Raw genomic sequence first — 57,671 nt, 5'->3', positions numbered from 1 at the left:
TCACTGTCAGTGGCATTGCCTGATCAACAAAAACATCTTGCCAGTGGCAAAGATAAAGCCCTACTTGCCGAGATCTGCTACGGCGTGATGCGCACTCTGCCGCAAATAGAAAAACGCATCAGTGAATGCCTAGCGAAACCACTCAAAGGTAAGCAAAGGATTATCCACCAGCTACTGATCGTAGGTTGCTATCAACTGTACTTCACTCGTATTCCAAGCCACGCCGCAATTTCAGAAACCGCCGAAGCCTGTCGCCAATTAAAATTTGAAGGCATGGTCAAAGTGGTTAATGGTGTACTGCGCAATATTCAGCGCCAGCTATCGCCACTAAGTACTGGATCAGATACCTTAAGCTATAACACACCCGCTTGGTTAATTAAGCGCTTAAAAGAAGCCTATCCCGAGCAATGGCAAGACATCATTCAACAAAGCCATGAACGCCCGCCCATGTGGCTGCGTAACAATCGCTTATCCCAGAGCCGTGCCGAATACCTCGCAGCCCTAGCCGAAATCGACATTGAAGCGAGCGAAGGCAGCAGTGCCGATGCCATTCTCCTAGCGCATCCAAAGGATGTCGCCACACTGCCACACTTTCATGAAGGTGCAGCATCAGTGCAAGATGGCGCGGCACAATGGGCGGCGACCTTACTAGCCCCGCAAGCGAATGAATTAATACTCGATGCCTGCGCGGCACCCGGTGGCAAAAGTTGTCACTTACTCGAACTTGAGCCGAGTATCAAATTAGTGGCTGTTGATTTTGATGCCAAACGCCTTGAGCGTGTGCAACAGAACCTTGACCGCTTATCATTAAAAGCGGAGCTTATCCATGGTGATGCGGCCAACATAGACTCATGGTGGCAAGGCGGACAATTTGATCGTATCTTACTGGACGCGCCTTGCTCAGCCACGGGAGTTATCCGCCGCCATCCCGATATTAAATGGTTGCGAAAAAACCATGACATCGAAGAGTTGGCTGAACTACAACAGCAAATTCTCGATCATTGCTGGAAGTGGCTAAAACCCGGTGGCACGCTTCTTTATGCCACTTGTTCGATTTTACCGCAGGAAAACCGCGACCAGATCAGTGCGTTTTTAGATAGAACGGTAGATGCTAAGCTAGACACACTTGCCCAGCAAAATTCGCCACAGGATATAGGTTGGCAAATCACGCCAGGACAAGACAATATGGATGGGTTTTATTATGCCCGTTTATTGAAAGCGACTGATTAGGAAGTAAGCAAGGCCATGAAAATTATCATATTAGGTGCGGGTCAAGTTGGGGGAACCTTGGCCGAAAATTTGGTGGGTGAGAACAATGACATCACCATTGTCGATTATGACAAATCCAGATTACGCGCCCTGCAAGATAAATATGACCTTCGCGTCGTAGCGGGCCATGCCGCTCACCCTGATGTGCTCAGAGAAGCTGGCGCAGAAGATGCCGACATGCTTATCGCCGTAACCAATAGTGATGAATGCAATATGGCTGCCTGCCAGATTGCCTATACCCTTTTTGGTACGCCGACTAAAATTGCCCGTATCCGCTCAGAACCGTATTTGGCGATGCGCGATAAACTCTTTATCGACAGTGAAACCAAAAATAGCGACGGTCGCCCCCGCGGCGGCTTCGTAATCGATGAATTAATCGCCCCTGAACAGTTAGTGACCGCTTACATCCAGCGACTCGTAGAATATCCAGGCGCATTACAAGTGCTTGAATTTGCCGAAGGCCGCTTGAGCCTAGTGGCTGTTCGAGCCTATTACGGCGGCCCACTGGTGGGAAATGCATTAGCGGCACTTCGCGAGCATATGCCCAATATTGATACCCGGGTCGCGGCGATCTTCCGCCAAGGCCGCGCTATTATGCCTCGCGGAACGACCATTATCGAAGCCGATGATGAAGTCTTCTTCGTTGCAGACAGTCGCCACATTCGCGCTGTCATGAGCGAAATGCAAAAGCTCGATAACTCCTACCGCAACATTATGATCGCCGGTGGCGGTAACATAGGCCTAGGTTTAGCAAAACGCCTTGAGCGCACCCACTCGGTCAAACTAATTGAGCATAAATTAGAACGTGCAGAAGCATTATCGGAGCAGTTGGAAAATACCACAGTGTTCTGCGGTGATGCCTCAGATCAAGAATTACTGCTCGAAGAACACATAGACCAAACCGACGTATTTATTGCGGTCACCAATGACGACGAAGCCAATATTATGTCCGCCCTGCTAGCAAAACGTATGGGCGCGAAAAAGGTCATGGTGCTTATTCAACGCGAAGCCTATGTGGATATAGTGCAAGAAGCCAACATCGATATTGCAATCTCACCACAACAAGCGACTATTTCGGCACTATTAACTCATATTCGTCAGGGTGATATCTGTAACGTTTACTCTCTACGTCGTGGGGCGGCCGAGGCAATTGAAGCTATCGCCCACGGAGATGCCAGCACTTCTAAAGTCGTTGGCAAAGCCATTGGTGATATTAAGTTGCCACCGGGGACAACGATTGGCGCTATTGTCCGCAATGATGAAGTGCTGATGGCCCACGACAAAACCGTGATAGAGCAAGGAGATCACGTGATCTTGTTCTTAGTGAATAAAAAGTTTGTCGGCGAAGTCGAGAAGCTTTTCCAACCAAGTGCTTTCTTCTTCTAAGAACCTTAGTAAGCCAACTTATGCTGAACTTTAGACCGCTATTGTTTATTTTAGGGCTGTTTTTGTCCATGCTGACAGCTTTCATGCTGATCCCACTGCTCCTCGCCGCATACAAAGGTGAGGAAACTGTGGGCTCTTTTATGGTGTCGGCATTAGTCACAGGCATTAGCTCAAGCCTGTGTTTACACAATGGCCAAAGCAAAAGCATTAACCTCAATATCCGCGATATGTTCCTGCTAACCAGCCTAACGTGGTTGATCGTAAGCCTATTCGCGGCAATGCCATTTACCCTTTATCACGGTATTGGTTATACCGACGCCTTCTTTGAAACCATGTCCGGCATCACGACCACAGGTTCTACTGTACTCTCAGGGTTGGATACTATGGATCACAGTATCTTAATCTGGCGCTCTTTATTGCAATGGCTAGGTGGGATTGGTTTTATCGTAATGGCGGTGGCGATTCTGCCCTTCTTAAACGTTGGCGGGATGCGGCTATTCCGCACTGAATCATCCGATTGGAGCGATAAAGCAGTGCCTCGCACCCAAAGCATGGCTAAGTATTTATTCTTTATATATATTTTACTAACGAGTATCTGCTGTGTTGCCTATCATCTGGCTGGAATGACTTGGTTTCAGGCCATCAATCATGCAATGACCACCCTCTCGACTGGTGGCTACTCGACCTCAGATAGCTCAATGGCGGCGTTCTCCAACTCTGCACACTGGGTTGGGATTTTCTTTATGGCAGCAGGTGGCTTGCCACTGCTCATGTTTGTACAAACCATACAGCAAAGGGATCTACGGATTTGGAACGATGCTCAGGTCAAAGGCTTCTTATTTTTCCTCACATTTGTATCTTGTTCTATTGGCTTCTGGCTGTGGCAAACCCGCGACATTGAGCTTCTAGATGCACTGCGTTTATCCAGCTTTAACGTGGTATCGGTAGTCACCACTACAGGTTATGGCTTAACGGACTACGGTGCTTGGGGCGCCTTTGCCAATATCGCCTTCCTGTTTTTAATGTTTGTCGGTAGTTGCTCTGGTTCCACTTCGGGCGGGATTAAGATCTTCCGTTTTCAAATTGCTGGGGCCATTATGCGCGAGCAATTGAAACAGCAATGTCATCCAAACGGTATCTTTAGGGAACGTTACAACAACCGCATCATCAGTGATGATATCGTGCGCTCTCTGATCACTTTCGTACTGCTGTTTGTGATGGTGATTGTGGGCTTGTCAGTGATTTTAGTGCTCACGGGTCTTGATCCTATGACCAGTTTCACTGGCGCGATTACGGCAGTCACTAACGTTGGCCCTGGTTTAGGCCCGATTATTGGACCTGTAGGTAACTTCTCAACGCTACCCGATGTCGCTAAATGGGCGTTGTCACTCGGCATGCTCCTCGGTCGTTTAGAAATCTTAACCGTGGCGGTGTTGTTCCACCCGAGTTTCTGGAAGTACTAATTCAGTAGAGCTTGAATACTAAAAAGGCGCTTAACTTGTTAAGCGCCTTTTTTATTAAGCTGTTGCAGTAACGTCAGCTAATTCCAATAGATGATCAGCATAAACTTTCACATCTGCCCAGTCGGTATAATCGATAACTGACTTAGGATCAGTTGGACCCTTAGTCATCTTCATAATCAACTGAATCGCCAATCTGTCATACCAAGGCCATGAAGGATAATCCACTTTGCCCGCAATAATTTTAAGATCAGCAGGCGTCCATGGCGATAACGCAATGAACTTTTGCAGATATTTATTATTTGCAGGGATACGTTTTTCAGGATTTCTCGCCACAACATTGACGCAGAAAAAACTGTTTGGCAATGCGCCCAGAGCCTGTGCATGCTGCTCAATAAATTGAAAAACGCTCTTATCATAGGTGCCATAGAGCACGCAGGCACCTAAGGCAACGACATCATAATCAGGCCAATTAATACAAGTTGCGGCAGCACTGTTGATATCGATGAGGTCAACCTTAGCGTCACGAAATCTTAATTGCTCGGCAATTGCACTGGCAATCTTGGCCGTATGGCCACCACGGGTAAAATAAAGTACGAGGACGCGTGTCATAGGCAATTCCCGATCCACTGAGTAATACCACCATTGTGGCAAGGTTACGTTAAATAAACCTCTGATAGGATCACAAATCAGTCGTATCTCATATTCTGAGATGCAAAAATTGAGATCTGCATTGCCGAGCAGTATGATTGCGTAAACACATGTGTTCAATTAGAATTATCTAATCAAAAGCGATAAAGTGAGTGACCTTATGCAAAATGATATAGATGTAGATGCAATGGTAACTAATGCGGAAAGTGCGGCTAAATGGCTCAAGGCCATAGCGAACCCTTATCGCCTAATGATTTTATGTCTATTACTAGACAAAGAGTTGAGCGTAACCGAGCTCAACGCCACAGTGCCATTAAGCCAGTCGGCTCTATCCCAGCATTTAGCCGTATTACGCGCAGAAGATCTCGTGGATACCCGTAAGAGCTCGCAAATTGTTTACTATAAACTCAAGAACGAGCAAGTCACCCAAGTGATTTCGATTCTGCATAGCCGCTACTGCGCAGCCTAACACTGTAAAATTAGCCTAAATTTAAGCCCTAACCTCTTGCAAGTGATTAGGGCTTAATGGTTTTTAATGTCGGCTAAAACGGTTACCGAAGGCATCGACTTTTGCCCAATCGGTAAACTCAAAAGTACCTGTAATATCAGTTGGCCCTTTAGTCAACCACATGATAAAACGTATCATGGTCCGGTCGAAGAAACCGTATTTAGGGTAATCAATCTTGCCCGCAAACACTTCTAACAGCTGGGGTTGCCACAGTGAAAGCTTGAGAAACTTTTGCATATAAGGATTGGTTTCAGGCGTATTTTTTAAGGGTTTGCGCGCCACTACGTTAACGGTAAAAAAACCATTAATCTTAGTATCTAGCACTGCATGGTGGCGATTCACATACTGATAAAGCTCTGGTCTATGTTTACCATAGCGAATACTGGCACCAATCAGCACTTTATCAAAATCCACTAAGCTCAACGCTTCCGCCTGCTCTAATGTGGCGAGCGAAACCTGCTCTCCCGCCTGTTCAGCAATCGTCTTCATTTTTTGGCAAATTGCCAATGTTTGGCCATCTATCGTCGAATAGATTATTAACGTCTGCATGATTAATTCTTCCAAAAAGTTGGCGTAAACAAAATCAGTAAGGTAAATACTTCGAGGCGACCAAACAGCATAGCCACGACCAATACCCACTTGGCTCCATCACCAATACTGGCATAATTGCTCGCTACCTCACCTAAACCTGGGCCTAGGTTGTTTAAGCATGCCGCCGTGGCACTAAAAGCCGTAATATCATCTAATCCCATCGCCATGAGTGCAAGCATACAAATCACAAACACCAGCGCATAGGCAGAAAAGAATCCCCAAACAGCATCAACCACGCGGTCGGGTAAGGCTTTAGAGCCAATCCTAATCGAAAACATTGCCTTAGGGTGAACGAGTCGTTTCAATTCACGGGAACCCTGTAACAGCAGTAAAATTACTCGAATGACCTTAATCCCACCCGCAGTTGAGCCACCACAGCCACCGATAAAACTCGAAAACATTAATAGTATGGGTAAAAATAATGGCCACAGATGGAAGCTATCAGTGCCAAATCCAGCCGTAGTGGCAACTGAAACTGCCTGAAATAAAGCATGATCTAAGGTTTCTTCTGGCGAATCATAAATACCAGAACGATAAAGCGTGAAGAAACAAATCGCGGTGAGAATAAGTTGAATCGCCACCAGCATCTTAAATTCAGCATCTTTAAAATAGACTCTAACGTTAATCCCACGTCGTGAAAATGCCGCAAAATGCACGCTAAAGTTAACCGCAGAAACAATTAAAAAGAACACACAAATAAGATTAATAGTAGGACTATCGAAATAGCCCATACTGGCATCGTGGGTCGAAAAACCTCCGATGGCTATGGTCGAAAATGAATGACAAATGGCGTCAAAAATACTCATGCCCGCCCACCAATAAGCCGTCGCGCAGGAAATCGTTAGCAGTAAATAGATATACCACAGTGCTTTAGCAGTTTCGGCTATCCGCGGGGTCATCTTACTGTCTTTCACTGGCCCCGGAATTTCTGCGCGATAAAGCTGCATTCCTCCCACACCGAGCACAGGTAAAATAGCCACTGCGAGCACAATAATCCCCATGCCGCCAAGCCATTGCAGCATATGGCGGTAAAACAAAATGGCCTTAGGTAGGAAATCGAGCCCGACAATAACAGTGGCTCCGGTGGTGGTTAACGCAGAAAAAGATTCAAAGAAGCTGTCTGTCCAGCTTAAGTCTGGCTGACTCGAAAAGATAAACGGCAAGGCACCAATAGAACCCAGTACAGTCCAGAACAGCACGACAATCAGGAAGCCCTCTCGAGTACGCAATTCTTCTTTGCAGTGGCGGTTCGGATACCAGAGCCAAAAACCAATAAATAGGCTAACAAAAAATGCCTGCATAAACGCCGTGCCGCCGCCATCGTTATACCAAACAGCGATCAGTGCTGGTGGCAGCATAGTGATTGAAAATAAACCAATCAGCAGGCCTATGATTCTAATTATGGTTGTATATTGCATTACGCGAGTTCAATTATTCCATTGGCTGTAAAGGTATTTTCAGCATTTGGGCTATTTTGGCATAATTTACGCAGGCATCACAGCTCAAACTCGGGCCTCAAACTTCCTTGACTCAGTGTCGCCAGCGACTCACAAAGCCATGCCTGTTGCTCTCGCCCTATCTCAAACACAATATCGACCGCTGTGGCAAATTGCTTATCAATGATCACGGCATCCACTTGCTGTAATAGATGCTCGACATCGCGCAGCTGCGCATAATCACAATGCAACTTGGCGGGATACCGTAACTGTTTGAGTTGCGTCGGTAATTGAATCAAGCCTTGCCTTAAGCCCGACGTATAAGCCCGAACGAGTCCACCTACGCCTAGCTTAGTACCGCCATAGTAACGCACGACAACAGCGCCAACTTCGCCAATATGTGCCCCTTGCAACACAGCTAACATAGGGCGGCCTGCACTGCCAGCGGGCTCACCGTCATCACTCGAACCAATCAAGACGCTATCATCCGGTGCGCCAGCAACAAAAGCTGAGCAATAGTGGCTTGCGCCGGGATAGTCACGCTTTATGTCAGTAAGTACTAACTTTAATTTATCGACACTATCGCAATGAAAGAGAAAAGAGATAAAGCGACTATGCTTTATCTCTTCTTCAATGACGATTTCATCACAGGGAACGTTATAACTTTCGAGCACGAATTCGCCCTAATCTATTTTCAAACATCAATCGGCTAAGCCGAGCTCACGGGTCATGTTCTCGTTTCTATCTTGATGCACTATGACGTTATCTTCGATACGAATACCGCCAAAAGGCCTTAACTCATCAACCGTTTGCCAGTTGATCTGCAGGCCACGACTATCTTGTTTAAGCTCATTGAGCAAAGTATCTATAATGTATAACCCAGGTTCCATGGTCAGCACTTGGTTTGGCGCTAAAATGCGGGTGCAGCGCAAGAATGGGTGGGCCTCGGGCGCCGCGATATGGGTACCGCGCTCATCGTGGGAGAAGCCACCCACATCATGTACTTGTAAACCTAACATGTGGCCTAAACCATGGGGGAAGAAAGCACTGGTAATGCCTTGATCAACCAAACCTTGGGCATCACCCGTGGCTAAATCAAAATCCAATAGCATTTGCGCGACTTTAGCATGAGTCGCTAAGTGTAAATCAGGATAACGAACGCCGGGGCGCATCATGTCGATGAGTTCAAGCTGCGCCTTATTCATCGCAGCGATCAACTCATCAAAACGATTCTTCTCGAATGCATAGGTTCTAGTGATATCAGACGCATAACCAAAGTAGCTCGCGCCCGCATCGATAAGAAAAGACAAACGTTTCGCAGGGCTTTGATGCTCGAGCGCGGTGTAATGCAAAATCGCCGCATTTTGATTAAGAGCGATAATATTGCCGTAGGGCACTTCATTTTCGCTCTGACCCACGGCAGATAAATAATGCTGTTGGATCTCAAACTCACTCGCACCGTTATAAAACGCATTTTTAGCCGCCAAATGTCCCTGCACCGCAATTTGGTTGGCGCGGCGCATACATTCCAGCTCATATTCAGTTTTAGTGGTTCTGTGGTAATGCAAATAGCTCATCACAGCATCGGGATTGCGACTAGTAAAACCCAGCACTTCGGCTACATCTAAATGCTCACCCAAATAAGCCCAATTAACTGTGTCTTTAGGTAACAGCTCAGCAACCTTATCGGCCTTAGTTAACAGCTTAATATCAAAATGCTCGGTCCAGAACATATCCGGCACATCGGATACTTTGTGCCAAAAATCCACAGGACGATAAAAAATCAGCTGCGGCTTATCGCGACCATTGACGACTAACCAGCAATTCGGATTATCTAACACTGGCAACCATGCCTTGAAGTGCGGGTTTGCTTTAAAGGGATAATTGATATCATCCAAAAACATCCGATGCGGCTGACCCGAATGGATCACTAAACCAGACAAGGCTTCTCGAGACAAAATCTCTGCGACTCGGCGGTTTAACTCGGCAATATGGGCACGATAGTGATGAGTCAACTGATCCATTTGTCATCTCCTGCAATGAATAAAAGTTAATATTATGAGCCAAATTTGCCCACATAATCTTAATCTGATCATGAACAACAGATTCAATCAAAACGTTAAACTGTCACTCAATCTAAAATACATGGCTGCTGAATAAAGAACATTAAAGCGATAACATCATGATTATTTTTAATAATTCTATTCAACCCTAGCATGGCTGCAGCGTTTAAACGTCTAAGGAAAACAGCCACAAAGACCTATTTATCCGCAAAGTGATTTAACGCATTCTAGGTGTTCTACACTCTGTGCAGTGTATCACAAAGGTGAAAAATCACTCTAGCCGACATGAAATTAAACAGTCGTTTAAATTGGGTGTTGTAATTTATCGAATTTCGAAGCACACTGGCACACAACTGGTCAAATGATGGCCGAAGCTGCTGTGAGATAGAGAGTCGTACTAGCACCAACACATAATGGTGGGTATCACTTTTAAGCCAAAAGGAAGCAAGCAATGATCTACCAAAGTCCTACAATTCAAGTTGAGTTACTCGAGGATAATATTGCCAAGCTGTGCTTTAACGCACCCGGTTCGGTGAACAAATTCGACAGAGAAACCCTCGCTTCGCTCGATGCCGCATTAGACAGCATCAAGCAAAATTCCAATATCAAAGCGTTAGTGCTGACCTCCAGTAAAGATACCTTTATTGTGGGTGCCGACATTACCGAATTTTTAGGCCTATTTGCACAAGATGACGCCGTACTACTCTCTTGGGTTGAACAAGCCAACGCAGTCTTCAATAAACTCGAAGACTTGCCTTTCCCAACTGCATCTGCAATCAAAGGCTTTGCCTTAGGTGGCGGCTGTGAAACCATTCTGGCAACGGATTTTCGTATCGCAGATACCACAGCCAAAATCGGTTTACCTGAAACTAAACTCGGCATCATCCCAGGCTTTGGCGGCACAGTTCGTCTGCCACGTGTAATTGGTGCAGATAACGCACTCGAGTGGATCACCACAGGTAACGACCAACGCGCTGAAGATGCACTGAAAGTCGGTGCTGTAGATGCCGTGGTTGCACCAGAAGCATTAGAAGCGGCTGCGATTCAAATGCTCAAAGATGCTGTTGCTGAAAAGTTAGATTGGCAAGCGCGTCGTAACCGCAAGCTGTCTGCCCTAACGCTGCCAAAACTTGAAGCCATGATGTCATTTACCACAGCTAAAGGCATGGTGTTTGCTGTTGCGGGTAAACACTACCCAGCACCAATGGCCGCAGTAAGCGTAATTGAGCAAGCATCAACTAAAGGCCGCACCGAAGCACTGCAAATCGAACATCAAGCCTTTATCAAGCTCGCTAAAACTGACGTTGCTAAAGCGCTTATCGGTATCTTCCTTAATGATCAATTCGTTAAAGGCAAAGCGAAAAAAGCGGGTAAATTAGCCAAAGAAGTGAAAAACGCTGCCGTATTAGGTGCTGGCATTATGGGCGGCGGTATCGCCTACCAAAGCGCCAGCAAAGGCACACCGATTGTCATGAAAGACATTGCCCAGCCAGCATTAGATTTAGGCCTCAATGAAGCCGCCAAACTGCTGTCTGCCCAAGTTGCTCGTGGTCGTTCAACGCCAGAAAAAATGGCCAAAGTGCTGAACAACATCACGCCTTCATTAGATTATGCTGCGCTCAAACACAGTGATGTCGTCGTTGAAGCCGTTGTTGAACATCCAAAAGTTAAAGCACAGGTTTTAGCCGAAGTTGAAGGTTATGTGAGTGAAGATGCGATTATCGCGTCAAACACCTCAACGATTTCAATCAACTTGCTCGCTAAGAGCATGAAGAAACCTGAGCGTTTCTGCGGTATGCATTTCTTCAACCCAGTGCACAAAATGCCGTTGGTCGAAGTTATCCGTGGCGAGCACAGCTCTGAAGAAACCATCGCCTCTGTTGTGGCTTACGCCAGCAAAATGGGCAAAACGCCAATCGTGGTAAACGATTGCCCAGGCTTCTTCGTTAACCGCGTACTCTTCCCTTACTTTGCAGGCTTTAACGGCTTACTTGCCGAAGGTGGCGACTTTGCTGCAATCGACAAGGTAATGGAAAAACAATTCGGTTGGCCAATGGGCCCTGCTTACCTGCTCGACGTAGTGGGTTTAGACACAGGTCATCACGCCCAAGCCGTTATGGCTGAAGGTTTCCCTGATCGCATGGGTAAATCAGGCACTGATGCGATTGATGTGATGTTTGAGAACAAACGTCTTGGCCAGAAAAATGGCAAAGGTTTCTATGTCTATTCAGTCGATAGCCGTGGTAAACCGAAGAAAGATGTCGATCCAACGAGCTACGGCCTATTGAAAGCGGCCTTTGGCGAATTAAAAGTCTTTGAAGCCGATGACATTATTGCCCGTACTATGATCCCTATGATCATCGAAACCGTGCGCTGTTTAGAAGAAGGTATTGTCGCATCACCAGCCGAAGCGGATATGGGCCTAGTTTATGGCTTAGGTTTCCCGCCATTCAGAGGCGGCGTGTTCCGTTATTTGGATACCATGGGTGTCGCAAACTTTGTGGCCTTAGCAGACAAATATGCTCACTTGGGCGGTCTGTATCAAGTCACAGATGCGATGCGTACATTAGCAGCCAATAACGGTAGCTACTACCAAGCCTAATTAGCGGGAAAGGAATTTAATCATGAAACAAGCTGTTATCGTAGACTGCATCCGTACTCCGATGGGCCGCTCAAAGGCTGGCGTATTTCGTAATGTACGTGCAGAAACTCTGTCTGCCGAATTGATGAAAGGTCTGTTACTGCGTAATCCGCAACTCGACCCAAACCTAATTGAAGACGTGATTTGGGGTTGTGTGCAACAAACCCTAGAGCAAGGCTTCAACATTGCCCGTAATGCTTCACTATTAGCCGGCATTCCAAAGACCGCTGGCGCTGTGACGGTTAACCGCCTATGTGGTTCGTCAATGGATGCTATCCATCAAGCTGCGCGGGCGATTATGACAGGCATGGGCGACACCTTTATTATTGGTGGCGTAGAACACATGGGCCACGTGCCGATGAGCCATGGTGTCGACTTCCACCCAGGTCTTGCTAATAACGTGGCAAAAGCCTCTGGCATGATGGGGTTAACTGCTGAAATGCTGGGTAAACTGCACGGTATTACCCGTGAACAGCAAGATGCTTTTGCAGTACGTTCTCATCAACGTGCTTATGCTGCGACGATTGAAGGCCGTTTTGCCAAGGAAATCTATGGCATTGAAGGTCACGATGCTAACGGTGCCTTAATTAAAGTACTGCAAGACGAAGTGATCCGCCCAGAAACGACTATGGAATCTCTAGCAGCACTGCGTCCGGTATTTGATCCAGTCAACGGTACTGTCACTGCGGGTACTTCTTCTGCACTGTCTGATGGCGCTTCAGCCATGTTAATCATGGAAGAATCTAAAGCGCGCGCACTTGGCTTGCCGATTCGTGCACGTATTCGCTCTATGGCGGTTGCGGGTTGTGATGCGGCTATCATGGGTTACGGCCCAGTGCCAGCCACGCAAAAAGCGCTGGCTCGTGCCGGTATCACAGTTGCCGATTTAGATGTGATTGAACTGAACGAAGCGTTTGCAGCTCAGTCTTTACCTTGTGTAAAAGATTTAGGCTTAGCGGATGTGGTTGACGACAAAATCAACCTCAACGGCGGTGCGATTGCATTAGGTCACCCACTGGGTTGTTCAGGTGCACGTATCTCTACGACGCTGATCAACTTGATGGAAGACAAAGACGCGACCTTAGGTTTAGCGACCATGTGTATTGGTTTAGGCCAAGGTATCGCCACTGTGTTCGAACGCGTTTAATTCGTTAATCGAATAATTATCAAAGCCGGAACTTGTTCCGGTTTTTTTTATGCCAAATCTTCTGCCATCGTAAATATTAATATTTCTCATTTCTTCTGCTGTTCATTTGAAAATCAGTCCGTTATCGACTTAACTACAAGGGCATTACTGGCTATTGTGGACGACAACAGGCAAGCAATCATCAGCCAAATCTAGGCAGTGTAGTGCAAGGATGCAATTCGTTGTTTTACCAGAGGAATGCCTGATGCTACAAACGGAACAGACCCTTTTCGAACAAATGCGGATCACTGAGTTGGAGATCGAGTCTCGTAAGGCGCTCTTCTCTTTTACTGGGGGGGATGTAAAGGCCCTACAATCCTTTAAGCCTATCATCGAAGAAAACATCGATAAAATCGTCGATGACTTTTACGGCTTACAAACCAGTGTGTCAGAAATTGCGCTCTTGATTGGAGACTCAGACACCCTTGCCCGCCTGCGTACCGCACAGAGAAGATATGTGCTTGATTTATTTAATGGTGTTTATGATCTTGAGTACGTAAACAATCGCCTACGGATTGGTTTAGTCCATAAACGCATTGGTGTTGAGCCCAAACTTTACCTGTCTGCGGTACACACACTCAAGGAGTTGATCTATGCAGTGATCAACGGCTCAGTACAAGATGTACGTCAAGCCGAACGTATTCGAGCCGCAATTGATAAACTCGTGCTGTTTGATGTCACACTAGTATTCGATACTTATATTCGCAGTTTAGTCTCCGAGATTGAGAACGCTAAAGATAAGGCCGAGAAATATGCCCAAAGCATGGAAAGCAAAGTCAAAGAGCGGACCCAGCAGTTAGAAGAACTCTCGCAAACCGATCCCTTAACAGGTTTGCTCAACGTAAGGCACTTACAAGAAACCGCAACTCGCATACTCAGAGCAGCCCAAAGACGCGCCGAGCCAGTATGTGTCATCTACTTAGATGTAGATGATTTTAAATTATTTAATGACACTCAAGGCCATAGATCAGGTGATGAAGTACTTTGTGCTGTCGCAAAAGCGATTAAAGAAACCACTCGTGCTGAAGATCATTGTTTTCGATATGGTGGAGATGAGTTCTGTATCATCATGCCTAATTGTCGTGAGGAACAAGCTCGCGAGAATTTCATCACTCGGTTTAATCAAAAAATAAAACTCAGTCTAAACAATATTTCCTTAAGCTTTGGCATTACAGATACTGGCCCCTATGAATATGAAGAAGCCAATAGCTTAATTCATAAAGCCGATCAAAAAATGTATAGCTACAAACGGGCGTCCAAATTGCAGCAACAAACTATGGCAGCTGCAAATGATTTAGCACCAGAGAATAGTACAGCTGTCATCCATCCAATCTCTCAATCTCAAAGCGCTGCTGATAAAGCCGTTGAGTAATGTTAATTACTATCAGCCATAAGTTTGTTCCACGTGGAACATTTTATCTCTAGCTTTGGTAACGACAAAAAGCACACCAATCAAACCACATCACAAATTGAGACCACCAACTTGGTTTATCATGGGGGCTGGAGTAACATTAGCTAATTCTGCTTAACCGTTCAGTAGAGGTAATATGAACGACGCTTTCTCAACCGCACAGCATAGGCTCGATGCACTTGGCTTACGTTGCCCAGAACCTGTAATGATGGTGCGTAAAACGGTAAGACAAATGGCTGCTGGCGAGACACTGCTGATCATTGCCGATGACCCTGCAACGACACGCGATATTCCAAGCTTCTGTGAGTTTATGGATCACACCCTTATCGCCAGCGAAACGGCTCAGACGCCATACCAATATTTGATCAAAAAAGGACTTTAAGTCGTATCGTTTTAGCGACTTAATCATTAAAAAAGGATGTGAGGAACTATGCCAAAACTGCTGGCAATTGCCTATAAAACTGTAAAGCGCGGCCCAATGAATGAGGTTCTCTGTGCCAATGTCACCCAGTTAAATGGTGTAGAGAAAGATGTATTTGGTCGTCCTGGCAAACGCCAAGTCACTGTGCTTTCCAAACTACAATGGCAACAAGCCTGTCGTGCTATCGAGGCAGAATTGCCTTGGACGACTCGCAGAGCAAATCTGCTCGTTGATGGTCTGGTATTTAGCAGCGCAGATGTTGGTAAACATTTACAGATTGGTGAGTTACTACTTGAAATTACAGGTGAGACCGATCCCTGTAAAAAAATGGAAATTGCACATGTCGGTTTAGAAGCCGCACTCACCCCAGATTGGCGAGGAGGTGTTACATGCAGGGTATTAAATGATGCCATGATCCACCTAGGTGATGAGATAGCAATTTTCTTTCCTCGCTAATCCAATCAGCCTATCTCAGCTAGTTATCCCTATTCCTCTATAAATAGAACCAAATAACTTGGTTCTATTTCTGTTGTCCCAATCCTAATATAAATATCAGCTTTCTAGCTCGAACATCAATTGAAACAGTATTTACGTTTTCCTTCCTATCTATTTATGCGATAACCACACCAAGTATTAACAAAACTTTATCTTGTGATTAATACCGCTCATGTAGCCCATAAGAACGATAACAGGAAGTGACATGTTGAACTCTAAACTTACCCCGCTTTATATTGCCCTCACTCTTGGGATGAATACCCTAGCAGTTAACGCCACAGAAACGAAAGAATCGACTTGGAATGTTAACGCTCCAGCGAATGCTCCCTTAGTGCAAGTCAAAGTTGATGTTAATGAAGGCACTTGGATGAACTTAAGTGTCAGTCCAGATGGTAAGCATATCGTCTTCGACTTACTCGGTGACATCTACCAAATTCCAGTAACAGGCGGTGAAGCTAAGCCATTAGCCCAAGGCATAGCTTGGCAGATGCAGCCCGTCTATAGCCCTGATGGCAAGCACATTGCTTTTACGTCCGATGGCGATGGTGGTGATAACATTTGGATTATGGATGCTGATGGTAAAAACCCAGGAACAGTTACCCAAGAAACCTTCAGACTGCTAAACAGTCCAGCTTGGAGCCCAGACTCCCAGTATCTGGTTGCCCGTAAGCACTTTACCGCCAGTCGTAGTTTGGGTGCGGGCGAAATGTGGCTATACCACGTTGCGGGTGGTGAAGGCGTCAAATTGACCGAACGCCCGAATGATGAGAAAGATTTAGGTGAACCCGCGTATTCTCCCGATGGTCGCTATATCTACTTTAGTCAGGATGACACGCCGGGTAAAACATTCCATTACTCAAAGGATTCGGTCAACGGTATCTACAAAATAAAACGCTACGATACTCAGACTGGTGAGATTGAAGTATTAATCGAAGGCACGGGTGGAGCGATTCGGCCAACGCCGAGCCCAGACGGCACTAAGCTCGCCTATATTAAGCGCGATGATTTCCAGTCATCACTCTACCTACTCGACCTTAAGTCAGGCGAGACGACTAAGCTGTTTGGCGAACTTGACCGTGATATGCAAGAGACTTGGGCCATTCATGGCGTCTACCCAACAATGGCATGGACTCAAGATAACAAGGATATTTTCTTCTGGGCCAAAGGAAAGATTAACCGCCTGAATGTTGCCAATAAAATGCTCACCGACATTCCTTTTAGTGTAAAAACCGAGTTAGCCGTACAGCCCTCAGTGCGCTTTAAGCAAGATATCGATAAAGACGTTTTCGATGTAAAAATGCTACGTATGGCGCAAGTCTCACCGGATGGCAACAAAGTCGTATTCGAAGCACTGGGTAAGATTTGGTTAAAATCCTTACCCGACGGCAGAATGTCACGCTTAACTGAGTTCGATAACAATATCGCGGAGCTTTATCCACAGTGGTCCCGCGATGGCAAAAATATTGTTTTCACCACTTGGAATGACCAAGACCAAGGCACAGTACAAGTGATTAGCGCTAAAGGGGGCAAACCTAAGCAGCTAACATCTGAGCCAGGAAAGTACGTAGAACCCACCTTTTCACCCGATGGTGAACTTGTTGTGTATCGTAAAACTCAAGGTGGTAATCTCACTCCGAGAACTTGGTCGCAGGAACCTGGACTTTATAAAGTCGATATCAAAGGTAAACAAAATAACAAGATCAGTGCAGATGGCTATCAAGCTCAATTCGGTGCCAATGCCGATCGCGTCTTTTTTATGAATAGCAGCGAAGATGAAACGCCACAGTTATCATCGATCAATTTAGACGGCTTCGATAAGCGGGTTCATTACAGCAGCAAACATGCGACTGAGTTTAGGGTTTCTCCCGATGGTGAGCAACTCGCCTTTGCTGAACGCTTTAAGGTTTGGGTAACGCCTTTTGCGAAACACGGCGAGACAGTTGAGATTGGTCCCAATGCCAACAATCTACCTGTAAGCCAATTGAGTACCCGTGCGGGCGAAAGTATCAGTTGGAACAGTAAAAGCGACCAACTATATTGGACTCTTGGCCCCGAGTTGTACCAAGCCAAGGTTGACACTCAATATCGCGACAAAGATGAAAAGGCACAACCAAGCATTATCGATTTAGGCTTTACCGAAAAGGCCGATGTTCCACGTGGAACAATCGCGTTTGTCGGTGGTAAAGTGATTACCATGGAAAATGACCAGGTAATTGATAATGGTGTGGTCATAGTTCAAGACAATCATATTGTCGCCGTAGGCGATGCCAATGTTACGATTCCCAAGGATGCGCAGATCATCGACATCAAAGGCAAATCCATTATGCCAGGACTATTCGATGCCCACGCCCATGGACCGCAAGCAGATGATGAAATCGTGCCACAACAGAACTGGGCGCTATATTCTGGCCTTTCCTTGGGTGTGACCACGATTCACGATCCATCGAATGACACCACAGAAATCTTTGCCGCATCTGAGCAACAAAAAGCAGGCAATATTGTTGGCCCACGAATATTCTCCACCGGCACCATACTTTATGGTGCCAATGCGCCTGGCTACACATCGCACATAGACTCACTAGATGATGCCAAGTTTCATCTTGAACGCCTGAAAAAAGTCGGGGCGTTTAGCGTAAAAAGCTATAACCAACCGCGCCGCAATCAGAGGCAGCAAGTTATCGCAGCCGCACGTGAACTCGAAATGATGGTTGTCCCTGAAGGTGGTAGCTTGCTGCAACATAATTTAAGCATGGTCGCCGATGGACATACTACGATTGAGCACTCTCTCCCCGTTGGTTCAATCTATAATGATATCAAACAGTTTTGGAGCCAAACTAAAGTCGGTTACACCCCAACCTTAGTGGTCGCCTATGGCGGTATTTCAGGCGAAAACTACTGGTATGATAAAACCGATGTGTGGGTCCATCCACGCCTATCCATGTATGTGCCAGCCGATATTTTACAAGCAAGATCAATGCGACGCCCCCATGCTCCAGATGGCCACTACAATCATTTCAATGTTGCAAAAGTCGCTAACGAGCTAAATAGGTTAGGGGTTCACCCAAATATTGGCGCCCACGGTCAGCGTGAAGGTTTAGCGGCACATTGGGAAATGTGGATGTTTGCCCAAGGCGGCATGAGCAATATGGAAGTGTTGAAAACGGCCACCATTAATCCAGCGACGACCTTTGGCATGGAACAGCAACTCGGTTCTATCAAAGAAGGTAAGCTCGCAGACTTGATCGTTATTGATGGTGATCCATTAGCCGACATTCGCGTTACCGACAAAGTCACTCATACTATGGTCAATGGTAAGTTATTTGATGCAGAGACTATGAATGAACTTAATGGGGATAAAGAACAGCGTAAGCCGTTTTTCTTTGAGAAACTCTAAGGGCTACTTTCAAGTCTGAGGAGAATAGCTTTCCTGTTGAGACCGTTTAAGTTTTACAAGATAAGTTTCAGCGAAGCTCAAAAAGCATGTTCCACGTGGAACATGCTTTTTTATATTTGGATACTCTACAAGAGTTTTCTTTAATATCAGTCAGCTCAACGATTAATGATTCTAGTGGCTATGCTCAGCACAAGAATCGACACAGGCCTGATAGGAAATACACTCGACAAGGTGATCGTTCACCATACCCACCGCCTGCATAAAGGCATAACAAATGGTTGGGCCGACAAAATTAAATCCAAGCTTCTTTAACGCTTTTGACATGGCTTCAGATTCTGGCGTTTGTGCCGGAACTTGCGACATTGCCCTAATCTGATTAACTATGGGTTTACCGCCCACAAAACTCCATAAAAAAGCAGAGAAATCCTTCCCATCGGCAGTATAGGCTAAATAACCTTTGGCATTCTTGATGATAGAGTTCACCTTCAAGCGATTGCGCACTATACCGGGATTCAACATGAGCTCCTCTACTTTCGCCTCATCGAAAGTCGCAATAATCTCAGGTTCAAAATTAGCAAAGGCCTGTTCATAGTTTTGTTGCTTCTTCAGGATAGTTATCCAAGATAATCCGGCCTGTTGACCATCTAAACACAACTTAGCAAACAGCTCCTTTGGATCATAAACAGGTCGCCCCCACACTTTGTCGTGATACTCACGATACAAGGGATCATCACTTACCCAGCCACAGCGGATCTCTTCCATGGTATATAACCTTATTGTTTTAATTAAGAAGGTAAAAAATAACCTACATAAGCAGATATCTACAAGGTATAATCGAACCCATTTTCTATTCAGGCTGACGGCAGTAGACAAGTAGACATGACGACAAAACACGACGTAAAAACATTTCAGGGTTTCATTCTCACCCTGCAGGAATATTGGGCACAGCAAGGCTGTGCAATTGTTCAACCTTTAGATATGGAAGTCGGCGCTGGTACATTCCACCCACAAACTTTCCTACGTTCTTTAGGGCCTGAACCTATGAGCAGTGCCTATGTGCAGCCATCGCGCCGCCCTACAGATGGTCGTTACGGTGAAAACCCTAACCGCCTGCAGCACTACTACCAGTTCCAAGTCGTGTTAAAACCTTCGCCTGACAATATTCAGGAGCTGTATTTAGGCTCACTGCAAGCACTGGGTATTGATACTCAAATCCACGATATCCGCTTTGTGGAAGATAACTGGGAATCACCAACACTAGGTGCTTGGGGCTTAGGCTGGGAAGTTTGGCTTAATGGTATGGAAGTGACTCAGTTTACTTACTTCCAACAGGTCGGCGGCATCGAATGCAGCCCAGTCACAGGTGAAATCACCTATGGCCTAGAGCGTCTGGCCATGTATATCCAAGGCGTTGATAGCGTTTATGATCTCGTATGGACCGATGGTCCACTGGGCCGAATCACCTATGGTGATGTGTTCCATCAAAATGAAGTCGAGCAATCGACCTATAACTTCGAACACGCCGATGTGGACTTTATGTTCACCCTGTTCGATCAGTGTGAAAAAATGTGTCAGCATTTATTGTCGCTAGAAAAACCTTTACCTCTGCCCGCCTACGAGCAAGTGATGAAAGCCTCACACGCCTTCAACCTGCTCGATGCCCGCCATGCCATTTCAGTGACTGAACGTCAGCGTTACATCTTACGCGTTCGTACTATGGCGAAAGCGGTCGCTGAATCTTATTATCAGGCACGCGAAGCGCTTGGCTTCCCAATGTGTAAGTAGAGGTAAAAACATGAATTTTGAAAACTTACTCATAGAGTTAGGCACAGAAGAGTTACCCCCTAAGTCACTGCGTAAACTGGCTGAATCCTTTTTAGCTAACTTTACCGAAGAACTCAGCAAAGCCGATTTAGCATTTAGCTCAGCCGTTTGGTACGCAGCGCCACGTCGTCTGGCGATTAACGTCACTGAACTTGCCCTTGCACAAGCCGACAAAGTGGTTGAGAAACGTGGCCCCGCCGTGAGTTCAGCCTTTGATGCTGAAGGTAAGCCAACTAAAGCCGCCGAAGGTTGGGCACGTGGTAATGGTATTACTGTTGAGCAAGCGGAACGTTTAGTTACAGATAAAGGCGAATGGTTAGTCCATAACGCCAAAGTTGAAGGCGTCGAAACAAAAAGTTTGATCGCTGCTATGGCTCAACGTGCACTCGATAAATTGCCCATTCCTAAGCCAATGCGTTGGGGTAATAATAAAACCCAATTTATTCGTCCTGTGCACACCGCGACTATGTTGTTAGGCAGTGAGTTGATTGAAGGTGAATTGCTGGGTATCAAATCAGCACGCACTGTTCGCGGTCACCGCTTTATGGGACTCAAGCAGTTTGAATTAGCTCATGCTGATCACTACCTTGCCGACCTGAAAGAAAAAGGCAAAGTCATCGCCGATTACGAAAGCCGTAAAACATTAATCAAAGCCGATGCCGAAAAAGCTGCCGCTAAGATTGGTGGTACAGCCGATATCGAAGAAAGTCTACTTGAAGAAGTCGCCTCTTTGGTTGAATGGCCAGTGGTATTGACCGCCAGCTTCGAAGAAAAATTCCTAGCCGTACCGTCTGAAGCTTTGGTCTACACCATGAAGGGCGATCAAAAATACTTCCCAGTTTTTGATGACGCGGGCAAGTTACTGCCAAACTTTATCTTTGTGACCAACATAGAATCTAAAGATCCTGCGCAAATTATCTCTGGTAACGAGAAAGTCGTTCGTCCACGTCTTGCCGACGCCGAGTTCTTTTTTAATACCGATAAAAAACACACGCTGGAATCGCGTTTACCTAGCTTAGAAACCGTCCTGTTCCAACAGCAGCTGGGTACATTAAAAGACAAAGTAAACCGTATATCTGCCCTCGCCGCCTTTATTGCCGAGCAAACTGGCGCGAATGCGGTTGATGCAGCCCGTGCAGGTTTGTTATCTAAAACCGATTTGATGACCAATATGGTGATGGAATTTACCGATACTCAAGGCACTATGGGCATGCATTACGCCCGCCTCGATGGTGAAACCGAAGCCGTTGCAGTTGCAATGGAAGAGCAATACAAGCCTAAGTTTTCTGGTGACACTGTGCCAAGTGCAGGTGTATCTTGCGCAGTCGCATTAGCAGATAAACTCGATACTTTAGTCGGTATCTTTGGTATTGGCCAAGCTCCTAAAGGCGCAGCCGATCCCTTTGCCCTACGCCGCGCAGCAATTGGCGTGCTACGTATCATAGTAGAAAACAAGCTACCACTTGATTTAGTTGATCTTATCGCTAAAGCACAAGCATTGCATGGCACTAACTTAAGCAACGCCAATACAAGCGACGAAGTGTTAGAGTTCTTAATGGCTCGCTTCCGCGCTTGGTATCAAGATAAAGGCATTGGTGTTGATGTGATCTTAGCCGTGCTAGCACGTCGCCCAACACGCCCAGCTGATTTTGATAGCCGTATCAATGCGGTATCACACTTTAGAAGCCTAGAAGCTTCTAGCACACTTGCGGCAGCGAACAAACGTGTATCGAACATTCTGGCTAAGGTTGAAGGTGCTTTACCGACAACGATCAATGCGAGTCTGTTAACCGAAGCCGCAGAACAAGCATTAGCGGCCAAGTTGAACGAGCTACAACCACTGCTGGCACCTTTGTTTGCCAATGCCGATTACCAACAAGCCTTAACCTTGTTAGCTGGCCTACGTGAAAGCGTGGATCAGTTCTTCGAAGATGTGATGGTAATGGCAGATGATGAAGCGTTGAAAAACAATCGTTTAGCATTGTTGAATAATCTACGCGAGCAGTTCCTACACGTCGCGGATATATCACTACTGCAATAATGATACTAAAGCTTTTAAAATTATCGCTTTATAAAAAACGCGCTACATAGCGCGTTTTTTATTGTCCAGATTTCTTATACCAAATGTATTAAATTGCCCAATCAAAACTGCGTCAGTTTTTGATGTAAGCCATCAAATTGAGTTTGATCTAAGTTAACTTGCTGCAGTAAATTCGCCAGTATCTCAGGGGATAATTGCCCTGCTTGATGCAGCATAGAAATCTCGCTAATCACATTCGCCCGCCACACCACAGCGGCGAGCCCCGCTTGCGGGCGCGAGTTCACACTGGCAAGCTTGTCTAATTCTGTTTCAAAGGTATTGGGTAACTGCCAATGCTTAGCAAGCAATGAACTCAAGGTTAACGATTTCGTCGTCATCACTTGTCTAAATAATCCAGAATTAGGCTGTTCTCCCGGCTCTGCCTGTACAAATGCATCAAGGAGCATTTTAAAAATGGCTAACTTGCCGACATCGTGTAATAGGCCCAATAAAAAAGCCGTATCTTGATCTTCATCGCTTAACTCACTGGCAAGAAAAGCAACCTGCATCGAATGGCGCCAAATTTCAGCCCCAAAACGACGGAAATAGATTGGTTTGATATCCAACATTTCACGCACTAAACAAGTGGTGACAAATTTTCTCAACTGTTCGCGGCCAAGTTGTACCAAAGCCTGCTGTAAACTGGTGATATCCCTATCGCTACGTTTAAACGCGGGAGAATTACACAGCTTAAGCACCTCCACACTCAATAAAGGATCTCGCTCGATAAGCGCTAATAGATCCTTAATATCAAATTGTGGGTCGGCCAATTTACGATCTAACTCCAATACCTTTGACGGCAGCTTTAACACTTTTTCGGCGATGACTTGTGGCGATGCTAAGGCCTGCTCTATCTCCGCCATTACCCGACGTTCAAGATTATTCGCTACACCACCAGTGTCCTTTACCCGTGTCGGAAACAACAAACTATAAAAGAGTGCAGATAAATCGACAGATACCACGCTAATGTCTTCGAGAGGTTTAGCTGGCTTTCGCGCAGATTCAAGCGACTTACCTAAGTCCGTCGTTGAAAAACTTTTGGGTCTCTCAACGGTCGCCGTATCGCGAATATTAAAGAGTTTATTAAAAAGTGATTTAATCAAGAAGCATCAACCTGTCATTATAAATAATTGTTAAAAAGTCAGTTAAATATTGCCCATCATAAATCCATTTTGATCAGCTCAAGCCGTGTATTAAGACATTGTAGACAGGCTAATACTTAGCTTAAGTGTAACATATTCAATTCATTTCGGACTTCTTCTATCCCACCATTACTGCTTTTACAAAGACAATCTTGGTTACAAGTTGAAACCTCAAAAAACTTACATTTCAGCATCATTTAACTGACAATACGCCTACCATTCCTAAAGGGATACATATTTTGTCTCCCTTTAATTGATTAACAATCTACTCGCGAGCTAACAACGGAAAATTTGATGATCGAGGTAATAAAAGCGGGTGCACTAACCACAGTTCAAGATATCGGACGCATGGGATATCGACATTTAGGCGTAACCCAAGCTGGTGCCTTAGATAGACCTGCACTGTGTTTAGCAAACCGCCTACTCTCAAATCCAGACAATACACCCGTACTGGAATTGACCTTCGGACAATCGATTTTTTTGTTTAAACGCGATGCTTGGATTGCCTTAACGGGTGCCGATTTCGATGCCCGCATAGACAATAAACCCATAGTTTGCGGCTGGCGCTACTCCATTAAGGCAGGACAAAAACTCAGTCTTAGAGGGGGAAATAAAGGCATGCGTGCCTATGTTGCGGTTGACGGCGGCGTTAAAGTGCCGTTAGTGATGGATTCTGCTGCAACTGATTTAACCTCAGGTATCGGTGGATTTCATGGCCGCGCATTAGAAGCTGGCGATAACCTGACCTTAGGTTCCGCTCATCCACTAAGAAGGCAAGTTGGCGCAATTCAAAAAAGTTGGAATGGGCATATTCGCGCACTCGCAACAAAGCACACCCAAGCCTTCTCGTTGAAATCTCAGCAAATATTCTGGCAAACACAGTGGCAACTTTCGGCAGAAAGCAATCGTGCAAGTGCAATACTCAACGGGGAAATATTGACCTTAGCAAAACCATTCCCTGTTCAATCCCATACAGTCAAGCCAGGAGTCATTCAAGTGTCAGCTTCAGGGCAACCTTTAGTGTTACTTGCCGATGCTAAGACCACCAGCAATCACCCTCAAATAGCCGTGATTATTGAAGCCGATTTGTGGAAACTCGCGCAAACTCGCCCAGGGCAGACAGTTAAATTCGAATTGGTTGACGATGAACAAGCGGCAACGGCGCAAGCGGAATGGCATGACTACTTCTACCGACTACAACGTAGCCTAGGTTAACGAACCACTGCATAATCAAATCTACAAAATATCACCCCGTATTCCCTACTAAACCCTATATCGGTTTAATTCAAATAACACACTATGCTCGTGCTAATTCGCACTTAGGTTCGGTGTAACTTGCTGGCTATAAAACAGCGCCACATCTTGTAATTGCTCAGAGCTTAACGCGCTGACTTGTGATTGCATCAAAGGTTCGAGTCGTAAACCGGTTTTAAAATCGACGAGCTGTTTATTAAGATAAGCTAATTTTTGTCCCTTTAAGTTTGGGAATTGCTTGGCCATAGCGATCACCGCATTGCCATGGCATGACTCACACTGTGCTGTAGCCAATGCCTGACCTCGCTCTATATCTGCTTGATAAACCTCTCCATTAACCTCTGTGGATAAGCCACATAGCGCAATCAAACTTATGATAATCGCTTTCATTTTGGTTCCTTAGGGAAAGGGTTAACTAGCACAGGCTGCAGGTTCGGTTCTAAAGGTAGACGTCTGAAGATCGTCATATCCATTTCAGCCTGCCCATAATGAGTGCTTAGATAACTCAAGGTGGGCTCCCAAGTATCCGACAAGTCCCATAAACCCTGAGTGTCTATCATCCACTGCAAAGTCTCTTTCCAAAAGGCTTTATCGCCGTGGTTTTGCACGACTATCATACTGGTATGGCAGGCATTACATTGATAGTTCACTAACTCCCAGCCAGGAGCCATGATCAAACCCGATTTAGGGTCCACTGGATACTCAGCGGCTAGCGAAATACTGGATGCCACTAGCCCAAGCAATATCAGTTTATTGATATGCGACTTCATCACACCACCCTAACGGCAATACGGTGGCAGCCGTTAAACATATATCCCTTAGGATTCCATTGCGGTTGTACGACAGGCTGACTATCACCTTCACTATCGGTCGCTTTGGCCCAGATTTCATAATAACCCTGCGACGGTAATTGCAATTCAATCTTCCATTGCTGCCATGCTGTTATGTTTTTAGGTTTTTCTAATTCAGCGGCAAACCAACGGGTGCCATAATCGTAACTGACTTCCACCTTAACCACTTCCCGCAATCCCGCCCAAGCATGACCTGCGATAGTCATCTTTTGACCCACAGCTAATTCGGTTCCAGATTGGGGTTGAGTGATCAATGACTTCACTATCATTTCTTCAATGATTTTATAATCTTTATCATCAACAGACTCACCTGGCGCTATCGGATATTTAGGGAGTTGATACGCTGGTGCTTCCATTTTATGTCCATCATGAACTTTATTACGCACACTGATCCCCGTCGCCGCTTTTTGCGAAACGGAGCCCGGCCGTCCACCAAACACAATACGTAAGGGATATCCATGTAGATAAGGAATGTCCTCACCATTCATCGACCATGCAATAAGCCCAAGCTCTTCAAGCGCCGCCTTTATTGGTACGCCGCGTGAAATCGCCTCACCTTTGCCGCTCAAATGCCGATCAACACCGTGATGGCCTGTGTAAACAGCATCAGCTTTAATACCGCAATCCTTAAGCACATCACTCACTAAGACACCTGTCCACTCGGAGCAAAATACGCCGGCATTATTCCACTGATTACCCTTAGTACTAGGAAAAAAGCCAGAGCGACTATTACCGCCACATTCAATCAGCAACTGCAATGTGTAATGCTTAAAGCGACGCTTAAGTTCATCAATTGTGTAGGTTTTTGGGGTGATTACAGACTCACCATCCACTTGAAAAGTCCAAGTTTTAGCATCTAACGCCTTAAAGTCAGGCACTATGCCATTCCAACGGATAAACGAGGCATCTGCAGGCGTCACGGCAGGAGCGAGCTTATGCTCCGGCGGAAACGCATTCAGTGGATGAGTGTTTAACACTTTGAAATAACTCGGTAAGTCATCTGCCTTAGTCCAAGTTAATGCTGATATATCCAGAGGAGTGACGGCTGCGGGAAGCTGTTCGGCAAATACCCACTTAACGGGTAAAGCTGATAACACAGACGTCGCTACCGCACCTTTAATAAAAACCCGACGATTAAGATCCATGTTATTTATCCTTTCCGAGGTAAAAGTAATCCGCCATCAGCTGCATATCAGCCTCAGTCAAGAGTTGGGCGACTTTAGTCATAGTGGGATCTTGGCGATTCCCCGCCTTAAAGGCTCGCAGTTGCTTCAATAGGTATTCTGAGTTTTGCCATCCGATATTAGGAATATGCTCAAAACGACTCACACCGGACTCGCCATGACAGGCCTTACACATATTCAATAACTTATTTGCCTCATCGGCGTTTGCCACCGCCGATAGCATAAAAATCAGTGCACTTACGGGGTAAATCACTCGCTGCCACATCCATTTATCTCGCCAATTAGCCTTTATCTCGACAGAATCCATCGAGCAAAGTAATTAAGATATGGTTAAATTATCTCAATGCTGTGGGTCGTTTAAATTCAATAAAAGTGACTCGTAAGCTCAAGAGAAATGACGCGTATTAGCGGATGTAGAAAGGGTAAAATATTCATTAGTCATAGGTGAAATGAGTCCATATAGTAGCTTTGCAGAAACACTCGGCATTTCACTCAAGGACAAACAATGGATCTTTATATTGGCAATAAAAACTACTCTAGCTGGTCACTGCGGGCTTGGTTTATGGCCGCAAAATCTGGCGTACCGTTCAACGAAGTATTACTGCAACTCGATACCGACAGCTTCTATCAGCAACTCGAAGCCATTTCGCCGACGTTAAAAGTACCGACATTAGTCGATGGTGACATTAGGGTATGGGATTCACTATCAATTTGTGAATACCTCAACGACACCTATCTTGCAGGTAGCGCATGGCCGCAAGATCCTAAACAAAAAGCCAAGGCTAGATCGATTGCCAGTGAAATGCATTCAGGCTTTAATGCCGTGCGTAACGCTCTACCAATGAACATACGCGCGAGGCGCTATGTTGAGCTCACTGATGCGGTCCGCAAAGACATTGAGCGCATCGATGCGATTTGGTCTGCACAGATGGCCGAGTTTGCCCCATCACATGCGGAAGGTACTTGGTTATTTGGCCAATGGTCGATTGCCGACATGATGTTTGCCCCTGTGGTTATGCGTTTTCTTACCTACGATATTGAAGTCTCACAGGCAAGCCGTGCCTATATGCAGCATGTGATCAACTGTCCGGAAATGCAGGCGTGGATTAATGCGGCTAAAGTAGAGACAGAAATTGTTGCAGCGGATGAAGCGGGTATTGATCGATAAAGAGATAAATCATAGAGATAAAAAAGGGAAAGCCTTGGCTTTCCCTTAATCATTCAAGTACTAACGCGAGTCTTAACACGCATTACACGTCTAATATTATACATCTAGCATTAAACGTCTAAGTTAGCCACGTTCAATGCGTTCGCTTCGATGAATTCACGACGAGGTTCAACTTGATCACCCATCAAACAAGTGAACAACTGATCGGCACCCACGGCATCATCAATCGTGACTTGCAACATACGGCGTGATTCAGGATCCATTGTAGTTTCCCACAATTGCTCAGGGTTCATCTCACCCAATCCTTTATAACGTTGAATGTATAAGCCGCGTTTGGCTTCAGAAATCGTCCAATCTAGCGCTTCAAGGAAGCTGCCGACTTCTTTAACACGATCGCCGCGTTGTACATAGCCGCCTTCTTCAATCATGCCATCTAACGCCGCACCTAACTTACCGATACGTTGATAATCGCTTGATTGGAAGAAGTCATAAGTAAACAGATAGTTAGTATCGATACCGTGTTTACGAATGGTGATCTTAGGCAGATACACTTTACGCTCAGGATCGAGAATCGGCTCAGCAGAATACAGTACACCGCTGTTTTCCATTTCCACCAGCTCATGGATAAAGGCATCGATCCACTCTTTCATCTTGCCTTCATCGGCCAACATCTCGTTGGTGATCATTGGATGGTAAAGCATACGGTTAGTAATGTGCGTTGGATAGCGCTGCTCTAAACGAGCAACAATGGCTTCCACTTCACGATACTGAGTCACTAAACGCTCTAACGGCTCACCTGACATACCAATCGCACCTTGCGTTGGATACACAACAGTGCCATCCAATGCTTGAGTCGTGAGGTATTGAGTCAATGCTGGCTCATCTTTCAAATACTGTTCTTGCTTGCCCTTTTTCACTTTAAATAAAGGCGGTTGAGCAATATACACATAACCACGTTCAATCAATTCAGGCATTTGACGGAAGAAGAAGGTCAACAGCAAAGTACGAATGTGCGAGCCGTCGACGTCAGCATCCGTCATGATGATGATGTTGTGATAACGGGTTTTATCTGGGTTATATTCGTCGCGACCAATACCACAGCCAAGTGCCGTGATCAGTGTGGCCACTTCTTGAGAAGACAACATCTTATCGAAGCGGGCCTTCTCAACGTTTAGAATTTTACCTTTCAGTGGCAAGATCGCTTGGTTCTTACGGTTACGTCCCTGCTTAGCGCTACCACCAGCAGAGTCACCTTCCACTATGTAAATTTCTGAAAGACCAGGATCTTTTTCTTGGCAATCGGCCAGCTTACCTGGCAAACCACCTAAATCGAGTGCGCCTTTACGACGGGTCATTTCACGAGCTTTACGCGCCGCTTCACGGGCACGGGCAGCATCGACAATCTTACCGACGATCAACTTCGCATCAGCTGGGTTTTCCAGCAGATAATCGTTCAGCTTCTCACCCATGGTTTGTTCAACCGCGGTTTTCACTTCACTAGAAACCAGTTTGTCTTTGGTTTGCGAGCTGAACTTAGGATCTGGCACTTTAACAGAGATAACGGCAGTCAAGCCTTCGCGGGCATCGTCGCCAGTCGCGCTGGTTTTGCCTTTCTTGTTATAGCCTTCGTTTTCCATGTAGCTGTTGAGGTTACGTGTCAACGCACTACGGAAACCGACTAAGTGAGTACCACCATCACGCTGTGGGATGTTGTTGGTAAAACAGAAAATATTTTCCTGATAACCGTCATTCCACTGCATAGCCACTTCAACGGTAATGCCATCTTCACGCTCTTGCATAAAGTGGAATACGTCTTTGTTGACGGGTGTTTTATTACGGTTCAGGTAATCGACGAATGCGCTAATACCGCCTTCGTATTTGAAAAATTCATTTTTATTGTCGCGTTCATCAACCAGACGAATACCCACGCCTGAGTTAAGGAAAGACAGTTCACGCACACGCTTTGCCAGAATTTCAAAGTGAAACTCAACATCGCTGAAGGTATCTTCACTTGGCCAAAAACGGATTTCAGTACCGGTTTTGGTTGCATCACCAATCTCTTTGATCGGCGCATCAGGCACACCGTGAGTATAAAACTGCTCGTATACTTTGCCTGCACGACGAATGGTCATTTGCAGCTTTTTAGATAAAGCGTTTACAACCGATACACCCACGCCGTGGAGACCGCCAGACACTTTATAGGAGTTATCGTCGAACTTACCGCCGGCATGCAATACCGTCATAATAACTTCTGCCGCCGATACGCCTTCTTCCTCATGGATAGAGACCGGAATACCACGGCCGTCATCCTTAACAGAAACCGAACCATCTACATGGATAGTAATCGTAATATCGCTACAGTGGCCGGCTAAGGCTTCATCGATAGAGTTATCGACTACTTCGAACACCATATGATGTAGACCCGTACCGTCGTCGGTGTCACCAATATACATCCCAGGTCTCTTACGTACTGCATCAAGGCCCTTAAGGACCTTAATACTCGAAGAATCGTAACTATTCTCTGACATATTATTCTCTCAATGGTTATTCAATTACCGTTACACGTCCCTGTTCCACATGAAACATCCTACTGGGAGGCGTGTGTAACGAATCGACTATTGCAGCAGGATCAATGGCGGTCACAAAAACTTGTGCTTCGGTATCCGTTAACTGCTTAAGCAATAGCTGCCTATGCTGTGCATCCAACTCGGACGGAAGATCGTCCACAAGATAAATACTGTTTTTATCTATTTGTTGTTTGAGCAACTTTCCCTGTGCAATACGCAGTGCACAGACTAATAATTTCAATTGACCACGGGACAGGGCATCCTGCGCTGGCAAAGTGCCTACACGAAGTCTAAGGTCAGCTTTATGGGGACCGCTGACGGTATGACCTGTGGCCAAATCTCTGGAATATTGGTTTTCGAGTAGTTCTGCAAAATCCGTTTTACTATCCCAGCCGCGCGTAAATGAAACCTTCACATCTACACTCGGTAAAAACTCCCCGATTATACCCTTAAGTAGCTCATTTAACGAGTCTACATAATGGTTTCGTATTTCGGTGACCTGCTCGGCATAGCGCACAAACTCTTGGTCCCAAAATTGAATATGACTGTAAGCCGAACCGTTTCTAAGTAATTGATTTCTTTGTTTAAGAACGCGGCGAACATTCGTCCAAGCGCCATAAAACTGTGGGTCAGCATGAAATGCGCCCCAATCGATAAATTGTCGACGGGATTTTGGGCCTTCAAACAGTAAAGAAAAGCTTTCAGGTGTGATCACTTGAATAGGTAAAGCTTCGGCTAAGGTCGACAGACGTTTAACTTTTTCGCCGTCGATTTTCACTTCCGTCTCACCATTGCGAAATCGGCGTAAACCAATTTTACTGTCACCGCGCGCTAAATTTAAAGTCGCAAATAGCGTTAATTTATCGTCATCGTGATTAATCACTCGTTGGGATAAATGGCTGCGAAAAGAGCGCCCCATACCGAGGAAATAAATGGCCTCTAAAATACTGGTTTTTCCGCTGCCATTTTGACCATAAATCACGTTAATCCCAGGTGCGGGGATTAACTGTGCGGACTGAATGTTGCGAAACGCTTCGATATTGAGACGGGTCAGGCTCATGCATTACTCATTAAGCCGCGTAAACGGCGTAGGCAAGGATTCATAGCACTTAACGAGCAACTCAATCGCTGCCACAGGCTAAGACTATCGGTAAATGAGTGAAGGAATGGCCAATGCTGTGCATTAAACACTGTGCCGCCGTTAAGCGGCATAGACATCGAAGACAGAGGTACAGACACGGGTAACGTAAAAATCGATGGTTTATAAGCGCATCGGCATAACCACATACATGGAATCTTCTTCCAAATGGTTTTCGATTAGGGCGCTGGAGTTACCATCAATGAGCGTGATACGCACATCATCGGACTTAAGGTTGTTGAGCACGTCCAGTAAATAACTGACGTTAAAACCAATTTCTAAGGCCTGATTGTTGTATTCCACATCAATGATTTCTTCCGCTTCTTCCTGTTCAGGATTATTAGCGGTGATCTTGAGCAGACCATTTTCGAGTTGAATACGCACACCACGGAATTTTTCATTGGATAAAATAGAAGCCCGCGTCAGCGCTTGCTTCAAGTGATTACGACTCGCAATCACAATTTTATCACCGCCCTTTGGCAATACACGGCGATAATCAGGGAAGCGACCATCGACTAATTTACTGGTAAATACTGTGTTAGCCGTGGTGGCACGAATAGCATTATCACCAATAGCAATGGTGATATCGAGATCGTCAGACTCCAATAAGCGCGCCATTTCAATTACGCCTTTACGGGGCACAATGACTTGTTTTTCCGGTAATTGTGCTTCAATCGTACGATGACTTAAGGCTAAACGATGGCCGTCGGTCGCTATCGCACGCAACACATTACCTTCAGTTTCAAACAATAATCCGTTGAGGTAATAGCGTACATCTTGGTTAGCCATTGAAAACTGCGTCGAGTCGATAATTGACTTCAACACGCCCTGCTTCAAGCTAAATTCAATCTCAGCTTGGAAGGCTTCAACGTTGGGGTATTCTTCTGCGGGCAACGTCGCTAAGGAAAAACGGCTACGGCCTGAACGCAACAACCATTTATTATCTTGTTGTTCGACTTTCAGTTCGCTTTGTTCTGGCAAAGACTTAACAATATCGAGCAGTTTCTTCGCCGGAACCGTAGTACGACCTTCTTCGATATCACCGTGAACCACAGCTTGGCCCACGAGTTCGACTTCTAAATCTGTACCAGTCAGCTTAAGTGAGTGACCACTTACTTCTACAAGGAGGTTAGACAAAATGGGCAAGTTATGGCGTCTTTCTACCGCACCACACACCAATTGCAACGGCTTTAATAGGGCATCCCTATCAATTGAGAATTTCATCGTGTCCAAATTCCTTGTTTTAAGAAGATAAGGTTCTAATCAAATTAGCATAATCTTCTTTAATGTCGTGGCTCTCTTCCCGTAGCTGAGCAATCTTACGACAGGCATGCAACACTGTGGTGTGATCTCTACCACCAAAAGCATCACCAATTTCCGGCAAGCTTTGGTTAGTTAATTCTTTGGATAACGCCATTGCCACTTGCCTTGGGCGCGCGACACTGCGTGAACGACGCTTAGACAACATATCAGCCATCTTGATCTTGTAGTATTCAGCTACGGTTTTCTGAATATTGTCTATAGTGACTAATTTTTCTTGAAGTGCCAAGAGGTCACGTAAGGCTTCACGAACAAAATCAATGGTAATTGGCCGACCCGTGAAGTTTGCGTTGGCGATAACGCGGTTTAACGCCCCTTCTAGCTCACGCACGTTTGAGCGTAAACGCTTAGCAATAAAGAAAGCCACTTCATCGGGTAAATTAATGCCGCTCTCTTGAGCTTTACGCATCAAAATCGCCACGCGGGTTTCTAACTCTGGTGGCTCAATCGCCACAGTTAAACCCCAACCGAAACGCGATTTCAATCTGTCTTCAACACCGTCGATCTCTTTTGGATAACGATCTGAAGTCAAAATAATTTGGTGATTCCCTTCAAGCAACGCATTGAAGGTATGGAAGAATTCTTCTTGGGATCTGTCTTTATTGGCAAAAAATTGAATATCATCGATAAACAAGGCATCGACGCTACGGTAATAACGTTTAAATTCTTCGATCGCGTTGTTTTGCAGCGCTTTAACCATGTCCTGAACAAAACGCTCGGAATGCATGTAAACCACTTTGGCATTCGGATTATTTTTAATGATCCCATTACCTACAGCGTGCAACAAGTGAGTCTTACCTAGACCTGTTCCGCCATATAAAAATAGTGGATTATAAGCACCACCCGGATTTTCAGCCACTTGTAACGCCGCAGCCTTACCTAATTGGTTAGACTTACCTTCTACGAAGTTATCAAACTGGTAGCTAGGATTGATGTTACTGCGGTGATTCGCGTTCGCCATAGGCTCGGCTTGGACATTAAACGTCGTGCCTACCGTCGCTTTCGTTTGGGTATTGGGTGCTCGAGTTGGCGCAATCGGTGCCGGTACACTTGGCTTTTTCGCCGAAGGACGACTACCGATATCGAAACGCAATTTAGGCGCGTCGCTACCCATTTGCTCAGTAAAGAACTGATTAATGATATTGATGTACTTATCTCTGACCCAATCAAGCACGAAGCGGTTGGGCGCATAAAGCACCAGAGTATCTCCATCCATTTCGGCTTGTAACGGTCTGATCCACATACTGAACTGCTGAGCAGAAAGCTCATCTTGCAGTCGTCCGATACATTGTTGCCAAAGTGAAACAGCCACTTAGTTATCCCCAAAAGATCATCAAAAAAGAGGTGTATTCTATAGCGAGATCTCAAGGATCGCTATCCTTAAAAAATATTTATCCCCAGCGAGATCATTCTATGTGGATATCCTCGATCATCAAAGATCCAAAACGATCCTTTTATTCAGCACTAACCGCAAATCCTGCTTTATTAAGCGATCCACATTGATCTATAATGGCGCCCCTTCGATCGGCTCGAAGATCCCCTTCACTACTACATGTAGTGTCCGTACACAGAGTTATCCACATCTTATGGTGTATTCTGGGGATTGATCTAAGGGTACGCTGGCAGAAATAAAGCACTTACTTACTTTCGTTGTTGACGTGACTAAGTATTGTGATTACAATTCGGCCTCTTTTTTGCCCTTACCTCTATCCTAGAGATAAGGATATGTTCACTAATAACAAAGACGGATTGCCATCATGAGTAAACGTACTTTTCAACCTAGCAACCTGAAGCGCAAGCGTTCTCACGGCTTCCGCGCTCGTATGGCTACTGTAGGCGGCCGTAAGGTGCTTGCACGTCGTCGTGCGAAAGGTCGCGCTCGTTTATCTGCTTAATAAGTGGGTAACTAGTTGACTAGCTATACCTTTTCGCGGGAGTTACGTTTGTTAACTCCCGCGCAATTTAAATCTGTATTTTCCAATCCCATCAAAGCATCTTCTGCTGAAATTACCTTGCTCGCTATTCCTAACACGGAACAACATCCGCGTATGGGCCTTACTGTTGCTAAACGCTATGTAAAACGCGCCAATCAACGTAACCGTATTAAGCGCGTGATCAGAGATAGTTTTCGCTTAAATCAACACGACATTCCTCATCTTGATATTGTTGTGCTTGTCAGAAATGGCGTGATGGAAATGGAAAACGCTGAAATCAACAAATTGATAGAAAAGCTATGGCGCAAACTCAGTCGCCGCTACAATGGCTAGCGACCACGTTAATTCGTGGCTATCAAGTATTCATAAGCCCTATACTGGGCCCTCGATGCCGTTTCAATCCCACCTGCTCTCACTACGCTATTGAAGCAATAAAAGTGCATGGAACCGCGAAAGGTTGTTGGTTTGCATTGAAACGCATATTAAAATGTCACCCTTTACATCCCGGCGGTAGTGATCCCGTCCCCCCTAAAAATGATAGGTGTAATAAATAGGCTATGGAATCTCAACGCAATATATTGCTCATAGGACTACTGTTTGTCAGCTTTTTGCTGTGGCAACAGTGGCAAGCAGACAAAGCTCCTAAACCCGTTGCAACCGAATCGTCCTTAGTGGCGAACGCGGCAAGCTCGCACAGTGCCGATGTTCCAGAAGCTGATACAGGTGTTCCTGCTGCAGCAGTTACTGCAAACAGCAAACTGATTACGGTAAAAACAGATCAGTTAGACATTCAGATCAATCCAGTGGGTGGTGACATCGTTTTTGCTGCGTTAGTTTCGCACAAAAAAGAACTAGAGAAAGATCAACCATTTGTATTGCTTGAGCAAACGAATGATTTCACTTATATCGCTCAAAGTGGCCTAATTGGTCGCGATGGTATTGATAGCAGCGCAAAAGGCCGTGCCGCATTTAGCACAACGGCAACTGAATATACCTTAGCCGAAGGCCAAGATACCTTAGAAGTACCGTTAACTTATATCGCTGACAATGGTGTGACTTACACTAAAGTGTTCGTATTCCATCGCGGTAAGTTCAACATAGATGTTGACTATAAAATCAACAACACTTCAGCAGCACCACTGCAAGTTCAGATGTATGGTCAGATTAAACAAACGATCAAGCCATCTGAAAGCAGCATGATGATGCCTACCTATCGTGGTGGTGCGTTCTCAACGAATGATGTGCGCTATGAAAAATACAACTTTGACGACATGGCCAAAAGTAACCTGAACCAAGCCACTTTAGGCGGTTGGGCAGCCATGTTACAACACTATTTCGTTTCAGCTTGGGTGCCACCCGCAACTGACAGCAACACCATTTTTTCTAGTGTCAGTGCTGGCGGTTTAGCTAATATTGGTTTCCGCGGCGCGGTATACGATATTGCACCTGGTGCCAGCCAAGAAATTAGCTCACAGTTCTATGTTGGTCCTAAGGATCAAGCAGCACTGTCAGCGATTTCTGAAACCTTAAATCTAGTGGTTGATTACGGTTTCTTATGGTGGTTAGCGGTTCCTATTCACTGGCTATTGATGTTCTATCAATCATTCGTCGGTAACTGGGGTGTGGCAATTATTCTGATAACATTAACCGTTCGTGGTTTACTGTTCCCGCTGACAAAGGCGCAGTACACCTCAATGGCGAAGATGCGTAATCTGCAACCTAAGCTAACAGATTTGAAAGAACGCTTTGGTGATGACCGTCAAAAGATGGGTCAAGCCATGATGGAACTGTATAAGAAAGAAAAAGTTAACCCTATGGGTGGCTGTTTACCTATTATTTTACAGATGCCAATCTTCATTGCCTTATACTGGGTATTGCTAGAAAGCTTCGAATTACGTCATGCACCATTTATGCTGTGGATCCACGATTTATCGGTACAAGATCCTTACTACATACTGCCGCTGCTGATGGGCGTCTCTATGTTTGTAATGCAGAAGATGCAACCAATTGCGCCGACAATGGATCCAATGCAAGTGAAAATGATGCAATGGATGCCAGTAATCTTTACCGTATTCTTCCTGTGGTTCCCATCAGGTCTAGTACTGTACTGGTTAGTAGGTAACATAGTTGCCATCACGCAGCAGAAGATTATTTATGCAGGTCTTGAGAAAAAAGGCTTAAAATAAGCCCTACCTTTAGCAAAGCATAAAGTGAAAATAATACTAAAGGCGGCTTAATTAGCCGCCTTTTCCTTTACATGATTTGATAGATATTAGTTTGGTGGGTATTTCCGTGACAACTGACACTATCGTGGCTCAAGCCACCGCGCCCGGACGTGGCGGCGTTGGCATCATCCGAATTTCAGGCAACAAGGCCAGTGATGTCGCTATGGCCGTATTGGGTCATCTTCCTAAAACGAGATATGCCGATTATTGCGACTTTAAAAGTGCAACAGGCCAAGTAATCGACCAAGGCATAGCGCTGTTTTTTAAAGGCCCCAATTCCTTTACTGGCGAAGATGTATTAGAGCTTCAAGGCCACGGCGGCCAAATCGTTCTAGACATGCTGATCAAACGTGTAATGGAAGTCGGTGGTATTCGAATAGCCAAACCCGGTGAGTTCAGCGAACAAGCCTTTATGAACGACAAGCTAGACTTAACCCAAGCCGAAGCGATTGCCGATCTTATCGATGCCACCAGTGAGCAAGCGGCTAAAAGCGCGCTGCAATCACTCCAGGGTGAATTTTCTAAGGAAGTCCATGAGCTGGTGGATCAAGTCACTAACCTACGTTTATATGTAGAAGCTGCGATTGATTTCCCCGATGAAGAAGTCGACTTTTTAAGTGATGGCAAAATTGCCAATGCACTCTACAAAATCATCGACAAACTTGACCTAGTGCAAGCCAGTGCTAAACAAGGTTCTATCATCCGCGAAGGCATGAAAGTCGTGATCGCGGGTCGTCCTAACGCCGGAAAATCCAGCTTATTAAACGCCTTAGCCGGTAAAGAATCGGCTATTGTTACCGAAATTGCTGGTACAACACGGGATGTATTACGTGAGCACATCCACTTAGATGGCATGCCGCTGCACATTATAGATACCGCAGGCCTACGTGATACGACAGATACCGTTGAACAAATTGGTATAGAACGCGCGTGGAATGAAATAAACAGTGCCGATCGGGTGTTATTTATGGTGGATGGCACCACCACTGCCGCCGTTAATCCCCATGATATTTGGCCTGACTTTATCGATCGCCTGCCCTCAAATTTAGGTGTAACAGTGATCCGCAATAAAGCCGATCTTACTGGCGAAGACTTAATGATGACAGAGGAACAAGGTTATAGTGTTTACCGGATCTCGGCTAAAACGGGCTTAGGTGTTGAACAGTTAAAGCAGCATTTAAAATCACTCATGGGCTACCAGAGTAACCTCGAAGGTGGCTTTATCGCCCGGCGTCGTCACTTAGAAGCCCTAGAACTCGCCGCAAGCCATCTGCAATTGGGTAAAGAACAATTAGAAGTTTATCTAGCAGGAGAGCTGCTGGCAGAAGAGTTACGCATGTGCCAATTAGCACTATCAGAAATCACTGGCCGCTTCACCTCAGATGATCTCTTAGGCAAAATTTTTAGCTCTTTCTGTATCGGAAAATAACTAACCTTAATATTATTTCCAGATAAATCAGCCCATACAATATGGGCTGATTTTTTATCTACAACCGAATATTTCCACTCATCGACTAACTCATGATTCGACGTGGCGGTAATGATCTTGCATTTGATAGGATCTTGCATAAAGCGCAAACATCAATGCCGCCAAGATGGCAAAACCAGCAAAGAAAAACATCTGAAATGCGGTAATACTGATCCCCGTCTGGGCAATTTGCTCAGTCACAGCCGGACTTTTCACACTGACGTTCGCCAGTAACACCCATAAGTTACCTACGGTCACTGATAAGGTCCAAAAACTCATGATAGTGCCTTTCATGGCTTTAGGCGCTTGGCTGTAGGCAAACTCTAGCCCAGTGGCAGAGACTAATACTTCACCAAAGGTGAGCAAAGCATAGGGCACAATCTGCCAAAATATTGATAATACCGAGCCGCCATCCATCACCAATTGAATGCTACCAACGACTATCCAGCTCACGCCCGTGATGGCAATCCCAGCCCCCATTTTACGCAAAGCAGTTAACTTTATACCCATGCGCTCAATCGCCGGATATAACACAAAGTTATTAAATGGGATCAGTAACATAACTAATAATGGGTTTAAAGCTTGCATCATGGCGGGTTCAAACCAATCAGGTTTAGACATGTCATTGGCTTGCAGTATCCAAGTGGACGCTTTCTGATCGAACAAAGACCAAAAGGGAGTCACTAACGCAAATAAGATTAAGATCCGTAGTACTGAACGCACCCCATCAACGGCGATATCCGGATGGATCCCCCTAGCCCGTTCGAGTTGCAATGAAGCCCCTGCGCCAACAAATCCCATCACTAGTACTAACGCACAACACAAACCAGCAACGATACCTAAGGTTGGAATATTCACTAAGGCATACGCTGCAGAAATTATCCCAACTAAAGCTAACACTAAACCTATGTTGGCTTGACCAGCGATTTTAGTGAGCAATGCGGTACGAATAACGGGTAAAAAACCATGGGGATTTTTCGGTTCGGGTGGCATATGCACATAACGTTTGCGGCCTAACCAGAAGAACACAGTTGCAATAAACATTAAGACACCAGGGATCCCAAATGCGACCGCAGCACCATAATATTTCAATAGTAATGGCATAGATAACGAGGCGAAGAAGGAGCCAAAGTTAATCGTAAAATAAAATAGATCAAACGCTTTCTGCGCCAATGTTTTATTGGTTTGATCAAATTGATCTCCCATAAAGGAAGAAACCAAGGGCTTAATCCCACCCGATCCGAGCGCAATTAAAAATAATCCCGTATAAAACCCTTGAATACTGTGTTCAAAAATAGCGAGAAACGCATGGCCAACACAGTAAATTAAACTTAACCATAAGATAGTATTGTATTTACCGAAAAAACGATCGGCAATCCAACCACCGAGTAACGGGAAAAAATACACTCCAATGACAAAGGAATGGAACACATCCTTAGCCATAGTTCCGCGCAGTTCTTCTGGAATAGACAACAAAAGTGCTGTCATCAAGAATGGGGTAAGAATATTCCGCATACCGTAAAAGCTAAAACGTTCACAAGCTTCACTGGCTATGATGTAAGGAATTTGCCGTGGCCACTGGGGCGCATTTACGGGTGTTGTCATGGATCATCCTATTATAATTATTTGATTTTAAATGAAATTAACTTTTTAAATATATTAATTATGTATCAAGAAGCTAAAGGTAACATGTAAGCGAAACCAACCTTATATAAAGGATGCAAAAACTGCAAAAATCACGTATCGCTTCTGTGGTCCTATCCACATTTCCTTTATGATGAACATAATAATAGCCATTCAGCTATCTATTTAATTAAAATTAGTTTTAAAAACAACAACACACTGAGAAATCATAATGGCAAAGATTGAAGTAATCGTTGGTACAACATTGGGCAGTGCAGAGTATGTTGCCGACGAAATGATGGCCCAATTAATGGAGCAAGGACACCAAGTTCAAGTTCATTTAACCCCAACATTGTGCGAAATAGACACCCATGCACTGTGGATTATCGTGTCATCAACTCATGGAGCTGGTGATCTTCCAGATAATATTCAGCCTTTTTTCAACGAAATTACCGAGCAAAAACCGGATCTCAGCCAAGTAAACTTTGCCTTATGTGCAATTGGTGACTCAAGTTACGATACCTTTTGCCAAGGCCCAGAAAAATTAATTTCGGCCATTCAAGACTGCGATGCAAAAGCCTTTGTGGATAAGATCCAGATCGATGTACAGCTTGATCCTGTGCCGGAAGACCCAGCCCTTGCATGGTTAGCACAATGGCAACAGGACATTTAAGATCGCTTATTGGATAAGGTCCCGATCTATGTACAGTTTAGATCCTATTTATCCACAATTTACTTATTTAAAGTATAAACATGTGGATAAGCTATTATTTAGATCTGATCAACCTCTGTACTATTCACAGTCCGATCTGCTTAATGATCCGCCTTGTGGATAAGTAGGCGATCTATCCCCATGTTTAATGACATTAGATCGCGATCAGATCACAGGATCAAGATCGCGCTAATTAATGATTTATATAATTAATTTGGGTTATGCACAGAAAAACGCGATCCTAATAGTAAACATAATAAGAAGATCTATATAAAGATCTTAAGATCTATTAGTCCGGATCATCTCGATCGAACAGCGTAAAATGATCATTCACCTAAGACGAAGCAAATGCTAAAATGCTCGGCTCGTACTGAGTCTCTTAGCAATTGAAGGTAGTGGCATGCATTTTCATGAACGGTTTGATGTTATTGTTGTTGGTGGTGGTCATGCCGGAACTGAAGCCGCGTTGGCAGCAGCAAGAATGGGATCAAAAACATTATTACTAACGCACAATATCGATACGTTAGGACAAATGTCATGTAATCCAGCGATCGGTGGCATAGGCAAAGGCCATTTAGTGAAAGAAATTGACGCCTTAGGTGGTGCAATGGCAATCGCAACCGATTATGCAGGGATCCAATTTAGAACCTTAAATTCAAGTAAAGGCCCAGCAGTACGAGCAACACGAGCACAGGCTGACCGTGCACTGTATCGTCAAAAAATCCAAAATATATTACAAAACCAACCTAACTTACGTATTTTCCAACAAGCCGTAGATGACTTAATTGTTGAAAATCATCAAGTAGTTGGTGTAGTTACCCAAATGGGTTTAGCTTTTGAATCTCCAGCTGTTGTATTAACAACAGGTACATTCTTAAGCGGCAAAATTCATATAGGCTTAGAAAACTACAGCGGTGGCCGTGCAGGCGATCCACCAGCGATTGCTTTAGCAAATCGATTACGTGAATTACCGATCCGAGTTGGCCGTTTAAAAACAGGTACACCGCCACGCATCGATGCAAACACGATCGATTTTTCTCAAATGGCTGAACAGAAAGGCGATTCTCCGTTACCTGTCATGTCATTTATGGGGGATGTCAGTCATCATCCAAAACAGATTTCTTGCTGGATCACTCACACCAATGAAAAAACCCATGAAATTATTCGTGGTGGTTTAGACAGAAGCCCTATGTATTCAGGCGTCATCGAAGGTATTGGTCCACGTTATTGCCCATCGATTGAAGACAAGATCCACCGCTTTGCGGATAAATCTTCGCATCAGATCTTCATCGAACCAGAAGGTTTAAATACCAATGAGATCTATCCTAACGGGATCTCTACTAGTTTACCTTTCGATGTACAGTTGAATTTAGTACGTTCGATCAAAGGCATGGAAAACGCAGAAATCATGCGTCCAGGTTATGCGATCGAATACGATTATTTCGATCCAAGAGATCTAAAAAACTCATTAGAAACCAAAGCGATCAACGGTTTATTCTTCGCTGGCCAAATAAACGGCACTACAGGTTATGAAGAAGCCGGTGCTCAAGGTTTGTTAGCAGGCATGAATGCCTCACTGCAAGTGCAAGGCAAAGAAGCCTGGTGTCCACGCCGTGACGAAGCGTATCTTGGAGTGCTAGTTGACGATTTATCGACTCTAGGTACCAAAGAACCGTACCGCATGTTTACTAGCCGTGCCGAATACCGTTTGCTACTCCGTGAAGATAACGCTGATATTCGCTTAACGGCAAAAGGTCGCGAATTAGGTTTAGTTGACGACACTCGCTGGGCGGCATTTAGTGAGAAGTTAGAATCGATCGAACTTGAGTTACAACGTTTGCGCGCTCAATGGGTGCATCCAAATTCACCTTTGATCCATGCGTTAAACCCACACTTGAATACGCCTATCTCTCGCGAAGCATCATTTGAAGAATTACTGCGTCGTCCAGAAATGGATTACAGCAAGTTGATGCAGATCGAAGGTTTTGGTCCAGGGCTTGAAGATCCACAGGCGGCTGAGCAAGTTCAGATCCAAGTTAAGTATTCTGGTTATATTCAACGTCAGCAGGAAGAGATCAACAAAGCTGTGCGTAATGAGAACACTGGTTTGCCTTTGACGCTCGATTACAAAGAAGTACCGGGCTTGTCGAACGAGGTGATTGCTAAGTTAAATAACCATAAACCAGAAACCATAGGCCAAGCCTCACGGATCTCTGGTATTACGCCTGCGGCTATTTCAATTTTGTTGGTTCACCTCAAAAAGCGTGGCTTATTACGTAAGAGTGCGTAAAAGCTAGCTTAATCGCTGCTTAGGTCATAGAAGGGAAGCATTCAGGCTTCCCTTCATCGTTTTCGGGCTTCATAATAGCCTTCGCGTTCATAATCGTATCTTTGTTGAGGTTGCTCAGTGTTATCTGCCCAGTTAGAGGCTTATTTAGCCGAAATTAATTTGCCCGCAACCGTCGAGCAGAAAAAACAACTAATTGATTTTGTTGGTATGCTCAACAAATGGAATAAAGCCTATAACCTGACATCGGTGAGAGATCCCGAAGCTATGCTGATCCGTCATATCATGGACAGTTTAGTGGTTTCAAAACATCTGCAAGGTGAACGTTTTATCGATGTAGGCACTGGACCAGGTTTACCAGGGATCCCGTTAGCCATTATGAATCCCGATAAACAATTTGTGTTATTGGACAGCTTAGGTAAACGTATTCGTTTTCAAAAACAAGTGTCCTTTGAATTAGGCATACATAACATCAGTTCAGTTGAAAGCCGTGTAGAAGCGTATCAACCGGAGGATAAATTCGACGGTGTATTAAGTCGTGCATTTGCCTCAATCCAAGATATGCTGACTTGGTGCCATCATCTCCCCGCCGAACATGGACAGTTTTATGCACTTAAAGGCCAGTTGAATGATGAAGAGATGCAACATATTCCAAGTGGATTTGTGGTGAAAGAAGTTATCGAGCTTAAGGTGCCTAAACTCGATGAAAAAAGACATTTATTGAAGATAATCAAAGAATAACAGGCTTAAAAGTGATAAATAAATCATTTATAAGCAAGGGCAATAAACCAGCATTTACATACAGGGTGATATTGTGGGTAAAGTGATTGCCGTGGCTAACCAGAAAGGTGGCGTAGGAAAAACAACTACTTGCGTTAACCTCGCCGCTTCGTTAGCAGCAACAAAACGTAAAGTATTATTGATCGATCTCGATCCTCAAGGTAATGCCACCATGGGGAGCGGTGTCGATAAGTATGATGTAGCTAATACAGCCTATGAATTATTGGTTGAAGAAAAATCCTTCGACGAGATCGTCATTAAAAACACTGCGGGTAAGTATGATCTGATCGCCAGTAATGGCGATGTCACTGCGGCAGAAATCAAATTGATGGAGTTTTTTGCCCGTGAGATCCGTTTGCGTAACGCGCTCGCACCGATCAAAGATCAATATGATTATATCTTTATCGACTGCCCTCCTTCATTGAACATGTTGACCGTAAACGCTATGTCTGCGGCCGACTCTGTACTCGTGCCTATGCAGTGTGAATATTATGCCCTCGAAGGCTTAACTGCACTGATTGATACCATCACTAAGCTTGCTGCTATGGTTAATCCTGGACTTGGTATCGAAGGCATTTTACGTACTATGTATGATCCGCGTAATCGTTTATCTAATGATGTGTCCGATCAGCTAAAACAGCATTTTGGTGACAAAGTCTACCGTACTGTTATCCCACGTAATGTGAGGCTGGCAGAAGCACCAAGTTTTGGAGCGCCTGCTATGTATTACGATAAATCGAGTGCCGGCGCTAAGGCGTATCTAGCGCTTGCGGGTGAAATGATCCGTCGTTCAGAACAACAAACTCAGGCTAAGCAAGCGTAAAGGATCACCATGACGTTAAAGAAAAGAGGATTAGGCAAAGGGTTAGATGCCCTACTGAGTAACAGCCATGCCGCCAGTAAAAAGCACACTGACGAAGCTGATGTTGTCGATAAAAAAGAAGAGCTTATCCATCTCGATTTAGACTTATTACAGCCAGGTAAATATCAACCTCGTAAAGACATGTCCCCCGAAGCGTTGGAAGAACTGGCACACTCTATCCGCAACCAAGGCATTATTCAGCCTATCGTTGTGAGACAAGTGACGAATAACATGTATGAGATCATTGCGGGTGAACGTCGTTGGCGTGCTGCGCAACTTGCTGGCTTGAATAAAATTCCCTGCATTGTAAAGCAAGTAGCTGATGAAGCCGCTGTTGCTATTGCTTTGATTGAAAACATCCAGCGTGAAGACTTAAATGCCATGGAAGAAGCCATTGCATTGCAACGTTTAATGCAAGAGTTTGAACTGACTCACCAACAGGTTGCCGATGTTGTGGGAAAATCCAGAGCGAGTGTATCTAACTTGTTACGTTTAAATGGCTTAAATGAGCCTGTTAAGCGTCTACTCGAGTATGGCGACATTGATATGGGTCATGCTCGCGCTTTGTTGGCAATTGAGGGAGAAGAACAAACAAATCTTGCGAGATTAGTGGCCGCTAAGGAATTAACCGTTCGCGAAACTGAACGATTAATTAATCAAACCTTAAATCCGCCTAAACAAGCCGAAACTACGACTAAAGATCAAGATGTTTGTCGTTTAGAGCAGCAGTTAATTGAAAGATTAGGTGCCAAGGTTTCGATCGCTCATAGCAGTAAGGGCACGGGTAAAATTGTAATTAACTATCAGAATCTGGCTGAATTAGACGGAATTCTTAGTAAAATTCATTAATGTCTGTAGATTAACAGTTTTTAATGTAAATTTGTGACAGATGCTAATCTTACATTTTAACTCGTTTGGCGCGAGATCACGTTAAAAGTGTTGTTTTTCCTTATCTCAAAGTTGCAATGAAGGCGTGAAAAGGTATACTTTCGCAAGCTTTTTGTGCATCGACATAAATACGGGTATTTGTCATCCGGTCATCGAAACAAAAAGTATGAATGCGGAGAGGATGAATTGAGTAAGGTTTTAGCGCGTCGTGGCCGGTGGTCAGCCTATAAATTGGTGATGATGCAGGCGGCGGTCGCTGGGGGTGCTTCAATTCTCTTTTTCGCCGTGTGGGGAGTTCAGTTTGGCTATTCTGCATTAGCAGGTGGTTCAATCGCTGTGCTCCCTAATTTTGTATTCGCAACCCTCGCTTTCTCCCACACGGGAGCAAGTTCAGCTGCAAAAGTCATAAAGACTTTTTACTGGGGGGAAGCGGTAAAGTTGCTGTTAACCATCGCAATGTTTTCGTTTGTGTTTATCAATCTTAAGGTCGCTTTTATGCCGCTTTTTGTTTGTTATGTGCTGACGCTAATCGTGCATTGGACAGCTCCTTTATACTTCAAGCAAAGTTAAGTGGGATGAATCATGGCTGCAACTGGTGAAGCGTTAACACCGCAGGGCTATATCCAACATCACCTTACCAACTTAAGTGTTGGTGAAGGCTTTTGGACATGGCACATTGATTCGTTGTTCTTTTCGGTTGGTCTTGGTGTTCTGTTCCTGTGGATTTTCCGCAGCGTTGGTAAAAAAGCGACTTCCGGTGTTCCTGGCAAACTGCAATGTTTTGTTGAGATTATCGTCGAGTTCGTAAATAACAGCGTGAAAGAAAGTTTTCATGGTCGCAATGCTCTGATCGCGCCTTTAGCTCTGACCATTTTTGTATGGGTATTCATGATGAACTTCATGGATATGATCCCTGTAGATTGGCTGCCTCACGCAGCAAGTTTAATGGGTATTCCCTATCTAAAAGCGGTTCCGACGACTGACGTTAACATTACCTTTAGCTTAGCTATTGGTGTGTTCGTGCTGATTATTTTTTACAGCATTAAGGTCAAAGGTGTGTCTGGGTTTGTTAAAGAATTGACACTACAGCCCTTTAACCATAAGGCAATGATACCCGTCAACCTCCTATTAGAGACTGTTACTTTGATTGCTAAGCCAATTTCATTGGCATTGCGACTCTTTGGTAACTTGTACGCAGGTGAGTTGATCTTCATCCTTATTGCGCTGATGTATGGTACCAACTTGTTATTATCTACCCTAGGTGTGACTCTGCAACTGGGCTGGTTAATATTCCACATTTTGGTTATCACGCTGCAGGCGTTTATCTTCATGATGTTGACCATTGTTTATTTAAGCATGGCGCATGAAGATCATTAAGGATTGCTGAAGAAATTTTAAACTAAATCATCAACTAATATAGATTTAGATACTGGAGATACAGATGGAAACGATTTTAGGCATGACAGCTATCGCTGTTGCTCTGCTGATTGGTATGGGTGCTCTTGGTACTGCAATCGGTTTCGGCTTATTAGGCGGTAAGTTCTTGGAAGGCGCTGCGCGTCAACCAGAAATGGCTCCTATGCTACAAGTTAAAATGTTCATCGTAGCGGGTCTTCTTGACGCCGTAACTATGATCGGTGTTGGTATCGCATTATTTATGCTATTTACCAACCCACTGGGTGCAATGCTGTAAAAAACGCTTCTGTCTTAACTCTAAATAGGAGGCTGTTGTGAATTTCAACGCTACCCTAATCGGTCAGACGGTCGCCTTTATCATCTTCGTGTGGTTTTGCATGAAGTTTGTATGGCCCCCTTTGATGAATGCCATCGAAGAGCGCCAAAAAAGGATTGCTGACGGTCTAGCTGATGCTGATCGTGCGGTAAAAGACCTGGAGTTGGCACAAGCGAAAGCGACTGACCAACTAAAAGAAGCCAAGGTAACGGCTAATGAAATTATTGAGCAAGCTAACAAGCGTAAAGCTCAAATAGTTGAAGAAGCCAAAACCGAAGCAGACGCTGAGCGTGCTAAAATCATCGCTCAGGGTAAAGCAGAAATTGAAGCTGAACGTAATCGCGTCAAAGAGGATCTGCGTAAGCAGGTTGCTACTCTTGCCATCATGGGTGCTGAGAAGATCCTTGAGCGTTCTATTGATCCAGCCGCCCACAGTGACATAGTTAATAAACTAGTCGCTGAAATTTGATAAGGGAGTTGAGTTATGGCTGAATTAACCACCATCGCTCGCCCTTACGCAAAGGCAGCTTTTGACTTTGCTATTGAACAAGATGCAGTGGATTCTTGGGCTGAAATGCTCACGTTTGCCGCATTGGTGAGTGAAAACGAAACCATGCAACCACTGTTAGCTGGCTCTTTAGCCAGCACTAAGCTCGCAGCACTCTTTATTAGTGTGTGTGGTGAGCAAGTCAATGTGCAAGGTCAGAACCTGATAAAGGTAATGGCTGAAAACGGTCGCTTAAAGGTGCTACCTGCTGTATCTCAGTTATTTACTGAATACCGTAATGAGTGGGCAAAAGAAGTAGAAGCTGATGTGGTTTCTGCAACTGAGCTGAGCTCTGAACAACAACAGCAGATTAGTATTTCTTTAGAGAAACGTCTCGCACGCAAAGTTAAGCTGAATTGTAGCACTGACGCCGCGCTCATCGCCGGTGTAATAATTAAGACAGGAGACCTAGTCATCGATGGCTCGGTCCGCGGTAAGTTATCGCGTCTGTCTGATAAGCTGCAGTCGTAATTGGGAGTTTGAGCATGCAACTGAATTCCACTGAAATCAGCGATCTGATTAAGCAGCGGATCGAGCAGTTCGAAGTCGTTAGCGAATCTCGTAACGAAGGTACTATCGTTGCGGTAAGTGACGGCATCATCCGCATCCACGGCCTAGCCGACGTGATGCAAGGTGAGATGATCGAACTGCCTGGTAACCGTTTTGCAATCGCGTTGAACCTTGAACGTGATTCTGTCGGTGCCGTAGTAATGGGTCCTTATGCTGATTTAGCAGAAGGCGTAAAAGTGAAAACGACTGGCCGTATTCTGGAAGTTCCAGTTGGCCGCGGTCTTCTTGGCCGTGTTGTTAACACTCTAGGTGAGCCAATTGACGGTAAAGGACCTATCGATAACGATGGTTTCTCGCCAATTGAAGTTATCGCACCAGGTGTTATTGAACGTCAGTCTGTTGATCAACCAGTTCAAACTGGTTACAAAGCCGTTGATGCCATGATCCCTATCGGTCGTGGTCAACGTGAATTGATCATTGGCGACCGTCAAACTGGTAAAACAGCAATGGCGATCGACGCAATTATCAACCAGAAAAATTCTGGCATTAAATGTGTGTACGTCGCGATTGGCCAAAAGGCTTCTACTATCGCTAACGTAGTGCGCAAGCTAGAAGAACACGGTGCGTTAGCTAACACTATCGTTGTTGTTGCAACTGCTTCTGAAGCCGCTGCTCTACAATACTTAGCGCCATATTCTGGTTGTTCTATGGGTGAATACTTCCGTGACCGCGGTGAAGATTCTTTGATCGTATACGATGATTTGTCTAAGCAAGCAGTTGCTTATCGTCAAATTTCGTTACTGCTCAAGCGTCCACCAGGCCGTGAAGCTTACCCAGGTGACGTATTCTATCTACACTCACGTTTATTAGAGCGTGCATCACGCGTTAACGCGATTTATGTAGAGAAGTTCACTAAAGGTGCAGTAACTGGCAAAACTGGTTCTTTAACCGCGCTGCCGATTATTGAAACGCAAGCGGGTGACGTTTCTGCATTCGTACCGACCAACGTAATTTCTATTACCGATGGTCAGATCTTCCTTGAGACCGATCTGTTTAACTCTGGCCTACGTCCAGCGGTTAACCCAGGTATTTCTGTTTCTCGTGTTGGTGGTGCGGCTCAGACTAAGATCATCAAGAAACTGTCTGGTGGTATTCGTACCGCACTAGCACAGTATCGTGAGCTTGCTGCGTTCTCGCAATTTGCATCTGATCTTGACGATGCAACACGTGCTCAGCTTGAGCATGGTGTGCGTGTTACCGAACTGATGAAGCAAAAGCAATATGCTCCTATGAGCGTAGCCGCTCAAGCTGTGTCTATTTTCTCAGCTGAAAAAGGTTACCTGAAGAGTGTTGAGCTGAATAAGGTCGGTAATTTCGAAGCCGCTCTGCTCTCGTTCATGAACAGCGAGCATGCTCCTTTAATGAAGCTTATCAATGATACTGGCGATTATAGCGCTGATATCGAAGCTGAATTAAAAGCTGGCCTCGACAAGTTCGTAGCAACCCAAACCTGGTAACAATGATAGAGGTGTCTTAAGACACCTCAGGTCCAGATTGGAGAGTAGAGATGGCCGGCGCTAAAGAGATTAAAACCAAGATCGCGAGTGTGAAAAACACTCAGAAGATCACGTCCGCCATGGAAATGGTGGCAGCCAGCAAAATGCGCAGAGCGCAGGAACGCATGGCTGCGAGCCGTCCATATGCGGAAAGCATGCGTAAGGTGATCGGTCACGTAGCGCAAGGTTCTCTCGAGTATAAACACCCCTATTTGGAGGTGAGAGAGGCTAAGCGGGTTGGTTACATTGTTGTAGCAACCGACCGTGGCCTTTGTGGTGGTCTGAACGTTAACCTTTTCAAGAAGGTTGTCGCAGACGTGAAAAGCTGGAAAGCCCAAGGTGCAGAATTTGAATTTTGCCCAATTGGCGCACGTAGTGTGCAGTTTTTCAAAAGCTTCGGTGGACAAGTGTCTGCTCACGCTTCAGGTTTAGGCGATGCTCCAAAGCTCGCTGACTTGATCGGGACAGTCGGTGTCATGCTAGAAGCTTACAACGAAGGCAAGCTGGATCGTCTGTACGTGGTATTTAACAAATTTGTGAATACTATGACGCAGACTCCTGTGATCGAGCAGCTGCTACCTTTGCCTAAATCAGAAGATGATGAAATTGCTCATCGTTGGGATTATATCTACGAGCCAGATCCAAAAGCACTTTTGGATACCTTATTGGTTCGTTATGTAGAATCTCAGGTTTACCAAGGTGTTGTTGAAAACATTGCCTCTGAACAAGCTGCCCGTATGGTGGCGATGAAGTCGGCAACTGACAACGCTGGTGAGCTGATTAACGACTTGCAATTGGTCTATAACAAGGCCCGTCAGGCTGCGATTACGCAGGAACTGTCGGAAATTGTTTCTGGTGCCTCTGCGGTTTAGGTTAGGTAACGAATACAAGTTTTAGAGGATTAATCATGAGCACAGGTACTGTTGTCCAAGTGATTGGCGCGGTTGTGGACGTAGAGTTCCCACAAGATGCCGTACCTCAAGTATATGACGCTCTGAAAATCGTAGGTGAAGGCCCGTGTAATGGTTTGGTGCTGGAAGTTCAGCAACAGCTAGGTGGTGGTGTAGTTCGTACCATCGCTATGGGTTCTTCTGACGGTCTGCGTCGTGGTCTTGAAGTAGTAAACTCAGGTTCACCTATTACTGTTCCAGTTGGTACCGCCACTCTTGGCCGTATCATGAACGTATTAGGCGAGCCTATTGATGAAGCGGGTCCAATCGGTGAAGAAGAGCGTTATGTTATTCACCGTACAGCTCCTTCATACGAAGATCAATCAAGCTCTACTGAACTGTTAGAGACTGGCATCAAGGTTATCGACCTTGTTTGTCCATTCGCTAAGGGCGGTAAAGTCGGTTTGTTCGGTGGTGCGGGTGTTGGTAAGACAGTTAACATGATGGAACTGATTAACAACATCGCTAAAGCCCACTCGGGTCTTTCTGTATTCGCCGGTGTAGGTGAACGTACTCGTGAAGGTAACGACTTCTACTACGAGATGAAAGATTCTGGCGTTCTCGATAAAGTGGCCATGGTTTATGGTCAGATGAACGAGCCTCCAGGTAACCGTTTGCGTGTTGCACTGTCTGGTCTGACTATGGCAGAGAAGTTCCGTGACGAAGGTCGTGACGTACTATTGTTCGTTGACAACATCTACCGTTATACCTTAGCCGGTACTGAAGTATCTGCACTGTTAGGTCGTATGCCTTCTGCGGTAGGTTATCAACCAACATTGGCTGAAGAGATGGGCGTTCTGCAAGAGCGTATCACTTCAACTAAGACGGGTTCTATTACTTCTGTACAAGCGGTATACGTACCTGCGGATGACTTAACCGATCCGTCACCAGCAACAACCTTCGCTCACTTAGATGCGACTGTTGTACTGTCACGTCAAATTGCTTCTCTGGGTATTTACCCAGCGGTTGACCCATTGGATTCGACTTCACGTCAATTAGATCCATTGGTTGTTGGCCAAGAGCATTATGACGTTGCTAACGGCGTGCAAACTGTACTGCAACGTTACAAAGAGCTGAAAGACATTATTGCGATTCTGGGTATGGATGAATTGTCTGATGAAGACAAGACTGTCGTATTCCGTGCTCGTAAGATTGAGCGTTTCTTATCTCAGCCTTTCTTCGTAGCAGAAGTCTTTACTGGATCTCCTGGTAAGTACGTTTCTCTGAAAGACACTATCCGTGGCTTTAAGGGTATTTTGAACGGTGAGTTTGATCACCTGCCAGAACAAGCGTTCTACATGGTTGGCTCAATCGATGAAGTCATCGAGAAAGCGAACAAAAAGAAATAACTAAGTATTCATACTTAGTTTTTTAAGGAGAACGGGATGGCAGCCATGACAGTACATCTTGATATTGTAAGCGCAGAGAGCAAAATCTTCTCTGGTCGTGTAGCTTCGCTGCAAGTGACTGGTTCTGAAGGTGAGTTGGGCATAATGCATGGTCACGCTCCTTTGCTTAGTTATATCAAACCTGGCATGGCGCGCATCGTCAAGCAAGACGGCAGTGAAGAAGTGTTTTACCTTTCAGGTGGTATTCTGGAAGTGCAGCCTTCTTCTGTCTCCGTATTGGCTGATGTGGTTATGCGTGCCAAAGATATTGATGAGCAAGCGGCATTAGAAGCTAAGCGTCGTGCAGAAGCCCATATGGCAACTGCTGGCGCTGACTTCAATTATGACGCGGCTATGGTTGAGTTAGCTAAGGCTATGGCTCAATTACGTGTTGTTGAAACCATCAAGAAAAACATTGCCAGATAAGGTTATTGTTTGTGAAAAAAGGCGACCCTATGGTCGCCTTTTTTGTGTCTAAAAATGGGATAGATTGGCATTCTTGCATGTCTTTGATTGATTAGCATCGCTATCTACTTCGCTTTTCGATGTGCTTTCCGTTAAAATTACCCCACAAAATCGACCGTAATTTTTCACCCTCTTGGGTATTTGTTCAAGGATATGGTAATGGCATTAAATGTAGTGATCTTAGCGGCTGGCAAGGGAACACGGATGCGCTCTGATCTTCCTAAGGTATTACATCCCATCGCCCATAAGAGCATGGTGCAACATGTCATCGATACCGCTAATAAAGTTGGCAGTGATTCTATTCAGTTAGTCTATGGTTATGGTGCCGACAAGCTACAAGCCTGTTTGGGTGAGCAACAACTTAACTGGGTATTGCAAGCCGAGCAATTAGGCACAGGTCATGCGGTTGCACAGGCTAGCCCACATATCGCCGACAGCGATACAGTACTTATTCTTTATGGCGATGTGCCGTTGATCCAGACATCAACTCTCGAAGCCTTACTCGACGCCCGTCCTGAAAATGGCGTTGCTATTTTAACAGTGAATTTAGCGAATCCTATGGGTTATGGCCGTATTGTCCGTGAGCAAGGAAAAGTCATTGGAATTATTGAGCAAAAAGATGCGACTGCAGAACAGTTGCTGATCAACGAAATTAACACCGGCATCATGGCGGTTCCGGGTAAACAACTTAAAACTTGGTTGAGCCGTTTATCGAACAATAATGCTCAAGGTGAATATTATCTAACGGATATTATTGCTATGGCGCACGCTGATGGCGTTGCTATTGATACTGCTCAGCCACAATCGGCCATTGAAGTGGAAGGCGCCAATAATCGCATGCAATTAGCGCAACTTGAACGTGCTTACCAAGCTCGTGAAGCCGAAAAGCTCATGTTGGCGGGGGCGAACCTTCGCGACCCAAGCCGTATCGATATCCGTGGTGAAGTCACTGTTGGTATGGATGTGATGATCGATATTAATGTGATATTCGAAGGCAAAGTGACCTTGGGTAATAATGTCACTATTGGCGCAGGCGCGATTTTAATTGATTGCGAGATTGCCGATGATGCTGAGATCAAGCCTTACTCTATTATCGAAGGTGCTACGCTTGGCGTTGCTGCCAGTGCTGGCCCATTTGCACGTTTACGTCCGGGAGCAGAACTTAAGCAAGATGCACATATAGGCAACTTTGTTGAAGTGAAAAAAGCGGTGATTGGCGTTGGATCCAAAGCTGGACACTTAGCCTATTTAGGCGATGCCATCATTGGTGATGGCGTCAACATTGGTGCTGGCACTATTACCTGCAACTATGATGGCGCGAATAAGCATCTTACTGTTATCGAAGATAACGTCTTTGTCGGTTCTGACACTCAGTTGGTGGCTCCAGTGACCATAGGTAAAGGGGCAACTTTAGGGGCCGGTTCAACGATTACCCGCGATGTAGGTGAGAATGAGTTAGTGATCACTCGTGTTAAACAAAAACACCTCACTGGTTGGCAACGTCCAGTGAAAATTAAAAAGTAAGTTTTAAAACTCAACTTAATGTCAAAAAAGCGGCCATGTGCCGCTTTTATTTTTATTGTGTTCAATGTTTTGCACTAAAAAGCCTTTTTATTAAGTAATGCTTAATAATTAAGATTTTCTTCATGTTTTTGTGGTATAGGCAAATTGTTGGTTTTTAAGTTAATTTGATCACTGTCACACTCAATTGTAAATTTTGGTAAAGAAGAAAGAATAAAAACACTTCTCATTTATATTACCTGCAATTCTAAGACGAAAGGTCTATTTGAGGTGTTGGCAATGGTATTTAAATATTCAGTTATAGGTTTAGCTGTAGGCTCGGCATTAATGGCTATGCCGGTTATTGCAGAAGTGGCGAGCGATAAAAATATTGAGCGCATCAATGTGACTGGCCGTACTTTTAACGACTATAAAGTCGGTAGTGCATCGGGTGCCATGCGTGGCGATATCGACTTAATGGATACCCCACAGTCAGTTAATGTGATCCCTGATTTTGTGACTGATGAACAGTTGGCCACTAACCTTGCCGAGGTTTTAGTTAACGACTCCAGTGTGACGGCGGGAACCACGCGCTGGAACCGTCAAGTCTTCAGTATCCGCGGCTTCGAGCTCGATTCGGGTAACGGTTATCTTATCAATGGCCATCAACAATGGTCTCACTACGTACAACCAATTGAAACTTTACAGCAAGTCGAAGTATTGAAAGGTCCTTCGAGCATGTTGTACGGCCAATCTGGCCCTGGTGGTTTAGTGAATATGGTCACTAAGAAACCGACCTATGATTCAATGCTCGATTTAGGTTTTGATACGGATGGTTTTGGTTCGACCCGTGCTCAGCTAGATGCGGGCGGCAGTTTAAATGATGCTCAGAGTCTTCGTTACCGCGGCGTGTTAGTGAAGCAAGACACAAAATACTGGCGTGAGTATTCCGCTAACGATGAGAATCAAGAGCGTGACCGTTGGTTGGGCTACTTAAACCTAGAATTTGATGTCAGTGATGATGTTCTGTTATCGGTTAAGTACGATCATACCCAAGATAAAGCGGGTATTGATGCGGGTGGGTGGTTAGATAAACAAGGTAATGTTATCGGTGAACGTAAAACCGTATGGGATGCACCTTGGGCCTTTACCGATAACACAGTCTCTAACTTAGGTGCCGATCTAACTTGGCAGATGAGTGATGATTGGAAAGTCAAAGTTGGTTATAACGATCAGCAGTTTAATCGCCAACGTTTAGACTCTGCGCCAAGCTTAAATAAAGGCTCTGAAGATCCATATAAAGATGGTTACACCATAAACCCGTTTGATCGTTATGACGATTGGCAGCATAAAACGGCCTATGTGGATTTCACGGGTGAATTTTCTTTGGCAGGAATGGAGCATCAATTCCTTATTGGTGCTAACTATTTAGACTATTTCTATCAGCAGCAAATTCAGAAAGGCAAAAGTCAGCCCGTAATTCCTGGGCAACCAATTATTCAGCAAGATCTTGATTATCACCAAGGTAAGCTAAGCAACCCAAGCGAATACAAGTATTACGGTTTCTATTTACAGGATTTGATGACGCTTAATGAGCAATGGAAATTGCTTGCTGGTGTGCGTTACGACGAACAGAAGAAAGACGGAGAAGGTGAAAACAGCTATGCCGTGTCGCCTAAGTTTGGGGTAATTTACTCGGCAATGGCTAATGGTAGCATTTACGTTAATTATTCAAAAAGCTTTACACCACAGGGTTCAGTAACCAGTTCTGAAGATGTCAATCATGGAGATAACCTGAAACCTGAGTACGGTACTCAATATGAACTAGGGACTAAATGGGAGTTATTTAATGACAGCCTACTGCTAACAGCAGCCCTTTTTGATATTACGGTTTCTAATATCACCACAGTACAAGATATTCCTGTAACGAATGAAGGATATAAAACGATCACTACCCAAGGTGGTGAGCAGCATCATCGAGGTTTTGAAGTTGGCGCCCAAGGCCAGTTAGGTGATAGCTGGTTTGTGACTTCTTCTATGATGTATTTAGATGCTGAATATAATACCGGTGCAGGCAAAATAGGTGGCAAGAACTTAGATGGTAAAACCCCTATTGATGCCCCTGAGTGGTCGGCCAATATCTGGACCCGTTACGAAGTGACTGACAACTTTGCGATGAACTTCGGTGCTATCTATGTGGGTGAGCGTTTTGCCGATCTCGATAACACTATTACTAAAGATGGTTATGTGCGTTTCGATATAGGTGCAGCCTACACTATGGATATCATGGGCAAAGATGTGAGCCTTCGCGCCAACGTGAGAAACCTCTTCGATACCGATTATATCGATGGTGGTCAGTACAATATGGTTACTATTGGCCAAGACCGTAACTTCAGTGTTGCTGTTGAAGCTAAGTTCTAATACTTATTAGGATTTTTAATCTATTTAAAGCAGTTTATCCCTAAAGGATAAACTGCTTTTTTATGGGCTAATTTCCAAGTTGACTGGCTAGCAGATAAAAATTGCTTGGATCATGCAAAAGTGTGTTTCGTATGACTAGGGTCTGTTGATCTTTCGAGAGTGATTTTTAGACAGCATGGCAAGACGTTATAATTTGCTTCGCCAAAAGTAACCATAACCTCAAGCCATGCCAAGACTTATGCTAACCGATGCACGCTGGGAAAAGCTATTTCATTTAATGAAAAGCACAGGCCGTGTTTATGACAAACCTGAACATAGACAAACATTCGAAGGTATTCTTTACCGCCTTAGAACAGGTATCCCTTGGCGAGATTTACCTAAAG

General features: G+C 45.0%; 53 protein-coding genes (1 of these 53 running past the window's edge). 36 read left to right on the top strand and 17 right to left on the bottom strand.

What is annotated here, in order from left to right; genetic code table 11:
- The 3 genes in view from rsmB to L5L97_RS20720 are tightly spaced (at most 20 nt apart) and all read left to right on the top strand, a layout consistent with a single transcriptional unit that may run on beyond the window.
- Positions 1–1,230: the 3' portion of a 16S rRNA (cytosine(967)-C(5))-methyltransferase RsmB gene (gene rsmB / locus L5L97_RS20730; RefSeq protein WP_263183819.1), read on the top strand. The gene continues 57 nt to the left of window position 1, outside the view; the window shows 1,230 of its 1,287 coding nt (coding positions 58–1,287); its start codon lies beyond the left edge, outside the window; its stop codon occupies positions 1,228–1,230.
- 15 nt (positions 1,231–1,245) lie between these two features.
- Positions 1,246–2,655, top strand: a complete 1,410-nt coding sequence (gene trkA, locus L5L97_RS20725; RefSeq protein WP_105250826.1) for a Trk system potassium transporter TrkA — start codon at positions 1,246–1,248, stop codon at positions 2,653–2,655.
- Between the two features lie 20 nt (positions 2,656–2,675).
- Positions 2,676–4,118: a TrkH family potassium uptake protein gene (locus tag L5L97_RS20720; RefSeq protein ID WP_113941395.1), complete on the top strand. Its 1,443-nt coding sequence runs from the start codon at positions 2,676–2,678 to the stop codon at positions 4,116–4,118.
- 54 nt (positions 4,119–4,172) lie between these two features.
- Here the strand turns inward: L5L97_RS20720 and hemG (L5L97_RS20715) are convergent, their stop codons facing one another.
- Positions 4,173–4,727: a menaquinone-dependent protoporphyrinogen IX dehydrogenase gene (gene hemG, locus L5L97_RS20715; RefSeq protein WP_105250824.1), complete on the bottom strand. Its 555-nt coding sequence runs from the start codon at positions 4,725–4,727 to the stop codon at positions 4,173–4,175.
- A 199-nt stretch (positions 4,728–4,926) separates the two neighbouring features.
- Between hemG (L5L97_RS20715) and L5L97_RS20710 the strand changes: the two genes are divergently transcribed.
- On the top strand, positions 4,927–5,235 hold the full coding sequence (locus L5L97_RS20710; protein WP_105250823.1) for an ArsR/SmtB family transcription factor: 309 nt from the start codon (positions 4,927–4,929) through the stop codon (positions 5,233–5,235).
- Positions 5,236–5,298: 63 nt separating this feature from the next.
- On the opposite strand, the gene hemG (L5L97_RS20705) is transcribed toward L5L97_RS20710, so the two are convergent.
- The 4 genes from hemG (L5L97_RS20705) to pepQ all read right to left on the bottom strand — a co-directional run bounded on the left by hemG (L5L97_RS20705) (position 5,299) and on the right by pepQ (position 9,325).
- Positions 5,299–5,823, bottom strand: a complete 525-nt coding sequence (gene hemG / locus L5L97_RS20705) for a menaquinone-dependent protoporphyrinogen IX dehydrogenase (RefSeq protein WP_263183818.1) — start codon at positions 5,821–5,823, stop codon at positions 5,299–5,301.
- A gap of 2 nt (positions 5,824–5,825) precedes the next feature.
- Positions 5,826–7,283: a TrkH family potassium uptake protein gene (locus L5L97_RS20700; protein ID WP_263183817.1), complete on the bottom strand. Its 1,458-nt coding sequence runs from the start codon at positions 7,281–7,283 to the stop codon at positions 5,826–5,828.
- Between the two features lie 77 nt (positions 7,284–7,360).
- Positions 7,361–7,975, bottom strand: a complete 615-nt coding sequence (locus L5L97_RS20695) for a YigZ family protein (protein ID WP_113941398.1) — start codon at positions 7,973–7,975, stop codon at positions 7,361–7,363.
- Between the two features lie 27 nt (positions 7,976–8,002).
- The gene (gene pepQ, locus L5L97_RS20690; protein ID WP_263183815.1) at positions 8,003–9,325 is read right to left on the bottom strand and encodes a Xaa-Pro dipeptidase; all 1,323 of its coding nucleotides are present in this window, start codon (positions 9,323–9,325) and stop codon (positions 8,003–8,005) included.
- Between the two features lie 490 nt (positions 9,326–9,815).
- Here pepQ and fadB point away from each other — a divergent pair, with 490 nt between their 5' ends.
- The 6 genes from fadB (at position 9,816) to L5L97_RS20660 (ending at position 18,912) form a co-directional block, all read left to right on the top strand.
- Complete coding sequence (gene fadB / locus L5L97_RS20685) at positions 9,816–11,966, top strand: fatty acid oxidation complex subunit alpha FadB (RefSeq protein WP_263183813.1); 2,151 nt, start codon at positions 9,816–9,818, stop codon at positions 11,964–11,966.
- Between the two features lie 22 nt (positions 11,967–11,988).
- Positions 11,989–13,152, top strand: coding sequence for an acetyl-CoA C-acyltransferase FadA (gene fadA / locus L5L97_RS20680; RefSeq protein ID WP_014609502.1), 1,164 nt, complete (start codon positions 11,989–11,991; stop codon positions 13,150–13,152).
- 244 nt (positions 13,153–13,396) lie between these two features.
- Entirely contained in the window at positions 13,397–14,563 is a 1,167-nt protein-coding gene (locus L5L97_RS20675) for a diguanylate cyclase domain-containing protein (protein WP_105250818.1), read from the top strand.
- A 175-nt stretch (positions 14,564–14,738) separates the two neighbouring features.
- Entirely contained in the window at positions 14,739–14,984 is a 246-nt protein-coding gene (gene tusA / locus L5L97_RS20670) for a sulfurtransferase TusA (protein WP_105250817.1), read from the top strand.
- A 48-nt stretch (positions 14,985–15,032) separates the two neighbouring features.
- The gene (locus tag L5L97_RS20665; protein WP_113941403.1) at positions 15,033–15,479 is read left to right on the top strand and encodes an MOSC domain-containing protein; all 447 of its coding nucleotides are present in this window, start codon (positions 15,033–15,035) and stop codon (positions 15,477–15,479) included.
- Positions 15,480–15,723: 244 nt separating this feature from the next.
- On the top strand, positions 15,724–18,912 hold the full coding sequence (locus tag L5L97_RS20660; protein ID WP_263183809.1) for an amidohydrolase family protein: 3,189 nt from the start codon (positions 15,724–15,726) through the stop codon (positions 18,910–18,912).
- A 171-nt stretch (positions 18,913–19,083) separates the two neighbouring features.
- On the opposite strand, the gene L5L97_RS20655 is transcribed toward L5L97_RS20660, so the two are convergent.
- Positions 19,084–19,674, bottom strand: a complete 591-nt coding sequence (locus tag L5L97_RS20655; RefSeq protein ID WP_263183806.1) for a DNA-3-methyladenine glycosylase I — start codon at positions 19,672–19,674, stop codon at positions 19,084–19,086.
- Between the two features lie 117 nt (positions 19,675–19,791).
- Here L5L97_RS20655 and glyQ point away from each other — a divergent pair, with 117 nt between their 5' ends.
- Complete coding sequence (glyQ, locus tag L5L97_RS20650; RefSeq protein WP_219235734.1) at positions 19,792–20,697, top strand: glycine--tRNA ligase subunit alpha; 906 nt, start codon at positions 19,792–19,794, stop codon at positions 20,695–20,697.
- 10 nt (positions 20,698–20,707) lie between these two features.
- Positions 20,708–22,777, top strand: coding sequence for a glycine--tRNA ligase subunit beta (gene glyS / locus L5L97_RS20645; protein ID WP_263183805.1), 2,070 nt, complete (start codon positions 20,708–20,710; stop codon positions 22,775–22,777).
- Between the two features lie 101 nt (positions 22,778–22,878).
- Here glyS and L5L97_RS20640 read toward each other — a convergent pair whose 3' ends face one another.
- Complete coding sequence (locus L5L97_RS20640) at positions 22,879–23,919, bottom strand: HDOD domain-containing protein (RefSeq protein WP_263183803.1); 1,041 nt, start codon at positions 23,917–23,919, stop codon at positions 22,879–22,881.
- A gap of 333 nt (positions 23,920–24,252) precedes the next feature.
- On the opposite strand from L5L97_RS20640, the gene L5L97_RS20635 reads away from it, so the two are divergent.
- Positions 24,253–25,173 carry a biotin-dependent carboxyltransferase family protein gene (locus L5L97_RS20635; RefSeq protein WP_263148669.1) on the top strand — a complete coding sequence of 307 codons (921 nt, stop codon included), beginning with the start codon at positions 24,253–24,255 and terminating at the stop codon, positions 25,171–25,173.
- 93 nt (positions 25,174–25,266) lie between these two features.
- Here L5L97_RS20635 and L5L97_RS20630 read toward each other — a convergent pair whose 3' ends face one another.
- The 4 genes from L5L97_RS20630 to L5L97_RS20615 are packed head-to-tail and all read right to left on the bottom strand — an operon-like array spanning position 25,267 to position 27,512.
- Positions 25,267–25,602 carry a c-type cytochrome gene (locus L5L97_RS20630; protein ID WP_263164815.1) on the bottom strand — a complete coding sequence of 112 codons (336 nt, stop codon included), beginning with the start codon at positions 25,600–25,602 and terminating at the stop codon, positions 25,267–25,269.
- Positions 25,599–25,982 carry a cytochrome C gene (locus L5L97_RS20625; protein WP_263148671.1) on the bottom strand — a complete coding sequence of 128 codons (384 nt, stop codon included), beginning with the start codon at positions 25,980–25,982 and terminating at the stop codon, positions 25,599–25,601. Before L5L97_RS20625 ends, L5L97_RS20630 begins: the two co-directional genes overlap by 4 nt.
- Positions 25,982–27,208 (bottom strand): sulfite oxidase, encoded by a 1,227-nt coding sequence (locus tag L5L97_RS20620; RefSeq protein WP_263183800.1) that lies wholly within the window; start codon positions 27,206–27,208, stop codon positions 25,982–25,984. Before L5L97_RS20620 ends, L5L97_RS20625 begins: the two co-directional genes overlap by 1 nt.
- 1 nt (position 27,209) lies before the next feature.
- On the bottom strand, positions 27,210–27,512 hold the full coding sequence (locus tag L5L97_RS20615; protein ID WP_006083821.1) for a c-type cytochrome: 303 nt from the start codon (positions 27,510–27,512) through the stop codon (positions 27,210–27,212).
- A gap of 240 nt (positions 27,513–27,752) precedes the next feature.
- Between L5L97_RS20615 and L5L97_RS20610 the strand changes: the two genes are divergently transcribed.
- On the top strand, positions 27,753–28,415 hold the full coding sequence (locus L5L97_RS20610) for a glutathione S-transferase family protein (RefSeq protein WP_263183797.1): 663 nt from the start codon (positions 27,753–27,755) through the stop codon (positions 28,413–28,415).
- Between the two features lie 110 nt (positions 28,416–28,525).
- Here the strand turns inward: L5L97_RS20610 and gyrB are convergent, their stop codons facing one another.
- From gyrB to dnaA, 5 genes are read right to left on the bottom strand one after another with little or no spacing between them, the layout of a single operon-like run.
- Positions 28,526–30,943: a DNA topoisomerase (ATP-hydrolyzing) subunit B gene (gyrB, locus tag L5L97_RS20605; RefSeq protein ID WP_113941413.1), complete on the bottom strand. Its 2,418-nt coding sequence runs from the start codon at positions 30,941–30,943 to the stop codon at positions 28,526–28,528.
- A 16-nt stretch (positions 30,944–30,959) separates the two neighbouring features.
- A complete protein-coding gene (gene recF / locus L5L97_RS20600; RefSeq protein WP_131524517.1) occupies positions 30,960–32,042 on the bottom strand; it encodes a DNA replication/repair protein RecF in 1,083 nt (360 codons plus the stop codon).
- A complete protein-coding gene (locus L5L97_RS20595) occupies positions 32,039–32,269 on the bottom strand; it encodes a hypothetical protein (RefSeq protein ID WP_219255773.1) in 231 nt (76 codons plus the stop codon). Before L5L97_RS20595 ends, recF begins: the two co-directional genes overlap by 4 nt.
- Positions 32,244–33,344, bottom strand: a complete 1,101-nt coding sequence (gene dnaN, locus L5L97_RS20590; RefSeq protein ID WP_105250803.1) for a DNA polymerase III subunit beta — start codon at positions 33,342–33,344, stop codon at positions 32,244–32,246. The genes L5L97_RS20595 and dnaN overlap by 26 nt, the downstream gene beginning before the upstream one ends.
- Before the next feature lie 19 nt (positions 33,345–33,363).
- Positions 33,364–34,752, bottom strand: a complete 1,389-nt coding sequence (gene dnaA / locus L5L97_RS20585) for a chromosomal replication initiator protein DnaA (protein WP_113941415.1) — start codon at positions 34,750–34,752, stop codon at positions 33,364–33,366.
- A 445-nt stretch (positions 34,753–35,197) separates the two neighbouring features.
- Here dnaA and rpmH point away from each other — a divergent pair, with 445 nt between their 5' ends.
- The 5 genes from rpmH to mnmE all read left to right on the top strand — a co-directional run bounded on the left by rpmH (position 35,198) and on the right by mnmE (position 39,028).
- Positions 35,198–35,335 (top strand): 50S ribosomal protein L34, encoded by a 138-nt coding sequence (gene rpmH / locus L5L97_RS20580; RefSeq protein WP_006083827.1) that lies wholly within the window; start codon positions 35,198–35,200, stop codon positions 35,333–35,335.
- A gap of 15 nt (positions 35,336–35,350) precedes the next feature.
- On the top strand, positions 35,351–35,707 hold the full coding sequence (gene rnpA, locus L5L97_RS20575) for a ribonuclease P protein component (RefSeq protein ID WP_105250802.1): 357 nt from the start codon (positions 35,351–35,353) through the stop codon (positions 35,705–35,707).
- The gene (gene yidD / locus L5L97_RS20570; protein WP_006083829.1) at positions 35,674–35,928 is read left to right on the top strand and encodes a membrane protein insertion efficiency factor YidD; all 255 of its coding nucleotides are present in this window, start codon (positions 35,674–35,676) and stop codon (positions 35,926–35,928) included. Before rnpA ends, yidD begins: the two co-directional genes overlap by 34 nt.
- A 3-nt stretch (positions 35,929–35,931) precedes the next feature.
- Positions 35,932–37,560: a membrane protein insertase YidC gene (gene yidC / locus L5L97_RS20565; RefSeq protein ID WP_105250801.1), complete on the top strand. Its 1,629-nt coding sequence runs from the start codon at positions 35,932–35,934 to the stop codon at positions 37,558–37,560.
- Positions 37,561–37,666: 106 nt separating this feature from the next.
- Positions 37,667–39,028: a tRNA uridine-5-carboxymethylaminomethyl(34) synthesis GTPase MnmE gene (gene mnmE / locus L5L97_RS20560; protein ID WP_263164821.1), complete on the top strand. Its 1,362-nt coding sequence runs from the start codon at positions 37,667–37,669 to the stop codon at positions 39,026–39,028.
- A 90-nt stretch (positions 39,029–39,118) separates the two neighbouring features.
- Here mnmE and L5L97_RS20555 read toward each other — a convergent pair whose 3' ends face one another.
- A complete protein-coding gene (locus L5L97_RS20555; RefSeq protein WP_173248474.1) occupies positions 39,119–40,672 on the bottom strand; it encodes an oligopeptide:H+ symporter in 1,554 nt (517 codons plus the stop codon).
- Between the two features lie 250 nt (positions 40,673–40,922).
- Between L5L97_RS20555 and mioC the strand changes: the two genes are divergently transcribed.
- The 17 genes from mioC to L5L97_RS20470 all read left to right on the top strand — a co-directional run.
- Positions 40,923–41,363 carry an FMN-binding protein MioC gene (gene mioC, locus L5L97_RS20550; RefSeq protein WP_263183790.1) on the top strand — a complete coding sequence of 147 codons (441 nt, stop codon included), beginning with the start codon at positions 40,923–40,925 and terminating at the stop codon, positions 41,361–41,363.
- A gap of 439 nt (positions 41,364–41,802) precedes the next feature.
- Positions 41,803–43,692, top strand: a complete 1,890-nt coding sequence (gene mnmG, locus L5L97_RS20545) for a tRNA uridine-5-carboxymethylaminomethyl(34) synthesis enzyme MnmG (protein WP_113941417.1) — start codon at positions 41,803–41,805, stop codon at positions 43,690–43,692.
- A 117-nt stretch (positions 43,693–43,809) separates the two neighbouring features.
- Positions 43,810–44,430 (top strand): 16S rRNA (guanine(527)-N(7))-methyltransferase RsmG, encoded by a 621-nt coding sequence (gene rsmG / locus L5L97_RS20540; RefSeq protein WP_131524521.1) that lies wholly within the window; start codon positions 43,810–43,812, stop codon positions 44,428–44,430.
- 73 nt (positions 44,431–44,503) lie between these two features.
- Positions 44,504–45,292, top strand: a complete 789-nt coding sequence (locus L5L97_RS20535) for a ParA family protein (RefSeq protein ID WP_105250796.1) — start codon at positions 44,504–44,506, stop codon at positions 45,290–45,292.
- A 9-nt stretch (positions 45,293–45,301) separates the two neighbouring features.
- Positions 45,302–46,180, top strand: coding sequence for a ParB/RepB/Spo0J family partition protein (locus L5L97_RS20530; RefSeq protein WP_105250795.1), 879 nt, complete (start codon positions 45,302–45,304; stop codon positions 46,178–46,180).
- A gap of 225 nt (positions 46,181–46,405) precedes the next feature.
- Complete coding sequence (locus L5L97_RS20525; RefSeq protein ID WP_105250794.1) at positions 46,406–46,789, top strand: ATP synthase subunit I; 384 nt, start codon at positions 46,406–46,408, stop codon at positions 46,787–46,789.
- Positions 46,790–46,801: 12 nt separating this feature from the next.
- On the top strand, positions 46,802–47,596 hold the full coding sequence (gene atpB / locus L5L97_RS20520; RefSeq protein WP_105250793.1) for a F0F1 ATP synthase subunit A: 795 nt from the start codon (positions 46,802–46,804) through the stop codon (positions 47,594–47,596).
- Positions 47,597–47,660: 64 nt separating this feature from the next.
- Positions 47,661–47,912 (top strand): F0F1 ATP synthase subunit C, encoded by a 252-nt coding sequence (atpE, locus tag L5L97_RS20515; protein ID WP_006083840.1) that lies wholly within the window; start codon positions 47,661–47,663, stop codon positions 47,910–47,912.
- Between the two features lie 37 nt (positions 47,913–47,949).
- On the top strand, positions 47,950–48,420 hold the full coding sequence (gene atpF, locus L5L97_RS20510) for a F0F1 ATP synthase subunit B (protein WP_006083841.1): 471 nt from the start codon (positions 47,950–47,952) through the stop codon (positions 48,418–48,420).
- Between the two features lie 15 nt (positions 48,421–48,435).
- A complete protein-coding gene (gene atpH, locus L5L97_RS20505; RefSeq protein WP_006083842.1) occupies positions 48,436–48,969 on the top strand; it encodes a F0F1 ATP synthase subunit delta in 534 nt (177 codons plus the stop codon).
- Between the two features lie 14 nt (positions 48,970–48,983).
- Positions 48,984–50,525 carry a F0F1 ATP synthase subunit alpha gene (gene atpA, locus L5L97_RS20500; protein ID WP_168827626.1) on the top strand — a complete coding sequence of 514 codons (1,542 nt, stop codon included), beginning with the start codon at positions 48,984–48,986 and terminating at the stop codon, positions 50,523–50,525.
- 50 nt (positions 50,526–50,575) lie between these two features.
- Positions 50,576–51,436: a F0F1 ATP synthase subunit gamma gene (atpG, locus tag L5L97_RS20495; protein ID WP_106648794.1), complete on the top strand. Its 861-nt coding sequence runs from the start codon at positions 50,576–50,578 to the stop codon at positions 51,434–51,436.
- A gap of 35 nt (positions 51,437–51,471) precedes the next feature.
- Positions 51,472–52,863 (top strand): F0F1 ATP synthase subunit beta, encoded by a 1,392-nt coding sequence (gene atpD, locus L5L97_RS20490; RefSeq protein ID WP_105250791.1) that lies wholly within the window; start codon positions 51,472–51,474, stop codon positions 52,861–52,863.
- A gap of 36 nt (positions 52,864–52,899) precedes the next feature.
- Positions 52,900–53,328, top strand: coding sequence for a F0F1 ATP synthase subunit epsilon (locus L5L97_RS20485; protein ID WP_105250790.1), 429 nt, complete (start codon positions 52,900–52,902; stop codon positions 53,326–53,328).
- A gap of 198 nt (positions 53,329–53,526) precedes the next feature.
- On the top strand, positions 53,527–54,891 hold the full coding sequence (gene glmU / locus L5L97_RS20480; RefSeq protein ID WP_219255776.1) for a bifunctional UDP-N-acetylglucosamine diphosphorylase/glucosamine-1-phosphate N-acetyltransferase GlmU: 1,365 nt from the start codon (positions 53,527–53,529) through the stop codon (positions 54,889–54,891).
- A gap of 276 nt (positions 54,892–55,167) precedes the next feature.
- Entirely contained in the window at positions 55,168–57,288 is a 2,121-nt protein-coding gene (locus tag L5L97_RS20475; protein ID WP_263183785.1) for a TonB-dependent receptor, read from the top strand.
- A 226-nt stretch (positions 57,289–57,514) separates the two neighbouring features.
- Positions 57,515–57,671 (top strand): transposase (locus tag L5L97_RS20470; protein WP_259573881.1); only part of this gene is annotated, 157 nt, incomplete at its 3' end.

This window comes from Shewanella sp. SM71 (assembly GCF_025653905.1).
GTDB classification, from domain to species: Bacteria; Pseudomonadota; Gammaproteobacteria; order Enterobacterales; family Shewanellaceae; genus Shewanella; species Shewanella oncorhynchi.
Note: the sequence above shows the minus strand (reverse complement) of the source record. Positions and strands in the feature narration are given on the sequence as shown.

Bases quoted from the DNA above. Each gene is read 5' to 3' on its own strand.
- mioC (WP_263183790.1), top strand. From the start codon at position 40,923: ATGGCAAAGATTGAAGTAATCGTTGGTACAACATTGGGCAGTGCAGAG.
- L5L97_RS20555 (WP_173248474.1), bottom strand. From the start codon at position 40,672: ATGACAACACCCGTAAATGCGCCCCAGTGGCCACGGCAAATTCCTTAC.
- gyrB (WP_113941413.1), bottom strand. From the start codon at position 30,943: ATGTCAGAGAATAGTTACGATTCTTCGAGTATTAAGGTCCTTAAGGGC.
- tusA (WP_105250817.1), top strand. From the start codon at position 14,739: ATGAACGACGCTTTCTCAACCGCACAGCATAGGCTCGATGCACTTGGC.
- L5L97_RS20615 (WP_006083821.1), bottom strand. From the start codon at position 27,512: ATGTGGCAGCGAGTGATTTACCCCGTAAGTGCACTGATTTTTATGCTA.
- L5L97_RS20630 (WP_263164815.1), bottom strand. From the start codon at position 25,602: ATGAAAGCGATTATCATAAGTTTGATTGCGCTATGTGGCTTATCCACA.
- fadA (WP_014609502.1), top strand. From the start codon at position 11,989: ATGAAACAAGCTGTTATCGTAGACTGCATCCGTACTCCGATGGGCCGC.
- atpE (WP_006083840.1), top strand. From the start codon at position 47,661: ATGGAAACGATTTTAGGCATGACAGCTATCGCTGTTGCTCTGCTGATT.
- L5L97_RS20655 (WP_263183806.1), bottom strand. From the start codon at position 19,674: ATGGAAGAGATCCGCTGTGGCTGGGTAAGTGATGATCCCTTGTATCGT.
- trkA (WP_105250826.1), top strand. From the start codon at position 1,246: ATGAAAATTATCATATTAGGTGCGGGTCAAGTTGGGGGAACCTTGGCC.
- glyQ (WP_219235734.1), top strand. From the start codon at position 19,792: ATGACGACAAAACACGACGTAAAAACATTTCAGGGTTTCATTCTCACC.
- atpH (WP_006083842.1), top strand. From the start codon at position 48,436: ATGGCTGAATTAACCACCATCGCTCGCCCTTACGCAAAGGCAGCTTTT.
- recF (WP_131524517.1), bottom strand. From the start codon at position 32,042: ATGAGCCTGACCCGTCTCAATATCGAAGCGTTTCGCAACATTCAGTCC.
- glmU (WP_219255776.1), top strand. From the start codon at position 53,527: ATGGCATTAAATGTAGTGATCTTAGCGGCTGGCAAGGGAACACGGATG.
- dnaN (WP_105250803.1), bottom strand. From the start codon at position 33,344: ATGAAATTCTCAATTGATAGGGATGCCCTATTAAAGCCGTTGCAATTG.
- rpmH (WP_006083827.1), top strand. From the start codon at position 35,198: ATGAGTAAACGTACTTTTCAACCTAGCAACCTGAAGCGCAAGCGTTCT.
- L5L97_RS20720 (WP_113941395.1), top strand. From the start codon at position 2,676: ATGCTGAACTTTAGACCGCTATTGTTTATTTTAGGGCTGTTTTTGTCC.
- mnmG (WP_113941417.1), top strand. From the start codon at position 41,803: ATGCATTTTCATGAACGGTTTGATGTTATTGTTGTTGGTGGTGGTCAT.
- fadB (WP_263183813.1), top strand. From the start codon at position 9,816: ATGATCTACCAAAGTCCTACAATTCAAGTTGAGTTACTCGAGGATAAT.
- L5L97_RS20710 (WP_105250823.1), top strand. From the start codon at position 4,927: ATGCAAAATGATATAGATGTAGATGCAATGGTAACTAATGCGGAAAGT.
- atpB (WP_105250793.1), top strand. From the start codon at position 46,802: ATGGCTGCAACTGGTGAAGCGTTAACACCGCAGGGCTATATCCAACAT.
- L5L97_RS20610 (WP_263183797.1), top strand. From the start codon at position 27,753: ATGGATCTTTATATTGGCAATAAAAACTACTCTAGCTGGTCACTGCGG.
- L5L97_RS20485 (WP_105250790.1), top strand. From the start codon at position 52,900: ATGGCAGCCATGACAGTACATCTTGATATTGTAAGCGCAGAGAGCAAA.
- L5L97_RS20595 (WP_219255773.1), bottom strand. From the start codon at position 32,269: ATGTGGTTATGCCGATGCGCTTATAAACCATCGATTTTTACGTTACCC.
- atpG (WP_106648794.1), top strand. From the start codon at position 50,576: ATGGCCGGCGCTAAAGAGATTAAAACCAAGATCGCGAGTGTGAAAAAC.
- yidC (WP_105250801.1), top strand. From the start codon at position 35,932: ATGGAATCTCAACGCAATATATTGCTCATAGGACTACTGTTTGTCAGC.
- L5L97_RS20475 (WP_263183785.1), top strand. From the start codon at position 55,168: ATGGTATTTAAATATTCAGTTATAGGTTTAGCTGTAGGCTCGGCATTA.
- L5L97_RS20675 (WP_105250818.1), top strand. From the start codon at position 13,397: ATGCTACAAACGGAACAGACCCTTTTCGAACAAATGCGGATCACTGAG.
- L5L97_RS20660 (WP_263183809.1), top strand. From the start codon at position 15,724: ATGTTGAACTCTAAACTTACCCCGCTTTATATTGCCCTCACTCTTGGG.
- hemG (WP_263183818.1), bottom strand. From the start codon at position 5,823: ATGCAGACGTTAATAATCTATTCGACGATAGATGGCCAAACATTGGCA.
- L5L97_RS20530 (WP_105250795.1), top strand. From the start codon at position 45,302: ATGACGTTAAAGAAAAGAGGATTAGGCAAAGGGTTAGATGCCCTACTG.
- L5L97_RS20635 (WP_263148669.1), top strand. From the start codon at position 24,253: ATGATCGAGGTAATAAAAGCGGGTGCACTAACCACAGTTCAAGATATC.
- hemG (WP_105250824.1), bottom strand. From the start codon at position 4,727: ATGACACGCGTCCTCGTACTTTATTTTACCCGTGGTGGCCATACGGCC.
- atpD (WP_105250791.1), top strand. From the start codon at position 51,472: ATGAGCACAGGTACTGTTGTCCAAGTGATTGGCGCGGTTGTGGACGTA.
- L5L97_RS20665 (WP_113941403.1), top strand. From the start codon at position 15,033: ATGCCAAAACTGCTGGCAATTGCCTATAAAACTGTAAAGCGCGGCCCA.
- pepQ (WP_263183815.1), bottom strand. From the start codon at position 9,325: ATGGATCAGTTGACTCATCACTATCGTGCCCATATTGCCGAGTTAAAC.
- atpA (WP_168827626.1), top strand. From the start codon at position 48,984: ATGCAACTGAATTCCACTGAAATCAGCGATCTGATTAAGCAGCGGATC.
- glyS (WP_263183805.1), top strand. From the start codon at position 20,708: ATGAATTTTGAAAACTTACTCATAGAGTTAGGCACAGAAGAGTTACCC.
- L5L97_RS20700 (WP_263183817.1), bottom strand. From the start codon at position 7,283: ATGCAATATACAACCATAATTAGAATCATAGGCCTGCTGATTGGTTTA.
- L5L97_RS20620 (WP_263183800.1), bottom strand. From the start codon at position 27,208: ATGGATCTTAATCGTCGGGTTTTTATTAAAGGTGCGGTAGCGACGTCT.
- yidD (WP_006083829.1), top strand. From the start codon at position 35,674: ATGGCGCAAACTCAGTCGCCGCTACAATGGCTAGCGACCACGTTAATT.
- L5L97_RS20625 (WP_263148671.1), bottom strand. From the start codon at position 25,982: ATGAAGTCGCATATCAATAAACTGATATTGCTTGGGCTAGTGGCATCC.